Annotated in this window: 54 protein-coding genes (2 of these 54 running past the window's edge); 26 read left to right on the top strand and 28 right to left on the bottom strand. The window is 65.8% G+C overall.

The annotated features are described in order from the left end of the window. Positions 1 to 1514 carry the 5' portion of a circularly permuted type 2 ATP-grasp protein gene (locus tag BST42_RS03850; protein ID WP_083117165.1) on the bottom strand. The gene continues 1138 nt to the left of window position 1, outside the view, so only the first 1514 of its 2652 coding nucleotides appear in the window; the start codon lies at positions 1512 to 1514; its stop codon lies beyond the left edge, outside the window. Positions 1515 to 1587: 73 nt separating this feature from the next. Next, positions 1588 to 4896: a transglutaminase family protein gene (locus BST42_RS03845; RefSeq protein WP_083117164.1), complete on the bottom strand. Its 3309-nt coding sequence runs from the start codon at positions 4894 to 4896 to the stop codon at positions 1588 to 1590. A gap of 262 nt (positions 4897 to 5158) precedes the next feature. Here BST42_RS03845 and BST42_RS03840 point away from each other — a divergent pair, with 262 nt between their 5' ends. Next, positions 5159 to 5470, top strand: coding sequence for a hypothetical protein (locus BST42_RS03840; RefSeq protein WP_133057409.1), 312 nt, complete (start codon positions 5159 to 5161; stop codon positions 5468 to 5470). 22 nt (positions 5471 to 5492) lie between these two features. Here the strand turns inward: BST42_RS03840 and BST42_RS03835 are convergent, their stop codons facing one another. Beyond that, entirely contained in the window at positions 5493 to 6419 is a 927-nt protein-coding gene (locus BST42_RS03835) for a DUF389 domain-containing protein (protein WP_083117162.1), read from the bottom strand. A gap of 41 nt (positions 6420 to 6460) precedes the next feature. Here BST42_RS03835 and BST42_RS03830 point away from each other — a divergent pair, with 41 nt between their 5' ends. Beyond that, a complete protein-coding gene (locus tag BST42_RS03830) occupies positions 6461 to 6763 on the top strand; it encodes a hypothetical protein (protein ID WP_083117161.1) in 303 nt (100 codons plus the stop codon). 25 nt (positions 6764 to 6788) lie between these two features. On the opposite strand, the gene BST42_RS03825 is transcribed toward BST42_RS03830, so the two are convergent. From BST42_RS03825 to BST42_RS03810, 4 genes are all read right to left on the bottom strand, one after another. After that, on the bottom strand, positions 6789 to 9689 hold the full coding sequence (locus BST42_RS03825; protein ID WP_083117160.1) for an MMPL/RND family transporter: 2901 nt from the start codon (positions 9687 to 9689) through the stop codon (positions 6789 to 6791). Continuing rightward, complete coding sequence (locus BST42_RS03820; protein WP_083117297.1) at positions 9686 to 10114, bottom strand: MmpS family transport accessory protein; 429 nt, start codon at positions 10112 to 10114, stop codon at positions 9686 to 9688. Before BST42_RS03820 ends, BST42_RS03825 begins: the two co-directional genes overlap by 4 nt. Positions 10115 to 10389: 275 nt before the next feature. Continuing rightward, positions 10390 to 11730, bottom strand: coding sequence for a hypothetical protein (locus BST42_RS03815; protein WP_083117159.1), 1341 nt, complete (start codon positions 11728 to 11730; stop codon positions 10390 to 10392). 17 nt (positions 11731 to 11747) lie between these two features. Beyond that, complete coding sequence (locus BST42_RS03810) at positions 11748 to 12239, bottom strand: winged helix-turn-helix transcriptional regulator (RefSeq protein ID WP_083117158.1); 492 nt, start codon at positions 12237 to 12239, stop codon at positions 11748 to 11750. Positions 12240 to 12333: 94 nt separating this feature from the next. Here BST42_RS03810 and BST42_RS03805 point away from each other — a divergent pair, with 94 nt between their 5' ends. Both BST42_RS03805 and BST42_RS03800 read left to right on the top strand, forming a co-directional pair. Next, the gene (locus BST42_RS03805; protein ID WP_083117157.1) at positions 12334 to 13518 is read left to right on the top strand and encodes a thiolase family protein; all 1185 of its coding nucleotides are present in this window, start codon (positions 12334 to 12336) and stop codon (positions 13516 to 13518) included. A gap of 1 nt (position 13519) precedes the next feature. After that, positions 13520 to 14026: a DUF302 domain-containing protein gene (locus tag BST42_RS03800; protein ID WP_237159192.1), complete on the top strand. Its 507-nt coding sequence runs from the start codon at positions 13520 to 13522 to the stop codon at positions 14024 to 14026. 547 nt (positions 14027 to 14573) lie between these two features. Here the strand turns inward: BST42_RS03800 and BST42_RS03795 are convergent. Both BST42_RS03795 and aspS read right to left on the bottom strand, forming a co-directional pair. Then, positions 14574 to 15005 (bottom strand): nitroreductase family deazaflavin-dependent oxidoreductase, encoded by a 432-nt coding sequence (locus tag BST42_RS03795; RefSeq protein ID WP_083117155.1) that lies wholly within the window; start codon positions 15003 to 15005, stop codon positions 14574 to 14576. Then, the gene (gene aspS / locus BST42_RS03790; protein ID WP_083117154.1) at positions 15002 to 16780 is read right to left on the bottom strand and encodes an aspartate--tRNA ligase; all 1779 of its coding nucleotides are present in this window, start codon (positions 16778 to 16780) and stop codon (positions 15002 to 15004) included. Before aspS ends, BST42_RS03795 begins: the two co-directional genes overlap by 4 nt. Before the next feature lie 124 nt (positions 16781 to 16904). Here aspS and BST42_RS03785 point away from each other — a divergent pair, with 124 nt between their 5' ends. After that, positions 16905 to 17393, top strand: coding sequence for an SRPBCC family protein (locus BST42_RS03785; RefSeq protein WP_083117296.1), 489 nt, complete (start codon positions 16905 to 16907; stop codon positions 17391 to 17393). Here BST42_RS03785 and BST42_RS03780 read toward each other — a convergent pair. After that, on the bottom strand, positions 17390 to 18868 hold the full coding sequence (locus tag BST42_RS03780) for a carboxylesterase/lipase family protein (protein WP_083117294.1): 1479 nt from the start codon (positions 18866 to 18868) through the stop codon (positions 17390 to 17392). The genes BST42_RS03785 and BST42_RS03780 overlap by 4 nt on opposite strands. Positions 18869 to 18940: 72 nt before the next feature. Here BST42_RS03780 and ypfJ point away from each other — a divergent pair, with 72 nt between their 5' ends. Further along, positions 18941 to 19819 (top strand): KPN_02809 family neutral zinc metallopeptidase, encoded by an 879-nt coding sequence (ypfJ, locus tag BST42_RS03775; protein ID WP_083117295.1) that lies wholly within the window; start codon positions 18941 to 18943, stop codon positions 19817 to 19819. Here ypfJ and BST42_RS03770 read toward each other — a convergent pair. Both BST42_RS03770 and BST42_RS03765 read right to left on the bottom strand, forming a co-directional pair. Next, positions 19797 to 20474, bottom strand: coding sequence for a DUF427 domain-containing protein (locus BST42_RS03770; protein ID WP_083117153.1), 678 nt, complete (start codon positions 20472 to 20474; stop codon positions 19797 to 19799). The genes ypfJ and BST42_RS03770 overlap by 23 nt on opposite strands. 7 nt (positions 20475 to 20481) lie before the next feature. Beyond that, on the bottom strand, positions 20482 to 21372 hold the full coding sequence (locus tag BST42_RS03765) for an acyl-CoA thioesterase (protein ID WP_083117152.1): 891 nt from the start codon (positions 21370 to 21372) through the stop codon (positions 20482 to 20484). Between the two features lie 74 nt (positions 21373 to 21446). Between BST42_RS03765 and BST42_RS03760 the strand changes: the two genes are divergently transcribed. From BST42_RS03760 to BST42_RS03745, 4 genes are all read left to right on the top strand, one after another. Then, a complete protein-coding gene (locus tag BST42_RS03760) occupies positions 21447 to 22067 on the top strand; it encodes a TetR/AcrR family transcriptional regulator (RefSeq protein ID WP_083117151.1) in 621 nt (206 codons plus the stop codon). Positions 22068 to 22174: 107 nt separating this feature from the next. Next, the gene (locus BST42_RS03755) at positions 22175 to 23404 is read left to right on the top strand and encodes an amidohydrolase family protein (RefSeq protein ID WP_083117150.1); all 1230 of its coding nucleotides are present in this window, start codon (positions 22175 to 22177) and stop codon (positions 23402 to 23404) included. Further along, the gene (locus BST42_RS03750) at positions 23401 to 24534 is read left to right on the top strand and encodes an acyl-CoA dehydrogenase family protein (protein WP_083117149.1); all 1134 of its coding nucleotides are present in this window, start codon (positions 23401 to 23403) and stop codon (positions 24532 to 24534) included. The genes BST42_RS03755 and BST42_RS03750 overlap by 4 nt, the downstream gene beginning before the upstream one ends. After that, the gene (locus BST42_RS03745) at positions 24531 to 25790 is read left to right on the top strand and encodes an acyl-CoA dehydrogenase family protein (RefSeq protein ID WP_083117148.1); all 1260 of its coding nucleotides are present in this window, start codon (positions 24531 to 24533) and stop codon (positions 25788 to 25790) included. Before BST42_RS03750 ends, BST42_RS03745 begins: the two co-directional genes overlap by 4 nt. Here the strand turns inward: BST42_RS03745 and BST42_RS03740 are convergent. The 3 genes from BST42_RS03740 to BST42_RS03730 all read right to left on the bottom strand — a co-directional run bounded on the left by BST42_RS03740 (position 25787) and on the right by BST42_RS03730 (position 28460). Then, on the bottom strand, positions 25787 to 26803 hold the full coding sequence (locus tag BST42_RS03740) for an Rv2578c family radical SAM protein (RefSeq protein WP_083117147.1): 1017 nt from the start codon (positions 26801 to 26803) through the stop codon (positions 25787 to 25789). The genes BST42_RS03745 and BST42_RS03740 overlap by 4 nt on opposite strands. A 31-nt stretch (positions 26804 to 26834) precedes the next feature. After that, entirely contained in the window at positions 26835 to 27491 is a 657-nt protein-coding gene (locus tag BST42_RS03735; RefSeq protein WP_083117146.1) for a TetR/AcrR family transcriptional regulator, read from the bottom strand. Positions 27492 to 27554: 63 nt separating this feature from the next. Continuing rightward, the gene (locus tag BST42_RS03730; protein ID WP_083117145.1) at positions 27555 to 28460 is read right to left on the bottom strand and encodes a metal-dependent hydrolase; all 906 of its coding nucleotides are present in this window, start codon (positions 28458 to 28460) and stop codon (positions 27555 to 27557) included. 152 nt (positions 28461 to 28612) lie between these two features. On the opposite strand from BST42_RS03730, the gene BST42_RS03725 reads away from it, so the two are divergent. The 4 genes from BST42_RS03725 (at position 28613) to BST42_RS03710 (ending at position 33158) form a co-directional block, all read left to right on the top strand. Continuing rightward, positions 28613 to 29914: an NtaA/DmoA family FMN-dependent monooxygenase gene (locus tag BST42_RS03725; protein ID WP_083117144.1), complete on the top strand. Its 1302-nt coding sequence runs from the start codon at positions 28613 to 28615 to the stop codon at positions 29912 to 29914. Between the two features lies 1 nt (position 29915). Next, entirely contained in the window at positions 29916 to 31055 is a 1140-nt protein-coding gene (gene ribB, locus BST42_RS03720; protein ID WP_083117143.1) for a 3,4-dihydroxy-2-butanone-4-phosphate synthase, read from the top strand. 61 nt (positions 31056 to 31116) lie between these two features. After that, complete coding sequence (locus tag BST42_RS03715; protein WP_083117142.1) at positions 31117 to 32274, top strand: MFS transporter; 1158 nt, start codon at positions 31117 to 31119, stop codon at positions 32272 to 32274. 113 nt (positions 32275 to 32387) lie between these two features. Continuing rightward, the gene (locus BST42_RS03710; RefSeq protein ID WP_237159190.1) at positions 32388 to 33158 is read left to right on the top strand and encodes a GntR family transcriptional regulator; all 771 of its coding nucleotides are present in this window, start codon (positions 32388 to 32390) and stop codon (positions 33156 to 33158) included. On the opposite strand, the gene BST42_RS03705 is transcribed toward BST42_RS03710, so the two are convergent. From BST42_RS03705 to BST42_RS03685, 5 genes are all read right to left on the bottom strand, one after another. Then, complete coding sequence (locus BST42_RS03705; RefSeq protein WP_133057408.1) at positions 33108 to 34307, bottom strand: MFS transporter; 1200 nt, start codon at positions 34305 to 34307, stop codon at positions 33108 to 33110. The genes BST42_RS03710 and BST42_RS03705 overlap by 51 nt on opposite strands. A gap of 21 nt (positions 34308 to 34328) precedes the next feature. Beyond that, positions 34329 to 35324, bottom strand: coding sequence for an ABC transporter permease (locus BST42_RS03700; protein WP_083117140.1), 996 nt, complete (start codon positions 35322 to 35324; stop codon positions 34329 to 34331). After that, positions 35324 to 36202 (bottom strand): ABC transporter permease, encoded by an 879-nt coding sequence (locus BST42_RS03695; RefSeq protein WP_083117139.1) that lies wholly within the window; start codon positions 36200 to 36202, stop codon positions 35324 to 35326. The genes BST42_RS03700 and BST42_RS03695 overlap by 1 nt, the downstream gene beginning before the upstream one ends. Before the next feature lie 34 nt (positions 36203 to 36236). After that, positions 36237 to 37553: an NtaA/DmoA family FMN-dependent monooxygenase gene (locus BST42_RS03690; protein ID WP_083117138.1), complete on the bottom strand. Its 1317-nt coding sequence runs from the start codon at positions 37551 to 37553 to the stop codon at positions 36237 to 36239. Positions 37554 to 37626: 73 nt separating this feature from the next. Further along, on the bottom strand, positions 37627 to 39597 hold the full coding sequence (locus BST42_RS03685; RefSeq protein ID WP_083117137.1) for a dipeptide ABC transporter ATP-binding protein: 1971 nt from the start codon (positions 39595 to 39597) through the stop codon (positions 37627 to 37629). A 225-nt stretch (positions 39598 to 39822) separates the two neighbouring features. On the opposite strand from BST42_RS03685, the gene BST42_RS03680 reads away from it, so the two are divergent. Continuing rightward, entirely contained in the window at positions 39823 to 40308 is a 486-nt protein-coding gene (locus BST42_RS03680; RefSeq protein ID WP_110918439.1) for an NADPH-dependent FMN reductase, read from the top strand. After that, positions 40305 to 40805 carry a flavin reductase family protein gene (locus BST42_RS03675; RefSeq protein ID WP_110918438.1) on the top strand — a complete coding sequence of 167 codons (501 nt, stop codon included), beginning with the start codon at positions 40305 to 40307 and terminating at the stop codon, positions 40803 to 40805. The genes BST42_RS03680 and BST42_RS03675 overlap by 4 nt, the downstream gene beginning before the upstream one ends. Before the next feature lie 5 nt (positions 40806 to 40810). On the opposite strand, the gene BST42_RS03670 is transcribed toward BST42_RS03675, so the two are convergent. Together BST42_RS03670 and BST42_RS03665 are read right to left on the bottom strand one after the other, a co-directional pair. Then, complete coding sequence (locus BST42_RS03670) at positions 40811 to 42433, bottom strand: ABC transporter substrate-binding protein (protein WP_083117290.1); 1623 nt, start codon at positions 42431 to 42433, stop codon at positions 40811 to 40813. A 150-nt stretch (positions 42434 to 42583) separates the two neighbouring features. Further along, the gene (locus tag BST42_RS03665) at positions 42584 to 43897 is read right to left on the bottom strand and encodes an NtaA/DmoA family FMN-dependent monooxygenase (protein ID WP_083117136.1); all 1314 of its coding nucleotides are present in this window, start codon (positions 43895 to 43897) and stop codon (positions 42584 to 42586) included. 163 nt (positions 43898 to 44060) lie between these two features. Here BST42_RS03665 and BST42_RS03660 point away from each other — a divergent pair, with 163 nt between their 5' ends. Then, entirely contained in the window at positions 44061 to 45368 is a 1308-nt protein-coding gene (locus tag BST42_RS03660; RefSeq protein WP_083117135.1) for an NtaA/DmoA family FMN-dependent monooxygenase, read from the top strand. Here the strand turns inward: BST42_RS03660 and BST42_RS03655 are convergent. After that, positions 45365 to 46030: a hypothetical protein gene (locus BST42_RS03655; RefSeq protein WP_083117134.1), complete on the bottom strand. Its 666-nt coding sequence runs from the start codon at positions 46028 to 46030 to the stop codon at positions 45365 to 45367. The genes BST42_RS03660 and BST42_RS03655 overlap by 4 nt on opposite strands. A gap of 20 nt (positions 46031 to 46050) precedes the next feature. Further along, positions 46051 to 46938: an oxidoreductase gene (locus BST42_RS03650; protein ID WP_237159188.1), complete on the bottom strand. Its 888-nt coding sequence runs from the start codon at positions 46936 to 46938 to the stop codon at positions 46051 to 46053. Positions 46939 to 46965: 27 nt separating this feature from the next. Between BST42_RS03650 and BST42_RS03645 the strand changes: the two genes are divergently transcribed. Further along, the gene (locus BST42_RS03645; protein ID WP_083117132.1) at positions 46966 to 47415 is read left to right on the top strand and encodes a GNAT family N-acetyltransferase; all 450 of its coding nucleotides are present in this window, start codon (positions 46966 to 46968) and stop codon (positions 47413 to 47415) included. A 1-nt stretch (position 47416) separates the two neighbouring features. Here the strand turns inward: BST42_RS03645 and BST42_RS03640 are convergent, their stop codons facing one another. After that, a complete protein-coding gene (locus BST42_RS03640) occupies positions 47417 to 47854 on the bottom strand; it encodes an Rv2576c family protein (RefSeq protein WP_083117131.1) in 438 nt (145 codons plus the stop codon). A 203-nt stretch (positions 47855 to 48057) separates the two neighbouring features. On the opposite strand from BST42_RS03640, the gene urtA reads away from it, so the two are divergent. The 7 genes from urtA to BST42_RS03605 all read left to right on the top strand — a co-directional run bounded on the left by urtA (position 48058) and on the right by BST42_RS03605 (position 54518). After that, positions 48058 to 49320: an urea ABC transporter substrate-binding protein gene (urtA, locus tag BST42_RS03635; RefSeq protein WP_036338226.1), complete on the top strand. Its 1263-nt coding sequence runs from the start codon at positions 48058 to 48060 to the stop codon at positions 49318 to 49320. Positions 49321 to 49346: 26 nt separating this feature from the next. After that, positions 49347 to 50231 carry an urea ABC transporter permease subunit UrtB gene (gene urtB, locus BST42_RS03630; RefSeq protein ID WP_083117130.1) on the top strand — a complete coding sequence of 295 codons (885 nt, stop codon included), beginning with the start codon at positions 49347 to 49349 and terminating at the stop codon, positions 50229 to 50231. Then, positions 50228 to 51334 carry an urea ABC transporter permease subunit UrtC gene (urtC, locus tag BST42_RS03625; RefSeq protein ID WP_083117129.1) on the top strand — a complete coding sequence of 369 codons (1107 nt, stop codon included), beginning with the start codon at positions 50228 to 50230 and terminating at the stop codon, positions 51332 to 51334. Before urtB ends, urtC begins: the two co-directional genes overlap by 4 nt. Further along, a complete protein-coding gene (gene urtD, locus BST42_RS03620) occupies positions 51331 to 52131 on the top strand; it encodes an urea ABC transporter ATP-binding protein UrtD (RefSeq protein ID WP_083117128.1) in 801 nt (266 codons plus the stop codon). Before urtC ends, urtD begins: the two co-directional genes overlap by 4 nt. Further along, positions 52131 to 52823 carry an urea ABC transporter ATP-binding subunit UrtE gene (gene urtE, locus BST42_RS03615; RefSeq protein ID WP_083117127.1) on the top strand — a complete coding sequence of 231 codons (693 nt, stop codon included), beginning with the start codon at positions 52131 to 52133 and terminating at the stop codon, positions 52821 to 52823. Before urtD ends, urtE begins: the two co-directional genes overlap by 1 nt. A gap of 64 nt (positions 52824 to 52887) precedes the next feature. Next, positions 52888 to 53967: a catalase family peroxidase gene (locus tag BST42_RS03610; RefSeq protein ID WP_237159186.1), complete on the top strand. Its 1080-nt coding sequence runs from the start codon at positions 52888 to 52890 to the stop codon at positions 53965 to 53967. Further along, positions 53964 to 54518 (top strand): cytochrome b, encoded by a 555-nt coding sequence (locus tag BST42_RS03605; protein ID WP_083117126.1) that lies wholly within the window; start codon positions 53964 to 53966, stop codon positions 54516 to 54518. The genes BST42_RS03610 and BST42_RS03605 overlap by 4 nt, the downstream gene beginning before the upstream one ends. Positions 54519 to 54555: 37 nt before the next feature. Here the strand turns inward: BST42_RS03605 and BST42_RS03600 are convergent, their stop codons facing one another. Further along, positions 54556 to 54999 carry a hypothetical protein gene (locus tag BST42_RS03600; RefSeq protein ID WP_083117125.1) on the bottom strand — a complete coding sequence of 148 codons (444 nt, stop codon included), beginning with the start codon at positions 54997 to 54999 and terminating at the stop codon, positions 54556 to 54558. A 234-nt stretch (positions 55000 to 55233) separates the two neighbouring features. On the opposite strand from BST42_RS03600, the gene BST42_RS03595 reads away from it, so the two are divergent. Further along, positions 55234 to 55542 (top strand): DUF732 domain-containing protein, encoded by a 309-nt coding sequence (locus BST42_RS03595; protein ID WP_158249003.1) that lies wholly within the window; start codon positions 55234 to 55236, stop codon positions 55540 to 55542. A gap of 33 nt (positions 55543 to 55575) precedes the next feature. Here the strand turns inward: BST42_RS03595 and hisS are convergent, their stop codons facing one another. Together hisS and BST42_RS03585 are read right to left on the bottom strand one after the other, a co-directional pair. Next, positions 55576 to 56835: a histidine--tRNA ligase gene (hisS, locus tag BST42_RS03590; protein ID WP_083117123.1), complete on the bottom strand. Its 1260-nt coding sequence runs from the start codon at positions 56833 to 56835 to the stop codon at positions 55576 to 55578. Further along, positions 56832 to 57130, bottom strand: partial view of an MBL fold metallo-hydrolase gene (locus BST42_RS03585; protein WP_083117122.1) — the end only. The gene runs 436 nt beyond the window's last position; the window shows 299 of its 735 coding nt (coding positions 437–735); the start codon falls outside the window, past its right edge — the gene reads right to left on this strand; the stop codon is at positions 56832 to 56834. The genes hisS and BST42_RS03585 overlap by 4 nt, the downstream gene beginning before the upstream one ends.

The following is a 57130-nucleotide window of genomic DNA, read 5'->3' as shown; positions in this document are numbered from 1 at the left end:
AATGCATAGGCGGAGTTGCCGGGCGCCAGCACGTAGCCGAGGCCACCGATCATCGGCGCATATCCGCCGCGCTGGGCCACCGTGAACAAACGCATGCCGACGCTGGCCGCCGACAACCCGCCCGGGTAGCGGTCGGTGGGTGCGGACGAGAACTGCGGCAGCTCCTGGCCCACCCACTGCCAGGGGTGGGCCTCGATGCGGGCGGTGAGATCGTGGCGCTCCTCCGCCGACAACGCCGGTCCCACGATCGTCTCCCCGCCGACCGTCGACTTGATCAGCAGGGTGCTCAGCCGCGCGACCAGATGCGAACGCTCCCGGTCGAATCCGCCCCAGTACAGCTGCGGGGTGTCCAGCAGCGGCTTCTCCCCCAGCAGCCGGTCCGCCAGCTGTGGCAGGAAGCGCTGCAGCCCAGGGCTTTCCAGAATGCCCGCACCGAGGGTGTTCACCACGGTCACCGCGCCGCGCCGCTGCACCTCGACCAGGCCGACCACGCCGAGCCGGGAATCGGGTCGCAGATCCAGCGGGTCGGCGTAGTCGGCGTCGACCCGGCGCAGCACCACGTCCACCCGCTTGAGGGTGCCCAGCGACCGCATCAAGAGCTTGCCGTCGCGGACCACCAGATCCGCACTCTCCACCAGCGGAAAGCCCAGCACCGACGCCAGGTAGGCCTGGTCGAAGGCGGTTTCGGAGTGGATACCGGGACTGAGGACCACCACCACCGGATCTTCGGCAGCCTCGGGCGCGGCCTCGATGAGAGCCAGCCGCAGCGCCTGGGCGAACGGCGAGGCCGGGCGCGGACCGATGCGCTCGTAGACGTCGGGGACGGCGTGGGCGACCACCCGGCGATCGGCCAGTGCGTACCCGGCGCCCGACGGCGCCTGCGCCCAGTCGGCGTTGACCACGAACCGGCCGTCGGCGGCCCGGCTGACATCGCAGCCGAGCATGAACAGTTGATGGCGCCCGGGATTCTCGATGCCGCGGGCGGCGCGGATGTACCCGGGATGCCCGAACAGCAACTGCGGCGGCAGGATCCCGGTGGTGATCGCCCGCCGCTCGCCGTAGAGATCTGTCAGTACGGCGTCGAGGAGCCGGGACCGTTGCAGCACACCGGCTTCCAGCGTCTCCCAATCGGCCGCGGACACCACCAGCGGTATCGCGTCGAGATGCCAGGTGCCCGGCGTCGCGATGCCCTCACCTGGGACGGTTCCCGAATCGTCGACCTCGATGTAGGTGATGCCGTCGTTGTCGACCAACCCGCGCACCACACCGCGCAGCCGCTCCAGCCCGGCCCGGCCGCGCTCGCCGATGAGATCACCGAGTTCCTGCCACGACGGGCGGATGGTCCCGGTGGCGTCGACGAACTCGTCGTACCCGGTGTCACCGAAGGCACCCGCCCCACCGCCGTGCACGTCGAACAGGGCGTCCTGGGCACGTGCGGCGCGGTATCCGGCGAGCAGACGGTCCGGGTCATGGCTTGAGCGGCTCAATCCAGAACCGGCAGCGGACAGCGACAACGGCCCACCTCCTGATTCCAGACTCCTGCACACGCATGGCCCGCCCCGAGCATATTCGGGTCGGTGGTCCCCATCAGTTCTGCAGCACTGTGCGGGCCCGTCGCAGGTCGAGGATCCCCGGTGCACCGACGTCCGTGGATTGCCGGGCAAGTTTCTCCCTGATATCGGCGACGTCGACCAAGCCGGGGGTGAATCCGGTGGCCTCGAAGCGCCGTCCACGGCGCGATTCGGCCTCCACCGCGTTGACCGGCGGGGTGTCGTACGCCCGGCCGCCGGGGTGCGAGACGTGATAGGTGCAGCCTCCGCGGGACGTGCCGGTGGCCGTGTCGACCAGTTCGAACCGCAGCGGGCCGTCGACGGTGATGGTCGGGTGCAGCGCGCTCGGGGGCTGCCAGGCCCGGTAGCGGACGCCGCCGACCAAGACGTCGGGGTTGTCGGTGGCCAGCATCGGGATCGGGAAGCCGTTGCAGGTGAGGATGTGGCGCTGCCGGTCGGCGCCGATGGTGCGGACCTGGATGCGCTCCACTGAGGAGTCGACGTAGCGCGCGGTGCCGGTACCGGTCGATTCCTCGCCGAGGGTGTTCCACGGTTCGATGGCGCCGCGCAGCTCAATCTCGACGTGGTCGAACACCGCGGTCCCCACCCGAGGGAAGCGGAACTCGGTGAACGGGTCCAGCCAGCTGGTGTCGAAGTTGACGTCGTGCGCGCGCAGGTCGGCGCAGACATCGGCAATATCGTGAATGATGAAGTGCGGCAAGAGGTATCGTCCGTGCAGATTGAGACCGTGCCGAATCAGCGGCGCCCGAAGCGGCTGATCCCAGAATCGCGCGACCAGCGCGCGCACCAGCAGTGACTGCACCATCGCCATCTGGAAGTGCGGGGGCATCTCGAAACCGCGCAGTTCCAGCAGACCCAGCCGGCCGCGGGGGCTGTCAGGGCTGTAGAGCTTGTCGATGCAGAACTCGGCGCGGTGGGTGTTGCCGGTGATGTCGGTGAGCAGGTGGCGCAGCGCCCGGTCGGTCACCCACGGCTTGATACCGGTGGCCGAGACCCGGGCGATCTCGGCGAAGGCGATCTCGAGTTCGTAGAGCGCTTCGGAGCGGCCCTCGTCGACCCTGGGCGCCTGCGACGTGGTGCCGATGAACCGGCCGGCGAACAGATACGACAGCGCCGGGTGACGCTGCCAGTAGGTCAACAGCGACACCAGCAGATCGGGTCTGCGCAGCAGCGGCGAGTCGGCCGGCGTGATACCGCCCAAAGTGATGTGGTTGCCGCCGCCGGTCCCGCCGTGCGTGCCGTCGACGTCGAACGACTCGGTCGACAGCCGGGCCAGCCGCGCCTCGTCGTAGAGGGTGCGTAATTGGTCGCGCTGCTCGGCGAAGCTGGCAGCGGGCGTGACGTTGACCTCGATGACACCGGGATCCGGCGTGATGGACATCGAGTGCAGCCGCGCGTCCGGCGGCGGCCCGTAGCCCTCGACGACCACCGCGCAAGCGAGCTTCGCGGCGGCGGCCTCCACCCTGGCTATCAGGTCGACGAAGTGTTCCAGCTCCTCGGTGGGCGGGATGAAGATGTAGAGCACACCGTCGCGCACTTCGGCGACCATCGCGGTGGTGGGCGTGGTGGGCGAATCCTCAACGGCGGCGTCGACGGTTCCGGGATCGACCGGCAACGCGCGTACGCCGCTGGCGATCGGGTCGGCGGGCGCCGACGGACGCGGGGGCTGCCAGCTGATCGAATCCAGCGGCAGGCGAAGCCCGGCCGGTGAGTCACCGTCGAGCAACACCACCCGGCCGCGGCGCAGCCGCCAGTCGGCACTGGCCCAGCCGGCGTCGTCCTCGCGCCGGTGCAGCGGCAGCACGTAGGCAGCCGGTTCGGTGACCGGCTCTTCCAGGCGGGCCAACAGCGCCGCCCGCGCGGCCGCGGTGTCGGTCTCCAGATCGTCGCCGGGACCGACGGGGTCGCCGACGGGCAGGCGCGCCGCACGCGCCAACCGGCTCAACGGGTCCTCGAATGCCGCGCGCACCTGGGTGGCAGGCAGGCCGAGACCGTCGGCAATCGCCGACAGGATCTGTTGTGCCGCTTCGGGGTTGACGTCATCGTGGGCGCCCCAGGGATCGGCCAGCAGCGTGGCATCGGTCCACAGCGGCTCGCCGTCGCGGCGCCAATGGATGCCGATCTGCCAGCGCGGCAACGGTTCTCCCGGATACCACTTACCCTGGCTGCGCTGCACCAGACCACCCGGCGCCCACACGGCCTTGAGCCGCGCGGCCAGCACCGAGGCTCGCTCCCGTTTGTGCGGACCGTCGGCGGCGGTGATCCACTCCTCGTCGAGCTGGTTGTCCACCGAGACGAAGGTCGGCTCACCGCCGACGGTCAGCCGCACATCGGCGTCTGCCAGTCGCTCGTCGATGCGGGCGCCGAGTTGGTTGATCGCTGCCCAGGCGGCGTCGGTGTAGGGCAGCGTGACACGCGGATCTTCGTGCACACGGGTGACGATGTTCGCGAAATCAAGGGTGGCCTCGGCGATCCCGGTGGTACCGGTGATCGGGGCTGCCGACGACGGATGTGGCGTGGCGGCCAGCGGAATGTGACCTTCCCCGGCGAACAGACCGGAGGTGGGGTCCAGCCCGATCCACCCGGCACCCGGAACGTACACCTCGGTCCAGGCGTGCAGGTCGGTGAAATCAGCCGCAGGCCCGGACGGACCGTCGAGCGCCTCGACGTCAGAGGTCAGCTGCACCAGATAGCCGGACACGAACCGGGCCGCCAACCCCAGTCCACGGAGGATAGACACCAGAAGCCACGCCGAGTCGCGGCAGGATCCGATGCCGGTGCGCAGGGTGTGATCCGGGGTCTGTACGCCGGCCTCCATCCGCACGCTGTACCCGACGTCGCCGTTGACCGCGCGGTTCAGCGCCACCAGGAAGTCGATGGTCCGGGTCCCGGGCGCGACGACGAAATCCCGCACCCACGACCCCACCAGGTCCCCCGGCCCCGATCCCTCGTCGCCTTCGTCGACCGGCCGCAGGTAGGGCTCGAGGTCGTCTTTGAGCGCCTTGGGGTAGACGAATGGGAAGGTTTCCGCGTAGTCCTCGATGAAGAAGTCGAACGGGTTGATGACCTTGAGGTCGGCGATCAGCCCGACCTTGATGGTGAGTTCCCGTGTCCGGGTGGGAAACACGAGCCGGGCCAGGAAGTTGCCGAAGGCGTCTTGCTGCCAGTTGATGAAATGGTCGGCGGGCTCGACTTCCAGCGAGTAGGCCTCAATGGGCGTTCGCGAGTGCGGTGCAGGCCGCAGCCGGACGACATGCGGATGCACCTCCACCAATCGGTCGAAGGTGTAGGTGGTGCGGTGCTCGAGCGCCACTTTGATGCCCATAGGCCGCTAATCCCATCACAAGACCCTCGGAAACGCATGGCGCGGTGCGGCGGGCCTGTCGTCTCAGCTACGCCGCCCACCGTTGGGAAGCAGCGTTGAGGGCGCCCGGCTGGTCCGGATGGGGAACGCAGGTTGCTCGCTGGGAGTGGTCGATGTCGCCGTAGGGCTGGTTGTCGCCTCGGTCGCCGGAGCCACTGTCTGAGTCGGGGGCGCCGTCTCAGTCGGCGTCGGGGTGTAGGTGGGGCTCGGTATGGGTTCCGGCGTGACCGTCGGAACGGGTTCCGGCGTCGGCGGTGGGGTCGGTGGCGGGACCGACGTCGGCGCGGCCGCAGCAGAACTCGGCGTCTCGAGAGCCGGTCCCGGGGCCGGCGCAGGCTCGATCCAGGGGGCGTTCGTCCGACTCGGCTCGGGTGAGCCGGGCCCGACATCGGGAGGGGTCGGGACGTGGAGCAGTGTTGCGACTGCGAGACCTGCGACCACCGCGGCGAAGACCGTCATCGCGATTCCGCGCTTCGAGACATGGTTCTTCAGACTTGCGATGTTGATCATCCACCCCACAGGCGCTAGACACTAGTCGGTCTTCGGTCCCACCACGGTCAGGCCGTGCCATGGCGGCGCGTCTCGTGCCGGCGTCGCGTAGCCAGCACCAGCACTCCGGCCAGTGTGATGCCCACCAGGTTGATCGCCAGTTGCGCCGCGGATTCCACGGCGACGTCCCATTCTCCGACTGACGCGGCCACGACCGCGAAACCCGCGGCGGGCACTGTGGTCACCGAGATGAACACCCCGACCAAGGCGGCGGATTTGGCCGACACCAACGACAGCATGCCTGCCGCGCCGGCCAGCAGCGCGACGACGAACGACAGCGGGCCGACCTGAAAGATGAAATCGACATCGGTGAGTTGGCGGGTGCTGCCCAGCTTGATCCAGCCCAGCGCCTCGCCTGCGAGCACGAACCCCGCGGTGGCGGCCATGGCGACCGGGAAACCGACCAGCAGCGCCAGTGACGCACGGCGGGCCAGGTCCAGCCTGCGTCGCACCAGCGCCACCGCCAGGGCGGCCAACGGGCCGAACTCCGGGCCGACGACCATGGCGCCGACCACCGTGACGGGAGAGTCGGTCACCACGCCGACCGCCGCGATCATGCACGCCAGGCACAGAAACAACAGAAAGGTGATGTTGAGCGTCGACTCTTCGCGAGTGCGGGCCGACAGCTCCTCCCAGACGATCGCGTCCCCCGGGTCGCCGTCAGCCTGCTTCTCGGCGCGGTAGGCAGCGGTGGACACCACGGTGTCCACCAGATCGAGCGTGATGGCGCCGCGGTGGTGCAAGTCCAGTGCTTTGAGGTCGTCGATGACGTCGTTGGCGCATTCCCGCGCGATGTCGGCGGAGATCTCGTCGCCGGGCGGGTCCAGCGCCGCCCCCTGATGCACCACCAGGTGCGTCACCCCGACCTGCCGCTGCAGGATAGCCAACACGTCGTCACGAAGGTCGACCGGCGCGATCACCCGCAGATGCAGCACAACCGCGAGACTACTTCCCCAGGGGTGCAAGAATCTTCGTTGTGGATCGGCCCAAGCCGCGGTGGATACCCGCCCGTCTGTGGCCCTGGCTCAGCAACCGCTGGGTTCAGGCCGTGCTCGTGATCGCGCTGTTCGCCGTACTGGGCGTGGTTTTCATGTTGACCTCGGACCGCAAGGACAGCGACTACTGGGCCGGCTACGCCAACGGGCAGCGGTGGGTCGACGCCGGCGGCTACCAGGCGCACGAGGAGTCGATCGCGGCCTACTGCGCGGGCCAGGCCGCCCAGCACGCCGCAAGTTACCAGCGCGGCTGCGTGGACGGCGCGCACAACGCCATGCACTGACTCGGACCCCTCCGAAAGCGGTTGGCTACTGCTGAGATTGGGCCGGAATCGACTCGGTGTTCGCCGCCCTGGCCGCTGGATTGGGCCACGGGCTCGGCACCGGACGTGGACGCACCCGCTGCGGCCACCAGAACCACCGGCCCAACAGGGCGGCGATCGACGGCGTCATGAACGACCGGATCACCAGCGTGTCGACCAGCAGGCCCATGCCGATGGTCGTGCCGACCTGGGCGATGACCGTCAACTCGCTGAAGGCCATGGCCGCCATCGTCACCGCGAACACCAGGCCCGCGGAGGTGACCACCGAACCGCTGCCGCCCATCGCGCGGATGATGCCTGTCTTCAGCCCGGCCGGGATCTCCTCCTTGAGGCGCGCCACCAGCAACAGGTTGTAGTCGGAACCGACCGCGAGCAGGATGACGATCGCCATCACCATCACCATCCAGTGCAGCGGACGGCCAATCAGGTCCTGCCAGATCAACACCGACAAACCGAATGACGTGCCCAGCGACAACGCCACCGTGCCGACGATCACCGCGGAGGCCACCACGGCTCGGGTGATGATCAGCATGATGATGAAGATCAGGCACAACGCGGCCAACCCGGCAATCATCAAGTCGTAGTCGGCGCTGTCCTGCATGTCCTTGAAGCTGGCCGCGGTACCGGCCAGATAGATCTTGGAGCCCTCCAGCGGGGTGCCCTTGATCGCCTCGAACGCCGCGTTCTTGATCGGGTCGATATGGCTGAGGCCCTCCGGCGACATCGGATCACCCTCGTGAGAGATGATGAACCGCACCGCTTTTCCGTCCGGCGACAAGAACATCTTCATGCCGCGCTTGAAGTCCGGATTGTCGAACGCCTCCGGCGGGAGGTAGAACGAGTCGTCGTTCTTGGCCTCGTCGAACGCCTTGCCCATCGCGCTCTGGTTTTCCTGCATCGCCGCGATCTGGTCCTGCTGACCGGACTGGGTGCTCTGCAGGGTGAGCTGCATGGTCCGCATCGAGCGCATCGTGTCGATCATCGGCGGCATCAGGGTGCGCATCTGGGCCGTCAACAGGTCCAGCTTGTGCAGATCCGGTACCAGGACCTGGAAGTCGTCGGTCATGGTGTCGATACCGTCGAGGGTGTCGAAGACCGACCGGATCGAGTTGCACACCGGGATGTCGAAGCAGTGCGGTTCCCAGTAGAAGTAGTTGCGGATCGGCCGGAAGAAGTCGTCGAAGTCAGCGATGTGGTTACGCAACGTCTGGATGTCGGCCAACGTCAGGTCCATCTTGCCGACCATGCTGTGAGTCACGGCGTTGAGCTGTCCGAGCAGGTCGTACATCTTCGTCATCTGATTGATGGAGACGTTCATGTCGTCGCCCATCTTCAGCATGTCCTTCATCCGGTCCTGCATGTAGGACTGGTTCAGCGTCTGCGTGGTGCCTTGCATACCGAGCAGGAACGGGATCGAGCTGTGCTCGATCGGGGTGCCCAGCGGCCGGGTGATGGTCTGCACCCGCCCGATGCCCGGGGTGTGGAAGATGGCCTTGGCGACCCGGTCGATCACCAGGAAGTCGGCGGAATTGCGCAGGTCGTGATCGCTCTGCAGCATCAACAGCTCGGGGCTCAGACGGGACTCCGGGAAGTGCCGCTCGGCAGCCGCGAAACCCTCGCTGGCCGGGATGTCGGCAGGCAGGTAGTGCCGGTCGTTGTAGTCGGTCCGGTAGCCGGGCAGCGCAAGCAGCCCGATCAGGCAGACGAAGGTCGTCGCCACCAGGATCGGACCCGGCCAGCGGACGACGGCGGTGCCGATGCGTCGCCAGAAGCGTTCACGTGACGCAGCTTTGGGCTCCAGCAGGCCGAAGCGGCTGGCCGCGGTGACGACGGCGGGACCGAGTGTCATCGCGGCGGAAACGACCACCACCATGCCGACGAAGAGCGGAACACCCATCGACTGGAACATCGGGCTTCGGGTGAAATGCAGACAGAACAACGCGCCGGCAATCGTCATGCCGGACCCGACGATCACGTGTCCGGTGCCGTGATACATCTCGTAATAGGCCGACTCTTTGTCGGCGCCCTTGCTGCGCGCCTCCTGATAGCGGCCGAACAGGAAGATGACGTAGTCGGTGCCGGCCGCGATCGCGACCATCACCAGCAGGTTGACCGCGAACGTCGACAGCCCGATCAAGTGGTGATAACCCAGGAAGGCCACCACGCCGCGGGCCGCCCCCAGTTCGAGGAACACCATCACCAAGGCGATCAGCACCGTGACGATCGAGCGGTAGACGACCAGCAGCATCACCGTGATGACGCCGAACGTCAGGCCGGTGATGATCTTGAGGCTGCGGTCACCGGCGATGTGGGTGTCGTTGATCAGCGCCGACGACCCGGCCACATAGGCCTTGATCCCCGCCGGCGCGGGCACGCTTTCGACGATCTTCTTGACGGCCTCGACCGACTCGTTGGCGATGCCCTCGCCCATGTTGCCGACCAGGTAGGCCTGCACGTAGGCGGACTTTCCGTCGGCGCTCTGCGAGCCGGCCGCGGTCAGCGGGTCACTCCAGAAGTCCTGAATGTGCTCGACGTGCGCCTTGTCGGCCTCGAGTTTCTTGACGATCTCGTTGTAGTACTGGTGCGCGGAGTCGCCGAGTGGCTGATCGCCTTCCAGCACGATCATCACCGAGGTGTTCGATTTGAACTCATGAAACGTCGTGCCGATCGTGCTCATCGCGACCGACGACGGCGCATCCATCGCCGTCATCGGTACCGACTGCATCTGACCGACGACCTCGATCTGCGGCACCACGATGTTGGTGATGATGGTCAGCGCCAGCCAGCCCAGGATGATCGGAACCGACAACCAGCGGACCCACTGCGCGATGTGGGGCCGCTTACCGGGCCCAGCCTCGGGCTTTTCGTCCTTGTTGAGCAGGATCATGCGGACTTGACCAGGCAGAAGGTCTGCGCGTTCACCCCGGTGTTGGTCTTCTCGTCCTTGAGCTCGCCATTGACGGTGATCCGGCAACCGATGGTGTCACTGTCGCCCTGGGCGACGATGTTGGCCGAAGCGGCCGGCGCAGTGGTCGTCAAAGTGATCGACCACGGAAGCGTGACGTCACGCACGATCTGCGGCTGGGCGTCGAGGTCGAGGTAGTTGATGGTCGCAACGGCTCCCGGGGGGCCGTAGATCTCGTAGACCACGGTCTTCGGGTTGAACGGCTTGGTGTCATTGGCCAAGCCGCTTCCGGGCCTGGTCGTCTCGGTCTTGCCGAACACTCCGTGCAGGCGGAAAACGCCGAAGGCGGCGATGGCGATCACCAGAAGGATCACGATCGGCAGCCATACCTTGCGCAGGAGCTGCAGCGGCCCGCGACGCTTGGTGCGATGACCTGCGGGTTGAGTCTTCTGCGTGTCGAGGTCGGCCGGTGCGTCGTCCGCCGGCGCGCCCGAGGCGGCATAGGTCTGGCTTTCCAGCGTCACGACCGGACCCCCTTCTGGCCTCGCAGATCAGCCTGTCGATTCACCGCGGCCCCATTTAGCACCGCTACATAGTAGGACTAACGGATCTTGTCAGCATAACCCGTGTGATCAGCCTCATGGGCCGCCCGAGTTTCTGACAGGTGTCACAACCGATGCGGTTACTCGATGGTGGCAGAGAGCCCGAATTCGCCGAGCACCTTACCTACCGAGGCCTTCAACAGGTCTTTGCTGTTCGGGCCACCGGGACGCCACGCCGAAACCGAGAGCGACACCTCACCGTTGACCTGACCCGACGCCAGGAACAACGTGCCGCCGAGCCGGTCGAGGATGTCCGCGGTGATCCGCGACTCCAGCTGACGCACGACGATGTGGTCGGCGTCGGTGCCGTCGGGCCGGTTCACCGCCGGGTCCAGCTTGCCGAGGTTGGAACAGCCGATCGGCGCGCCGGCTCCGAGCGCCATCCCCTCCAGTCGGCGCGCCAGTCCGGGCGGGATCAGCGGTGCCAGTGCCACCGGACCCAGCAGCTCGAAGCGGCTCTCCGACAGCGCGGCCAGGTTCTTCTTCAGTTCGGCACGCACATCACGCAGCGTCTGCGTGACGTTGGCGGGATCGATGCTCACCGTCATCCCGGTCAGCGCGTTGGCCCGGGTGTCACCCTCGGTACGTTCGCTGACCGGGAACTGCAGCCGGACCCGACCGGTGTCGTCGACCCGACCCTGCTCCTGGCCCAGCTTCGCGGCGATTCCGGCGAACAACGAATTGCTGGTTCCACCAAGGCTTTCCATACGCTCTTGCCACTGATTCTCGTCGATGTAGGCGACCAGCGCAGGCACGGTGACAAGGCGGCTTTCGTCGATCTTGGCCGGCGCAGGCGCTGACCGTCCGGCCGACGAGGTCAGTTCATCACGGTTGTTGCGGGCCAGCTTCACCGCGGCACCGATCGCCTTGGCGAAGTCGGGCACCGCACGCACCAGCCCCGCGGCGTCTTCGCGCAGTGCCTGCCCGCGGGTACGGGCGTGGGGCTGGGGGTAGCCGAGGTCCCAGGTCTCGCCGCGGGCCGCCTGGTTGATGGCCAGGGTGATCGCCAGCCCGTCGCAGATCGAATGTGAGGCGATCAGCGTGATGACTGCCCCACCCTCGGTGAACGGCTGCACGGCCAGCCGCCAGGACGGACCGTCCTCGGGATCGATCGGGACGCGAATCTGCTCGTCGAGCCAGTCCAGCGCCTCGGCACGTGGGCGGGCGGCCGCCGCGACGTCGATGTCGGCCGGACCGGTCCACGCGACCCAGTGGTCGCGGCCGAACGGCAGCGGCGAGCGTTCGATCCGCCGTCCCAACAGGCCGCGGCCCAGGTTGTGGTGGAAGCGCCGCAGCCCGTCGAAGTCGACCGGGTGCTCATAGATCCAGGCGTACTGGGCCAGCGGTCCGCGACCGAGCGCCCGCAGTCCGAGGAAGGATCCTTGATCGATGTACGCCAGCGTGGAGTCCACACCGGCCATCGTAGGCGGGAGCGGTCTCACCGCTGCGTAGGCGCGGCGCCTTTCTGCTTGAGCTCCACGCCCAGTTCCTCAGGAGGCACGAGATGCCCCTGTGCGCAACGGATTTCGACGGTCGCGTCCGCGCCGCAGTCGAGGTGCGTCAGCCGCAGTCGGGTGTCTTGGGCGAGATGGCGCCGCCCCCACTCGAACATCGCCCACACCACCGGCATGAGCTCGGTGCCCGACTCGGTGAGCACGTACTCGTCGCGCACCCGCTGCCCCGGCTCGCGGTATGGCCGCCTGGTCAGCAGGCCGGCGTCGACGAGTTCGGCGAGCCGCGCCGACGTGGCGGCCTTGGTGATGCCCACCCGCCGCGCGAAGTCGTCGAATCGGGTGGTGCCGTAGTAGGCCTCCCGGAGGATCAGCATCGCCGACTTGGTTCCGATGACCGCCATGGTCTTTTCGATCGGGCATTTGCCGACCGCCGACCAGGTGTCGCGGTCGGCAAGGGGTCCCTGCAGCAGTGTCACGTAAGTCACTCCATTTCTGAGTTGTTTTCACTATACCTAGGTGTTATAGCTGGGTATAGAGAGCAGTACTCAGCGAGGAGTTCAGGAGGACAACATGGCCGGTTACTCAGGGCGGGACGCCGTCATCGTGGGGGCGGTCCGCACGCCGATCGGCAAGGGCAAGCCCGGCGGCGCGTTGCACGGCGTGCTTCCCGCCGATCTGCTGGCGCACAGCCTCTCCGAGCTGGTCGCACGAACCGGTGTCGACCCCGCAGAGATCGACGACGTCATCGCGGGCGCGGTGACGCAGGCCGGCGACCAGGCGGTCAATATCGCGCGAAACGCGCTGCTGGGTGCGGGCTTTCCGGAGTCGGTGCCCGGGACGACCGTCGACAGGCAGTGCGGTTCGAGCCAGCAGGCGATCTCGTTCGCCGCGCAGGGCGTCATCGCAGGTGCCTACGACGTGGTGATCGCCGGCGGCGTGGAGTCGATGAGCCGGGTACCGATGGGTTCGTCGGTGCTACCGGGCAGCGATCCGTTCGGCACCCGGTTCGCCGAACGCTATTCGGACGGACTGGTGCCGCAGGGCATCAGCGCGGAGCTGATCGCCGCACGTTGGGGGTTGTCACGCACCGAGCTCGACGAGTTCTCGGCCGCCAGCCACGAGAAGGCCGCGCAAGCCACCAAGGACGGGTTGTTCGACAACGAGCTGGCGCCGATCGCGGGCCTGCAGACCGACGAGATCATCCGTCCCGGAACGACGGTGGAGACGCTGGCCGGATTGAAGCCGGCGTTCTACAACGAGGCGTATGCCGCGCGCTTCCCGCAGATCAACTGGGAGATCACGCCGGGCAACTCCTCACCGCTGTCCGACGGCAGTGCCGCGGTGTTGATCACCACGTCGGAGGTCGCCCGCCGGCACGGCTGGAAACCGCTGGCGCGCACCCACACCACCACCGTGGTGGGCTCGGATCCGCTGTACATGCTGACCGGCGTCATCCCCGCGACGGAGAAAGTGCTGGCGCGCGCGGGTCTGACGTTGGCCGATATCGACCTCTTCGAGGTGAACGAGGCGTTCGCCCCGGTGGTGTTGAGCTGGGCCCGCGATACCGGAGCCGACCTGCTGAAGACCAACGTCAACGGCGGCGCGATCGCGATCGGCCACCCGCTGGGCGCCAGCGGCGCGCGGATCATGACGACGCTCGTCAATGCTCTGGAGCAGCGGGGTGGGCGCTACGGCCTGCAGACCATGTGCGAGGGCGGCGGTATGGCCAACGCCACGATCATCGAGCGACTCTGACGTGGCGACCGAGACCCGCTTCGGCGGGGTTCGGGTGCGATACGACAGCACCAAGAGCTATCCCGACCTGGTTGCCGCGCTGCTCGCCGACATCGGCGAGCAGCCGGTGCCGATCGGTGAGATCGGGACCACCAGCGATGACTGGCAGTCATATCAGGCCCGAGTCGAAAAGTACGTCGGGCCAAGCGGATTCATGTTGTTCGCACTGCTCGACCACGGTGCCTGGATCACCAAAGCAGGCATCGGGCGCAAGGTGTTGCGGGTGATCCTCGGCAACCCGCTGATCGCGATCACGATGATTCGCCATGACGTGACCGCGGGCCTGTTCGCCCCGGTCGAGTTGTTGGTCCTCGACGAAGACGGCGGCAGCAGCCTGACCTACGTGAAGCCGTCGTCGCTGATGGTCGTGGAGCCGAACCCGGAGCTGCTCGAGGCAGCCGAGGCACTCGACACAAAATTGGCGGACTTGGCCGCGAAGGTTACCCGCGAAGGACCCGCTGACTGCTGATACCCGGGTTCGATGCGTATGGCGGGCTCGCCGACCATGTCCGTCGATCCGCAGCGGATCGACGACGCCGTTTCCACAGCAGTGCCAGCAATACGACGACCGCGGTCGACGCCGCGACACCCTTCCACGCTGTCTGTTTGCCGCAGCGCTTCGACAGGTGCGTGGAAACCTCGCCTTCCGGTCGACCCGGTTCAGCGGCACGGGACTCCTGATTCGGCGAAGCGCTCGGGTTCCCGGCGCCGCCATCGCGGGGCGCGCGGGGGTTATCGCCACCCTGCACCGGCGGCGACGAATCATCGCCGGCCGGAGGCCATGGATACGTCCAATTGCTATGGGCGGCTGCTTCCTCGGCCGCTTCTGTTTCGGCCTGCCGCTGCTGCCGCTCCTGCGGATCCGGTCCCACTTCAGCCCTCCTCTGTCCGTGCCGCGATTGATCGCGACCCTTGGTGTGCTGGGCCGACACCTTCTGGCCGGAACTCGCAGTGTCCTCAGGCGATCCGGCGCGACTTTCGGCGTGCAGCACCGGAAATCGCGCCCGATCGCGCCGTCAGGCGCGGGTGAGCTCGAACAGTGGGATGACCCGGCTGGTCTTGGACTGGTATTCCCCGAATCCGGGCGCTTCCGCAACGATCTTCGGGTACAGCTCGTTGCGTTCCTCGAGCGGTAGCTCGCGAACAGTCACGTCGTAGGCGTCGGTGCCGACCTCGATGTGCGCCCGCGGGTTGGCCCGCAGGTTGTGCACCCAGTCCGGGTTGGTGTCGGCGCCGGCCTTCGAGCCGATGATGATGAGCTTGCCGTCAACTGTGAAATAAGCCAGCGGCGCCAGCCGCGGCTGGCCGGACGTCGCGCCGGTGGTGTGCAGGAGCAGCAGCGGGCGGCCTTCGAACGGTCCGCCGACGACTCCGGCGTTGGACCGGAACTCTTCGACGATGCCCTTGTTGAATTCGTTCATGTATGCGGCATCAGGTGTATCGGTCATGGCTTGTCCAGCTTCTCGGGTTTGAAATCTATTCCGGATTCCTTGCGCTGTTGCGCGGTGATCGGCGCAGGCGCATCGGTCAGCGGGTCGACGCCACCGCCGGACTTCGGGAACGCGATCACCTCCCGAATCGAATCGACCCCAGCCAGCAGCGCCACGATGCGATCCCAGCCGAACGCGATTCCACCGTGCGGCGGTGCGCCAAAGGTAAAGGCGTCCAAGAGGAATCCGAACTTCTCGCGGGCTTCGTCGTGATCGATGCCCATCATCGCGAACACCCGCTCCTGCACGTCGCGCCGATGGATACGGATCGACCCGCCGCCGATCTCGTTGCCGTTGCAGACGATGTCGTAGGCGTTGGCCAGCGCTGAACCTGGATCGGTGTCGAAGGTCGCCTCCGACTCCGGCATCGGCGCGGTGAACGCGTGGTGCACCGCGGTCCAGTTGCCCGACCCCACCGCAACGTCGCCGGCTGCGGTGGCGTCGTCGGCCGGTTCGAACAACGGCCACTTGACGATCCAGGTGAAGGCCCACGCGTCGGGGTCGATGAGGTCCAACCGTTTGGCGATCTCGATGCGCGTCGCCCCGAGCAGGGAACGGGCGCCCTTGGGGGTCCCGGCCGCAAAGAACACGCAGTCGCCCGGTGCGGCACCGACGTGGGCGGCCAACCCCGCGCGTTCGGTGTCGGACAGGTTCTTGGCGACCGGGCCGCTCAGCTCGCCGTCCTCACCGACCAGGACGTACGCCAAGCCCTTGTGACCGCGCTGCTTGGCGAACTCTTGCCAGCCGTCGAGCGTGCGGCGCGGCTGCGACGCACCGCCGGCCATGACCACGGCACCGACGTAGGGCGCCTGGAACACCCGGAACGGCGTGTCCTTGAAGTACTCGGTGCACTCGACGAGTTCGACGGCGAACCGCAGATCGGGCTTGTCGGTACCGAATCGGCCCATCGCCTCGTCGTAACACATCCGCGGGATCGGCGTCGGGAGGTCGTAGCCGATCGTGGACCACACGACCCTCAGCACTTCTTCGGAGACCGCGATGACGTCGTCGGCGTCCACGAAGCTCATCTCCATGTCGAGCTGGGTGAACTCCGGCTGGCGATCGGCGCGGAAATCCTCGTCGCGGTAGCACCGTGCGATCTGGTAGTAGCGCTCCATGCCCGCGACCATCAGCAGCTGCTTGAACAGCTGGGGGCTCTGCGGGAGCGCGTAGAACGAACCGGGCTGCAGCCGGGCAGGCACCAGGAAGTCGCGCGCCCCCTCGGGAGTCGACCGGGTCAGCGTCGGGGTCTCGATCTCGATGAAGTCGTGGGCGGCCAGCACCGAGCGCGCGGCCGCATTCACCTTGGAGCGCAACCGGATTGCGTCACCGGGACCACCGTGCCTGCGCATGTCGAGATAGCGGTATTTGAGCCGGGCTTCCTCCCCGGCCTGCTCGTCGAGTTGGAACGGCAACGGGGCGCTCTCGCCCAGCACCGTCAGGGCCGTCGCGTTGACTTCGATCTCGCCGGTGGGGATTTCGGCGTTGGCGTTGCCCTCGGGGCGGATACCGACCACGCCCTCGACGGCGACACAGAACTCGGCGCGCAACCGGTGCGCCTGCGCCAGCACGTCGGCATCGTGGAACACCACCTGAGCAACGCCGGACGAGTCGCGCAGATCGATGAAGATGACGCCGCCGTGGTCGCGCCGGGTGGACACCCAGCCCGCCAGCGTGACCGTCTGTCCGGCGTCGGAGGCCCGCAACGAACCGGCGGCGTGACTGCGCAGCACTGAAACTCCTGAAATCGAGAAACGGATGGAAAAGAAAACGAGGGTTCAGTCTATGAGGTGGGCCCGACCGGACATACGTCACCTCGATGTATGGTCTCCCCCGGAGGTAGCCCCGATGACCACGATGTATCCCTGCGAGCGCGTCGATCTGACGTTCATTCGCGACGCGAAGTTCCGCTTCTCCAACAGCGTGGACCTCGCCATCACACCCGAGCAACTGTTCGAGGTCCTCTCCGACGCCGAGTCCTGGCCGCAGTGGGCCAAGGTCATCACCGGGGTCACCTGGACCAGCCCCAAGCCGTACGGCATCGGCACCACCCGCACGGTGAACATGCTCGGCGGGCTGGTGGGCGACGAGGAGTTCCTGGCCTGGGAGCCCTACAGCTACCTGGCATTTCGGTTCAACACCTGCTCGAACAAGGCGGTGGCCGCCTTCGCCGAGGAGTACCGCGTGGACGAGACGCCGGGCGGCTGCCGCCTGACGTGGACCGTGGCGCAGAAGGCGAACGGGCCTGCCCGGTTCGGACTGATCGTCGGCGGGCCGCTGATGAATCTGTCGTTCCGGTGGTTCCTGGCCAATCTGCGCCGCTACACCGACAAGCGGTTCCGCTAGTACAACCCGGCCCACGCCTGTCTGCGCAGCGCGTCGGGGTCGTCGACCGAGACGTCCCTGCTGGAGCGGATGACGCGGGTGGCCCGTCGCGTGGGGTCGTACCGTGGCCAATCTTCCAGTTCGCCATGGGTGGCGAAGTTCAGCCAGGTGCGCTGCATCCGGCGACCCACCGCGGGCTGCACGCGACGGCCGAGCGGATGGATCTTGCGGCCCAGATATGACCCGTAGCTGTGCTGGATGTGCACGATCTCACTGCCGTGGGTGGCGCCGAGGCCCAGCATCCGCAGCGTCCACGTGGTGTGGTCGAACCGGTACACGTGGGTGGTGGCGTGCGGGCTGTAGGCGTCGGCAAAGGCCCACGTCGGGGCGCCGAACATGACGTCGGACCCCACCGCGATCTGTGCCCGCCGCCGCGGATAGTCCGGATAACCGGCCAGCACGCGGTTCCGGGCGTCCGGCGCGACCCTGTCGAAGTAGGCGTCGATCCCGTCGGCAGTGGTCGGCAGCATGGGCGGTTTGGACCACGCGAACATCGACGCCTCGTGGCTGTTGGTCCCCACGATCAGCGGCACCGGATTGACCTCACCGGCCCGCGCCGCGTCGATCGGATGCCTGGGCAACAGGTCCACGCCGTAGGTGAGGCCGTAGGCCAGCGTCGGGGTGGCCTCGGCGCTGCGGCGCTGCATCTCCCCCGCGGCCCGGCGCAGCACCCGCTGCGGCAGCACCGGGAACGCGGCGGGATCGGCGCCGACGAGGTCGACGAAGTCGTGGGCGCGCTTGGCCCGGGTCGCCCGGTCGGCGATGAGCGGCAACGCCGGGCTCTGGGCGATCGCACGGGCGAACAACCCCTCGCCCGCCGGGCTGGCCAGCAGGGCCAGCACCGAGGTCGCGCCGGCCGACTCGCCGAAGATCGTGACGCGCTGAGGGTCTCCGCCGAAGGCGGCGATGTTGTCCTGCACCCAGCGCAGCGCCGCGATCTGGTCGCGCAGGCACAGGTTGTCGGCGAATCCGGCACCGAGGTCGCCGAGTTCGAAACCCCCGAACACGCCGAGCCGATAGGTCACGTTGACCACCACCACGTCCCCGTTGGCGGCCAGCCGGGACCCGTTGTAGAGCTGCAGTTGTCCCGCGCCGTAGACGAAGGCGCCGCCCGGGATCCAGACCATGACGGGCAACGGGGTATCGGTGGCCGGCGCCCAGATCGTCAGGGTCAGGCAGGCTTCGTCGCGGATCTTCGGGTCGTCGCGGCCACCGCCGACGAACGAGCGGCCCTGCGGCGGCACGGGTCCGTGCTCGACGGCGTCGCGGACCCCGGCCCATGGTTGCACGGGGGCCGGAGCACGAAAACGACGCTCCCCGATGGGTTGTTCGGCATAGGGAATGCCGCGCCAAACCCGCACACCACTTTCGGTGGTGCCCCGCAACGCACCGAGGGTGGTGTAGGCCACGGTCGACGGATCCGCGACGACGGTCACGACGAAATCGTAGTGTGGCAAGGTGAACGCGGTGGGTAACCGCACCTCAAGTACCGATCTCGAGGAGTGCTGATGACCTTTAACGAGGGAATGCAGATCGACACCAGCACCACCTCGACCGGTGGTGGCGGCGGTCGGGGCATCGCGATCGGCGGTGGCCTCGGCGGCCTGGTGGTGGTGCTGCTCGCGGTGTTCCTCGGTATCGACCCAAGCCAGGTGACCACTCCGCAGCAGACCCTGCCGCCCGGCGCCGAGCAGTCGGGCTACGACTTGAGCAAGTGCAAGACGGGCGCCGACGCCAACTCCTACGTCGAATGCCGCGTGGTGGCCACCGGCAACTCGGTCGACGGCGTGTGGAGCGACCTGCTCAAGGGCTACACCCGGCCCAGGATGATGCTGTTCAAGAATCAAGTGCAGACCGGGTGCGGACCGGCGACCAGTGATGTCGGGCCGTTCTACTGCCCGGTGGACAAGACCGCGTACTTCGACACCGACTTCTTCGACGTTCTGAAGACCCAATTCGGTTCCAGCGGTGGACCGTTGGCGCAGGAGTACGTGGTGGCCCACGAGTACGGCCACCACGTTCAGGATCTACTCGGCGTGCTCGGCCGCGCCCAGCAGGGGGCGCAGGGCGCCACCGGCGGCAGTGTGCGCACCGAGCTGCAGGCCGATTGCTACGCCGGCGTGTGGGCGCACTACGCGGCCATCACCAAGCAGCCCGGCACCGACGTCACCTATCTGGAACCGTTGACCGATAAGGACATTGCCGACGCGCTGTCGGCCGCGGCATCGGTCGGTGACGACCGGATCCAGAAGCAGGCCACCGGGCGGGTCAATCCCGAACAGTGGACCCACGGTTCGTCGGCCGAACGGCAGAAGTGGTTCACCACCGGCTATCAGACCGGCGATCCCAAGCAGTGCGATACGTTCAAGGCCGCCGATCTGGGCTAGGAAGTTCGGCGCTGACCTCGGCCCGCTCGGCATCGAAGCTGAAATAGCCGGCGATCGGCCGGGTTTCGGGCAACGGCTCGTCATAGCTCCACGCGACGTCGTCGACGTCACCGGCGGCCCAGTAGGTCGCATACCCCTTGTAGTTGCAGTAGCTCGACGTGTTCGTGCGCCGCAGCAGAGCGGTGTGCACATGTTCCGGTGCGACGTACAGCCGCGGGGCCAGCGCGGTTTCGAACACGATCACAGTGTCGTCGGTGTCGACCAGCACCTCGCCTGCGACCAGCACCCGTAGCCGCCGCTTGGTGGGCAGGCAGTCCACCCGGTGGTACGGGTTCGGCGGATAGTGCACCAGGGTTCTGCCCTCCTCCACCCAAGTGTCGACGGCGTCCCACGGCACCCGAACATATCCGGGTGCCTCGGGTTCGGGTTCGGTTGGCAGATCGGCTGTTTCACCCTCGGGGAAGGCATAGCTCAGCGGCACGCCGGCGCGGTGGACCAGCAGCGCGTTCTCGGTGTCGATCACGGTCTGCCCGGCGCGCACTGCCTGCACCCGGCGCAGGTGCGGCTCGACGTAGACGATCGGGGTGCCCACCGGCGCGGAGAACCAGCCGGCCCGGTCCGGACCGAGCGGGCCGCGGCCGGCGACCAGACTCATCGCAGCGCTAGATCCGGGCTTCGGCGGCGATCGCGTTGTCGGAGGTCCGCAGCGGCCGGATCAACGCGTCCTGGGTGAAGGACGCGATCAGCTCTCCGTCCTCGGTGTGCACCGCACCGCGGATGTAGGACATGCCGGCACCGACCTGGGTGCTCTCGTGGGTGTAGAGCAGCCAACCGGTCCAGCTGACCGGCTCGTGGAAGCTGACCGTGACCGTCATAGGCGCGGTCGACACCGTGAAGTGCGACTGTGCGGTGCCGATCCCCTCGTGCGCCCGCATGGTCGTCGAGATGCCGAGATGCCCGGTGAAGTAGGCGATCAGGGCCTTGGCCAGATCGTCGCGCGACGGGATGGGGTCGTAGTGCAGCCACGCGTAGACCTCCGGCGGCCCCACCTCGTCCGGGCTGTTGATGTCGATGACGTCGACGAGCTTGACTTGCCTTCCGTCCATGGGCATTTCGCACACATTGGCCTCACCGGGTCCGGCCACCTGCGGACGCGGCAGGTGGTGGCGGATCACGTCGGCGGTGGGCACATCGGCCAGCACGGTGAACGTCATGCAGCGCTTGTCGTTCTGCGACGCGGTGATGATCGCCGAGGCCGTCGAACGCCCCTCGGAGACGACGTCGATGTCGAGGATGACCGGCGGCCCTACCAGGACCGCGCGGGCGAAGACACTGTGCACCGAGCGAATCGACTTGCCGCCGAACCGTTTTGCTGCCGCCACGATCACCTGCGCCAGTACCTGGGTGCCCTCGACGACCTGCCGTTCGTCGGCGTCGGCGATGCCGGTCGGGGCGATGTAGCGATCCTGGCTCTCAGCTTCGACGTCGAAGAGTTCGAGTAGCCGCGCCACCGTCCACGGGTTCGCAGTGGCTTCCCCGGAATTCGCAGTCATGTGTTCCTCACCTTGTCGCATTCCAGACGGTAACGTCATTCTCGTCACTGTAACCCGACCGATAAGCTGACCCGATGGCCAAGGCCAACGAACGATCGCCCGAGGCGGTGCGCGCCGATCCAGACTCCCGGGAGAGCCGCTTCATGCGCTCAGCCCTGTCGATCCTGGCCGAAACGGGCCGCACCGACTTCACCGTCCTCGAGGTCGTCGAACGCTCAAAGACATCGTTGCGATCGTTCTACCAGCACTTTTCCACCAAGGATGAGCTGCTGCTGGCATTGATCGACACGATCATGGCCGAGTCGACCAAGCACTGGCGCACCGAGACCGACGCACTGCCTGCCGCCGAAGCGATGCGCGTGCTGATCGACCGGATCTGTACGCCGGCCGAGTCCACCAAGCAGGACAGCATCAACAGGGGCCTGACCTACTACAACGACCACCTCGCCGAGTCGCTGCCGCGGGAGTACGCGCGGGTGCTCTCGCCGCTGCACGAGCTGATCGGCGAAATCCTCAACCGCGGTATCGACGAGGGCACCTTCCGGCCCGGCCTCGAAGTGGAGACCACCGCGGCGTTGATCATGCAGGCGGTGCTCGGCGCCATGCGGCTGCGCAGCCTGGGCGCCGAACTCAACGGGGTGCCCATCGACGGCGAGCACATATACGAATTCTGCGTCCGCGGCCTGCTTCCCTGACTCGTCTTCGCTGCTAGACCACCCTTTTTCGACCAACCTGTCGGCCCGCGCACCGTCGTGGTAACGTCATTACCGTTATCGACCAATCAGACTCTCTGGAGGCGGACATGCCCTCGCGCGAGCTTCCCTATCCCGTGTTCGACGCCGACAATCACTTTTACGAGCCGAAAGAAGCGCTGACGCAATTCCTGCCGGACAACCGCAAGGGCGTCATCGACTACATCGACGTCCACGGCCGCACCAAGATCGTGGTCCGCAACACCATCAGCGACTACATCCCCAACCCCACCTTCGAGGTCGTCGCGCGCCCCGGCGCGCAGGAGGACTACTTCAAGCACGGCAGCGGGGGCAAGAGTTTCCGCGAGATCATGGGCAAGCCGATGAAGGCCATCCCCGCGTTCCGCAATCCCGAGGCACGCCTCGAGGTGCTCGACGGGCTGGGCCTGGACTACACGATCATGTTCCCGACCCTGGCCAGCCTGGTCGAAGAGCGGCTCAAGGACGACCCGGACCTGATCCTCGACATCATCCACGCGCTGAACCAGTGGATGTACGAGACGTGGCAGTTCAACTACGAAGGCCGGATCTTCTCCACCCCGGTCATCGATCTGGCCGTCGTCGACCGCGCCCTCGAAGAACTCGACTGGTGTCTGGAGCGTGGCGCCAAGACCGTGCTGGTGCGGCCCGCCCCGGTGCCCGGCTACCGCGGGACCCGCTCGCTGGGCCTTCCCGAGTTCGATCCGTTCTGGGACGCGTGCGTCAAGGCCGGCATCCCGGTGTGTATGCACGCCTCCGACAGTGGCTACGCCGCCTACCTCAACGACTGGGAACCTGCCGACGAGTTCCTGCCGTTCAAGCCGACGGCGTTCCGGATGGTGTCGATGGGCAAGCGGCCGATCGAAGACACCATGGCGGCGCTGGTGTGCCACGGTGCACTGACCCGCAACCCCGATCTGCGCATTCTGTCGATCGAAAACGGCGCGTCGTGGGTGCCTTACCTGTTCTACCAATTCCAAGACGTGTATTCGAAGATGCCGCAGGAGTTTCCCGAAGACCCGATCGAGGCGTTCAAGCGGGCCGTGTACGTGGCGCCGTTCTGGGAGGACGACTTCAAGAAGATGTCGGAGCTGTGCGGTGTCGACCGCATCATCTTCGGTTCGGACTGGCCGCATCCCGAGGGCCTCGCCGATCCGATCAACCTCGTCGACGACCTGCAAGCTCAGGGCCTGACTGAGGAAGAGCAGCGAAAGGTGATGGGCGGCAACCTGGTCGACCTGTTCAAGGTGCCCAACGTCTCGGTCCACAAGCCCGACGTACCTGCGCTTGTCATCGCATGACGGACGTCCACTCCCCCGAACAGATGTTGTTCGCGTCGACGACGCAGGCCTTCCTGGAGAAGGAGGCATCGCTGACCCGGGTGCGTGAACTGCACGCCGCGGACACCTCGTTCGACGGGCAGTGGTGGCAGCGGGCAGCCGAGCTCGGCTGGGCCAGTCTGCTGGTCCCCGAAGAGCTTGGCGGTGGCAGTGTTTCGGGCGATGGCGTGGCCGATCTGGCCTTGGTGGCCGAGCAGATCGGACACAGTGTGGCGCCCGGTCCGCTGCATCCGGTCAGTGTCGTGCTGGCGGGTCTGGTCGAGGCGCCGCAGGGACACGGTGACACCATCGACGCGCTGGTCTCCGGTGAACTGGTGGCGTCGTGGGCGGTCTACGAACCAGGCCTGCCGCAACTGCCGTTGCAGCCCGGTGTCACCGCGACTCGCACCGAGTCCGGTTACCGCATCGATGGGGTGAAGGACCGCGTCGAGGCGGGAGCCGAGGCCGGTGTCTTCCTGGTAGTGGCCGATCTCGACGGTAATCCGCGGCAGTTCCTCGTCCCAGCCGACCGCACCGAGGTCACCGAGCAACGTTGTGTGGACATGGTGAAGCGTTATGCCCGTGTGCAATTCGACGGTGTCGAGATCGACGACCATGCTGTCGTCGGCGATGCGGCGCAGACGCCGTCCATCATCGAGCGGCAGCGGCAGGTCGCGCTGGTGCTGCAGTGTGCCGAGATCGTCGGGATTCTGGACACCGTGCTGGCGATGACGACGCAGTGGATGTTCGACCGCCACAGTTTCGGCAGACCGCTGGCGTCCTATCAGGCGCTGAAGCATCGGCTCGCCGACATGAAAATGTGGTTCGAGGCGTGCCGGGCGACGACGGCGGGCGCGGTGGCTGCGGTGTCACAGCGCTCGGATGACGCCGCCCTCCTGGTCAGCGTCGCCAAAGCCTATGTGGCCGAACGGGCCCCGGTGATGCTGCAGGATTGCGTGCAGCTACACGGCGGTATCGGCGTCACCTGGGAACACGACCTGCACCTGTTCTTGCGCCGTACCGCGTTGTACCGCGCGCTGTACGGTTCGCCGGAGGAGCACCACCGCGCGGTGTACGCGTTGAGCGCCGACCGAAAGGAAGCTTCGGCATGACCGACACCGCGATCTCCACAGCCACTGAATCAGTCGCCGACTTTGCCGTCAGGGCGCGCGCCTGGCTGGCCGAGAACATGCCGACCATCGATCCCGACCATCCGCCATTCTCGGTGCGCGCCGAGCAAGCATCGTGGGATCACGCCAAGGAGCTCCAGAAGCGGTTGTACGCGGGCGGTTTCGCCGGGATCTGTTTTCCTCGGGAATACGGGGGCCTGGGGCTGGATCACGCGTACCAGAAGGCATTCGACGCCGAGTGCCGCGGCTACGAGATGCCGCTGATCCTCAATGTGCCGACGTTCACCATCTGTGCGGCCACCATATTGGATATGGGCACCGAAGCCCAGAAACGCGAACGCATTTCGGCGGCGATCCGCGGCGACGAGATCCTCTGCCAGCTGCTGAGCGAACCCAGCGGGGGCTCGGACCTGGCCGGCGTGATCACGCGTGCCGATCGGCGCGGTGACACGTGGGTGGTCAACGGCGCCAAGACTTGGAGCACCAGCGCCTTCGCCGCCGACTACGGCCTGATGCTGGCCAGGACCGACTGGACGGTGCCCAAACACGAGGGCCTGACCATGTTTCTGGTCCCCCTGGACTCCCCCGGCATCACGATGCGCCGGATCAAAGAGGTCAACGGCAACGAGGAATTCTGCGAAGAATTCTTCGACGGCCTGGAGCTCAGTGATGACGCCGTGGTCGGCGAGGTCAACAAGGGCTGGGAAGTGGCGTCCCGCCAGCTGTTTCACGAACGTCGGGCGGTGGGCGGCGGATCGGAGTTCGCCAGTGGCATCGGCGCGGAGAACGCCAGCGAAATGCCACCCGACCACATCGGCCTGATCGAGCGGACCGGGCAGGCAAACAACCCGGCCGCTCAGGAGCGCGCCGGGCGTGCCCTGGTGCGCCGGTGCGTCAAGGAGCAGCTGATCAACCACGTCGGGCGAGGGATCGGTGACGGCTCGCTTCCGCCCAACGCCGGCACCCTGATTCGACTGTTCCACGCCGAGACCACCGAACTCGAGGTCGACACGGCACTGGCGCTCGCCGGCACCGCTGGTGTCGTCGACGAAGGCGGGGACTTGTCCGAGCTGGCCGACATCGGGGTGCGGTATCTGTCGCGGCAGACCGGCTCACTGGGCGGCGGCAGCAGCGAGATGGCGCGCAACGTGATCGCCGAACGCATCCTGGGGTTCCCCCGTGAACCGGCCGCCGACAAGGGTGTGCCATTCAATCAGGTCAAGCGCGGCCGGACCTAGAAGAGCGTCGGCTGGGGCTCGGGCTGGGCGACCGGTTCGGGCGGGGTGACCGGAGTGAACAATCGGCGATCACCGCCGAGCTTGTATTTGGCGACCAGAGGTGCAGCCCTCTGCCGCAACATGTCTCGGTAATCGGCAGGCAGGTATGCCCCGCGCCGGTACAACTGCCGGTACGGCGCAACCAGTTCGGGATGTGAGCGCGCCAGCCAGCTCATGAACACTCCCCGCGTCGAGCTGCGCAGGTGCAGACCGAACACCGTCACGCCGGTGGCTCCGGCCTGGGCGATCTGCTTGAGCAGGCTGTCGAGATGCTCGGCCGAATCGGTCAGATAGGGCAGCACAGGTGCGACCATCACGTGGCAGTCCAGCCCGGCGTCACGCACAGCAGCGATCAGTGCGAGCCGCGCCTGCGGGGACGGTGTTCCCGGTTCGACGTCGTGGTGCAGATCGGGGTCGCCCACAGCGAGTGAGATCGCGACCGACACCGGAACCTGTTGCGCCGCAGCCGCGATCAGGTCCAGATCACGGCGCAGCAGGGTTCCCTTGGTCAAGATCGACATCGGCGTGCCCGAGTCGGCCAGCGCCGCGATGATGCCCGGCATCAGCCCATAACGACCCTCGGCGCGCTGATACGGGTCGGTGTTGGTGCCCAATGCCACGGTCTCCCGGCGCCAGGACCGCCTGCCCAGCTCCCGCCGCAGGACCTCCACGAGGTTGGTCTTCACCACGATCTCGCGATCGAAATCATCACCCGGATCGAATTCGAGGTACTCGTGCGTGGGCCTGGCGAAGCAGTACCGACAGGCGTGTGCGCAGCCGCGGTAGCCGTTGACCGTGTACGTGAACGGCAACATCGAGGCGGCGGGAATCTTGTTCAGCGCCGATTTACACAGCACCTCGTGGAATGTGATGCCCTCGAACTGCGGAGTGCGGACGCTCCTGACGAACCCGATGCGCTGCAAGCCGGGCAGTGCGCCGTCGTCGACAGCTATCCCCTGGCCGCTCCACCGCATCACTCTATTCGAACGCACGTTCGAGGATCTGTCAATGGGGACCGCGGGAGCGGACACCATGTCGCTTCACCGTGCCTGCGGCCGCGCGCTGGACATGGTGTGCGACCGCCGGGCCCACCCATTCACGAAGGAATCCCCGCAGTTCGTCTGGACCGCGCCGGGGGTGGCCTGGGTCGACGATGAACGACATCAGCACCCGCAACATGAATTCCACCAGACCGTCGAGGGTGGCGCTGTCGAAACCTGCTGCCGCCCAATCGACGTCGAAACGATCGACCATCAAGCGACCGAACGAGCGCGCCGCCTCCGATGTCACGGCGGCGAACACTTCGCCCGAACGCCGCGGCGTGAACACGATGCCGAGATACTTCTCGTGGGGCAGTTGATCCAGGGTGTGGGCGATCGCTTCGGTCACCGCTTCGGCCGGATCGCTGATGCCGGACACGTGCGCCGCCAGCGCCTTGAGGAAGGGCCGCGCCTCGGCGACGGCGGTTGCCATCAGCAGATCCTCGGTGCCAGGGAAATACCGGTAGACCGTCTGCCGCGTCACTCCGAGGTCGCGCGCGACATCGGCGATCCGAATGTCGGCCCCGCGCAGATCGATGGCGTTACGGGCGGCATCGAGGATCCGCTGCACCGCCTCCTCATCACTGCGGGGTGTCTGTCCGCCCCAGCCATGCGTTCTCACCAGCGCTGAATCGCGTCGGTCGCGGCGTCGTCCATGGCTCGACACAGTACCGACCGGTGCGAGTCAGCCGGCCACCTTGCTGCCGTACCAGTGCGTGACGTCGTCGCCGCGTTCGTAGCGTTCGAACCACTCGTCGGCGAATGCCGATATCCGTTCTCCACTCGGGTCGAAGAAGGGATTCTGACTTCGGATGAGCCCGAATATCGCCTTGAGCTTGTCCCTGCGGGCGACATCGGCGAACACGCCGGTGCGGGGTCGCGATCGACCGGTCCATTGCAGGGACCGGTGCAGCTGCACGGGCAGCGTGATCGATCGCGCGTCGATGACGCGATCAGCCTCTGGCACATGGGTATTGACGCCATCGGCATACAGCGGGATCAGTGTCCCGAAGAGGTGACGAAGCAGGCTGGGGACGACACGGAGCCGAAACCACGGCTTGTCGACGACAGCATCGAAGATCACCAGCGCCGAGCTTCGGTGCTCGACCTCCTCGACGATGTGCCACAGGAAAAGCGATGCCAGCCGGTCGTCACCCGCCCCGAACATCACGGCGTCGTTATCCAGCAGAAATCGGAATGAGGGGGTGAACATCGCCTCGAGATTGGCGATGTAGGCCAACCGGTAGGCCAACGACGTGGTCTGGGTCATCTCGTCGTAGCTGGCTTCGATTGCGTCGAACGTCTCCTGGAGCCCCGGGTAGAGCTTGACCAGGGCCGCCACGTGCTGACGGTGAGCGTTGGCGTGCTGGGCTTCTTGACGCAGGAACGCTTGCGCCTCGGTCGCCACGTCGCTGTCGGTGAACAGCGGCCCGGCCTCGCGCACGGCTTGCACGATCATCTTCTCGAAGCAGACCGCGACGAACGAGAACATGTTCATCGCATGGGAGAAGGCGGGATTCTCGGGTTGCCAGATGAAGTCCACGGGGTCGGAGAAATCGAACCGCATCCGTCGCACAGTCAGGTGTGTCATCGCCGACCTCCATCAGACCATACAGATTGTGAAAAAGTATGGTCTGTCTGCCGCGGGTCGTCAACACGCGGCGCAATACGGGTGCTACGCCCAGGACACCGTCGAGTAACGCCCTCCCGCTTCTCTTGAGGTCAACTGCGGAAGGAGAGCTCGTGACCAAGAAATTCCATCTGGGTTGGTTCCTCAACTTCGTCGCCGACGAATGGAACGGCAATTGGGGCGACGGAGGACGCGATTTCACCGGTGAGTTCTACGTGGAGATCGCCAGGGACCTCGAGCGCGCCAAATTCGACTACGTCTTGATCGAGGACAAGCTCATGGTCTCCACCGCCTATGGCGGTTCCATGGAGTTCGACCTCAAGCACGGCGTCAACCCTAAGCACGATCCGGTGCCGCTGGCCGTGCTGATCGCCAGTGCAACAAGCCATCTCGGAATCATCCCGACAATGTCGACAAGCTTCTATCCCCCATATCTGCTCGCCCGGCTGTGCAGCACCGTCGATCACATCGCACGCGGACGCTTCGGTTGGAACGTGGTCACCTCGGCCGAGGACCGGGCGGCGCAGAACTTCGGGATGGACAAGCTCTACGAACATGACGAGCGGTATGCGATGGCCAGCGAGTACCTCGAGGTAGTCACCAAGCTGTGGGAGTCGTGGGAGCCCGACGCCATCGAACGCGACCACATGACCGGGACCTACGCCAACTACAAGAAGGTCCACACCATCGACTTCGAGGGCAAGTACTACAAGAGCCGGGGGCCGCTCAACACCGCCCCGTCCCCGCAGTACCATCCGACCATCGCCCAAGCCGGCGCCTCGCCGCCGGGACGTGAATTGGCTGCCCAGCACGCTGACACCATCGTCGCGCCCGCCAACGGCGCCGAGGCGATGAAGGCCTACCGCGACGACATCCACGCCCGGATGAAGGCCAACGGGCGCGATCCCGCGGACTGCAAGGTGCTCTACCTGGTGTCGCCGATCGTCGCCGACACCCACGAGGAGGCGGTCGCCAAACGTGACCGGTGGTTCAACGACCCGCAGTACATCGAGTACATGCTGGCCGAGATCTCGTCGATCACCGAGATCGACTTCTCACAGTTCGACCTCGACGAGCCCGTACCCAGCGACGTGACGACCAACGGCGAGCGCGGCTCACTGGAGAGCTTCCTGGCCCGCGGCAAGGGAAAAACGTTGCGCCAGATCGTCACCGGTAGTGGACTGACCGCCAACATTCCGTTCATCGGCACACCGGAGTCGGTCGCGGAGGAGATGGGTGCATTGATGGACGAAGTGGGCGGCGACGGCTATCTGATCACCAGCCCGGTGATGCGTCTCAACCGGCGCTACGTCACCGAGATCACCGACGGACTGATCCCCGAGCTTCAGAAACTCGGGCTGACCCGCTCCGAATACACCACCACAATGCTGCGAGACACCCTGCGCGAGTTCTGACATGACGGTGATCGAAACGCTGGGCCACTCTGTGGAGACGGCAGTCACGGACCTACGCGAAGGGCGCATGGTCATCATCGTCGACGCGGACAATCCCAGCGACGACGGTGATCTGATGCTCGCCGCGTCGCACGCCACCACTGAACGAGTGGCGTTCATGATGCGCCACACCGGCGGAATTCTCTGCGTGCCGATGCCATCAACCGAACTCGACCGGCTGCGGTTGCCACCGATGGTCGCGCACAACGAGGATCCGCGGGGCGTCAGCTACGCGGTATCGGTCAACGCCCGCGACGGCGTCACCACCGGCATCTCGGCCGCTGACCGGGCCCGGACGATCTCGCTCCTGGCCGATCCCGCCACAAGCCATGCTGACCTGAGTCGGCCGGGGCAGGTGTTTCCCCTGCGCGCGGCGGACGGCGGCGTCCTGTGCCGCGCCGGGCACACCGAAGCCGCGGTCGATCTGGCACAGTTGGCCGGCCTACCCCCGGTCGCGGTGATCGGCGAGGTCATCGACGACGACGGGGTTGTGGTCCGCGGGCGGGCCATATGGGAGTTCGCCGAACGGCACGGTTTGACCGTCGTCACGATCGCAGACCTGATCACGTATCGGCGCCGCACCGAGCGGTTGGTCGAATTCAAGGCCGCCAGTCGGCTTCCCACGCGCCACGGCGTCTTCCAGGCGCACGGCTTCCGTTCGATACTGGACGGTCGCGAACACATCGCGCTGGTGATGGGCGATGTGGCAGGCAAGAAGCCGTCCCCGACTCTGGTTCGCGTCCACTCCGAGTGTGTGACGGGTGACGTTTTCGATTCCGGCGCCTGCGACTGCAGTCCCTGGCTGGAACAGGCGATGCAGACGATCGCCGCGGAAGGCCGCGGAGTGGTGGTCTATCTTCGCGGCCGAGCCGGCCAGCGCGGCTTTATGCCGCATGATCCCTCCGCCGATGTGCTGGACCCCAGGGAGTACGGACTGGGCGCCCAGATCCTGTCCGATCTCGGTGTGCGACGAATGGTGTTGCTGACCAACAATCCGGTCAAGCGAATCGGGCTGGACGCCTACGGTCTGACCATCTCAGGCACCGTGCGACTGAGTCCTGCCACCACGGGGGCACCCGAAATCTCTGCGGCAGAAGGTTGATGGCCTGCTGATGCGCTGCTCCGTCCCACGACGGTACGGTTCCCGGTGGTTCCTTCCGTTGATGGCCGCCGCCGGCGTGACGATGAGCCTGACCGCGCCCCTGGAAGTGCTGTTCATCAAGGCAAGTTCGGACAGCAGCGCATACATCGGAATTTTCATGCTCGCCGCCGGCCTCGGGGTGATCGTCGTCGACGTCTTCGGCACCCGCTTTGTCCCCGGGCTCGACGCCAGGGCCGCACTCACCGCGGGACTGACCATGTTCGCCGTGGCCACCATCGGGATGGGCGTGGCCGACGGCGGTGTGCTGTTGATGGCCTCGCGAATGCTGCAGGGTCTGGGCGGTGGCGTGGTACTCGGCGCCGGGCTTCAGGCGGCGGTGCGCGTGTACCCACGCGTCCAGACACTCTCTCCCGCAGGGCAATCCGATCCGACCATCGCCCGCTCATTGGCCCGCTTCAACGCAGCATTCCTGTTGGGCGGGGCCGTCGGGTCGCCGGGTGGCTTGCTTGTCGCCGGCATCATCGAGGGACCATTCGGGTATCAGATCGCGTTCGTCGCCGCCGGTGTGCTTGCCCTGCTGGTCGCCGCTGCGTTAGCGGTCGCGCTGCCGGCGTTGGCGGCCCCACCCGGCATCGGTCGACCCGCTGTCGGTCTGCCTCAGTTCACCCGGTCCCCCGGTGGCAGCGCAGCTCTCGTGCTGGCGATGGTCGGTGACTTCCTGCGAGGCGGGGTGCTGTTCACCGCACTACCTTTGGCCGGGGCGGTCCGTCACTACCCGATCAGTTCGATCGCTGTGGCGATCGCTCTGATGTCGGGAGCCGAGATCCTCGTCCTGCAGATCGCCTATCGAATCATCGGACGAGTGGGCGTGGTCGCGGTGTTGGTGACGTCGTTCCTCCTTGGCACGCTGTGCGCGGGCCTCCTCGCAATGGAGCCAAGCACGACAACATATTTCGTCGCTTCGACACTCTTCGGGATCAGCCTGGCCGGAGCCACCGCCAGCCTGCCGGTGCTCGTGGTCGCTCAGGTCGGTGAGTCATCCGCCGGGTTGGCGAAGTTCCGCATCTCGGCCGGCATCGGCATCCTCGCCGGGTCGGTGGGCTGCGCCGTGCTGGCTACGCAGCTCAGCATGCCGGTGCTTTTCCTGGTGATCGCGGCGATTCTGCTCGCCAGCGCACAATTGGCGCATTTTGTGGGAAAGCGCATCTCGACCACGTAACCCGCGCGAATCCGCGCTGCCAGCAACCGGTAACAAACTCCTGATCAAATATCCGCAAGGGACTTTGGACCCCGGCAATTGGGAATCTGGCCCACGGGAAGGGAACCCGAAAGGTGGCAACTCACGATCCGGCGATGTACGGGGCCTGTCGTGCGGGCGTACACCCGCATGGTCAGGTACGCCCCGAGGTCCTCTACCAACGTCAGCGGGCCAGTCCTGACCGGCTGAACAACTCGGCCCGACGCACCTACGATCTGCTTCGGTCCACCCTGGTCAATACCGGGCGCAGCATGCTGCTGGTGGAAAGCGAACTGACCGATGCGCTTTCGGCGAGCCGCAATACCGTGCGGACGGTGCTCCAGCAGCTGGCCCGGGAGGGCTTGGTCGTTCGTGAGCCCAAGAACGGCACACGAGGAACGGAAGCACTGCTCCTACCGATCGACGAATTGGCACCGGTGGCGTCCCGTCGGCTGGAGTGCCGATCGCTGGGGTGCCCGCCGATCGTCCGAGACCGCCTCCGCCTTCCCGCGGGGTGGACGGTGTTGATGATCGAAAGCCTGATGTTCAAAGGAGGTCTACCACTGGGAATTTCGGTGAATTACATCGCACTTCCCGAGGGCACGTCCGTCGACTTCGACGACTCCGACGTCATCCTGATTCTGGAGCAGAAACTGGGCGTCCAGATCGGTGGCAGCCAGTGCACCGTCGGAGCCGTGGCCGCCGATGAGCAGAGCGCAGAGCTGATCGACGTGAAGGTGGGCGCGCCGCTGATCTGGCTGGAGGATGTCATCGAAGACAACACCGGACAACCGCGGGCACTATCGCAATTGCGGTTACGCGGCGACCGAGTCGCCTTCTCCGCCACCGCACGCCGGCCTTCCTAGCGCCAGCCGATTCAGATATCGGCGCCCGAACACGGTAGTGGCGGTCAACGCCACCAAACCCGTCAACGCCGATACCAGCATGGCCTGCTGCGGGCCCAGCACGCTGGACGTGACGCCCAAGATCACCATTCCGGTAGGCAGTGCGGCCCCGATCGTCGTGCTGAGCAGTCCCAGTGCGGCGGTTCGTTCGTGCCCGTCGACCGCTGCGACCGGCAGGGTCGCCTGGGTGGAGCCGAACATCGCCTGTCCGATCCCGGCAACGCCCAGCGCGGCCAGTGTCACGCCCAGCCATGGTGAGGCTGCGACGATACCGAGGCAACACAGGCACAGGGCGACCCCGCCGACGTAGGCCGGCCACGGTCGCCGTATCGGCCGCACCACCAAGCCGCAGGCGATCACCAGTTGCGCCACCCCGGCCGCGGCACCGATCAGCCCGGCCATCGCGGCACCGGCGTTGAGGTGCTCGGCGATCACCGGAACCAGTGGCAGGAAGGCGAAGTAGCACAGGTTGCAGATCACGGTGACGAACAAGACCAGCGCGAGTGTGGGCGATCGGGACAGCAGGTGCCAATCGGTGCCCCGCCGCGCAGGCACCGCGGTCAGCGCCGGCATCGGATATTCCGGCAGGTGCCGTGTCGATATCCAGAACAGCACCACCGAACCCGCCAGCAGCATGGCGGGAATCAGGAATGCCGCGCCGAGGCCGAACACCGAGATCGAGAGCCCGCCCAGTAACGGCCCGAGCATCATGGCGGCAGCCATGCTCGTCACTTCGATGTTGAGCACCCGAGCCGCACCCAGCGGCCCGCCGACCCGGAACAGCAATTCTCGCTGCGCAGTCATGTTCACCATGCCGCCGAAACCGTATGCCAACTCGAACGGGTACACCATCCACAACGGCACCGCTCCGCTGGATACGAACACCGCCATCCCGAACGCGACCGGAAGCAGCAGCACTTGGGTCGCCAAAACCATTGTCCGAGGCTCGATGTCGAATCGTGTCGAGATGTAGGCTCCCACCACCATCGGCGCGAACATCGCTACACCCACGATCTGGTTGGCGATCGGCGGGGCGCCGAGGTGCGTCACCAGATACGTACCCAGGAACAGTCCGTTCCACCGGGTCAGGTGCCACATCCACGAACTCACGAGCAGGGATGGCACCAAGTTCTACAACGCCACCCTCGGGTCGGCCAGCGACTGCAGCAAGTCGATGACGATGTTGGTCACCACATAGAGCACACCCACCACCAGGGTGACCCCCGCGATGGCGTTGAAGTCGGCTTTGTCGATGGCCCTGGAGATGTACAGCCCGATTCCCGGCCTGGCGAAGATCAACTCCACGAGGATGCAATTGCCCACCATCACCGCGAGCTGTAACCCCAACAGCGCCAACACCGGCCCGACGGAGTTACGCAGCGAATGCACCACGAGAACTCGACTCTCCGACAATCCTATTGAGCGCGCGGTTCGGGTGTGATCGGCTCGCATCGTTGCCTCCAGGCTGCTGCGCAACACCCGGCCCACCGCAACCGCCGGTGTCAGCGCAAGGCAGAATGCCGGCAGAACCAGATGGTAGAGATCGTCGGCGAAGATGTCCGGGCGTCCGGCCAGCAGGCTGTCGATCAGCAGGAAATGCGTTGGCCCCGTCGGCGCATCAACGAAGGCGGTCTGGCCGGTGACGGGCAGGATGTTCAGCCAACGATAGAAGACCAACATCCCGAGCAGACAGGCCAAGAAGACCGGCACTGAGGCGCCGGACACCATGACCACCCGCAGCACCCCGGATCCGCGCCAGCCCTGCGCCGTGACAAGCCCCAGCAGAAAGCCGATCACGACGGTGAAGATCATCGCGACGAACAACAGTTCCAGCGTCACCGGTAAGAAGCTGATGAGGTCCGATAGCACCGGCGTTCGGGTGACCGTCGACTGGCCGAGGTCGCCGGTGGCCGCGTTGGTCAGGTAATTCCAAAACTGCACCGGCAGAGGCTGATCGAGCCCCAGTTTGTGGCGGGCTGCCGCATACACCTCTGGTGATGCCTTCGCACCGACCAGCGCGGCGATCGGGTCGACCGGCGCCAGCTTCTGCAGCGAGAACACCGCCAGCACAAGCAGAATCAACACCGGGACCGCACCGAGGAGCCGCCTGGGCAGAACCGCCAGCATCAGCGGTCCCGGATTCGGTCACGGATGGCGTCACCGGCGAAATTGGCCACCACCGCAATGATCGCCACGCCGACGGCGGGCATGATCGGAATCCACCACGCACTGAAGATATAGGTGACGCCTTGTGCACTCATCGAGCCGAGTTCCGGCGCGGGCTGCGGAGCGCCGAGTCCCAAGAAGGACAATCCCGCCACGATCAAGACCAGCGCGGCGATGTCCAGACTCGCCGTGACGATCGTCGCCGGAATCGCACCGGGCAGCAGGTGCCGATACATCAACCGCCACCGGCCGATACCGCCTACCCGGGCCGCCTCCATATGAGGTGACGCACGGAGCCTGCGTACCTCCGCTCGCACGATGCGGGTGTACAGCGGCCACCACACGATGGCAACGCCGATCAATGTGTGGGTGTAGGACCGGCCGAGCGCGGCGACGACGCAAAGCGCCAGGATGGGTCCGGGCAGCGCGAGGAACGCGTCGGTCACCCGCATCAGCACCGTATCGACCCAGCCACCGCACGCGCCGGCGACCAAGCCGACAAGACCCCCGAAGACCGCACCGAAGGCACCCACCACCAGTGCACCCAACCAACTGGACTGCATGCCGACCAGGACTCGGCTGAGGATGTCGCGTCCGACCGTGTCGGTGCCCAGCGGGTTGGCCGCGCTCGGTGGCGCCATCGGCTGGCCCACCACCGCCAGCGGATCGTAGGGCACCAGGTGGCCCGCGAACGCGGCGAGGACGAACATCGCGGCCAATCCGCCGAAGGCGACGTAGTTGGCCACCGAGGTGCCCTGAAAGTACTGCCGAACCCCCAGTCCGAACCGGCTGCCGTACCGCACCAGTGGTGTCGCTACGTAGTATTCGGCGACTGCCATGGAAATCTCCTCGCTCTTGTCGGGCCGGTGCTGATCAGAATTCGCGCAGCGTCTCGCGCAGGGTGGATGTGGTGTAGGACGTACGTGTCAGGCCCAGTCGCTGCAGTTCGGGTACCAGGCCGTCGGTGATCGAGGAGATGTAGTTGCGATTGAGGTCCCAGCCGGGCTTCATGATCAAGAACCCGTCGCCCCCGATCTCTTCCATCGCCTCCCCCATCTTGCGCGCCACCTGCTCGGGTGTTCCGATGAACTCCACTCCGGTGGTGGCCCAGTCGACGGCCAGCTGGCGCAGCGTCTTGGGCCCGGGCGTGCCGTCACCGCGCATGAAATGCTCGAGGGAGCCCCGTTCACCGTTGGTGGTCAACCCTTCTGGTAGCGGTTCGTCCCAATCGAACTGCTTGAAATCGATCTCGGTGTTCGACGCGATGCTGACGAGTTGTTTCTCGACGTAGCTCCGCGTCGAGGTGAGTCGCTCGATCTCGGCCCGAGCCTCCGCCTCGGTAGGCGCAACAACCGGCGACACGCAGAACATCAATTTGATCTCGTCGGGATCACGCCCAGCTTCGGCTGCTCGCTTGCGAATGTCGTTGCGGTACTCTCGCATTCCCTCGACTCCGGTTCCGACCGCGACGATCGCGTCGGCGGCGCGGGAGGCGAAGGCGCGGCCGCGCGGGGATGCACCGGCCTGCAGAATCGTCGGCTTGTGCTGCGGGGAGGGCACGGTGTTGAGCGGGCCCCGGGACCTGAAGTACTTGCCGACGAAGTCGACGGTACGGACTTTCTTATAGTCGGCGTAGGTGTGCGTCTCACGATCCATCACGACGGCGTCGGCATCCCAGGAATCCCAGAGCTGACAGACGAGGTCGTAGTACTCGTCGGCGACGTTGTAACGCTCGTCGTGTTCCGGCAGGAAATCCAGACCGAAGTTCTGCGCCGCCCGGTCCTCGGCCGAGGAGACGATGTTCCAGCCGAATCGGCCTTCGGAGATCGAGTCGACGGTGGACGCCAGCCGGGCCAGCAGGTACGGGGGGTAGAACGACGTCGACATCGTAGCAACCACACCAAGTTTGGAGGTGTTGGCCGCAATCAGCACCGCCAGTGGAACCGGATCATGTTTCGGGGCGAAGATCGAATTCTTCAGAGCGCCTTCCATGGTGCCGCCATAGGCGTCGGCGACCATCACGGTGTCCTCGATCATGATGAAGTCGAAGCATGCGCGTTCCATGCTGCGGGCCATGTCGACGTAGAACCGGCCATTGGGCCAGTTACCCACGTCGGGAGACGACCACCGGGTATCCCATTCGGGCGGAATGAAGTTCATGAACCAACCGAGATGAAACTTGCTCGTCATCGCCAATTCCTTTCGACCTCTCTATCTGACACCGCGTCCATCTCGCCGGTGAAAAACTGGTGTCGCCAACGCATTACGCCAGCAGTCGTTCCTCGAGCTGGCCGTTGGCCAGTAGGCAGGCCGCCATGTGTCTACTGGTCCCGTCGATCGACAACAACTGTGGTGATCGGACGGCACAGGTCTCGATCCGCTCTGGACAGCGCGGATGGAAAGCGCATCCAGACGGAACCGCCAACGGACTCGCGGGTTCCCCTGCCAGCCGCACCGGTACGCCGCCCGGCGACGGCACGGCTGCCAAGAGTGCCTTGGTGTAGGGATGTTTCGGGTTGTTGATCAGATCCTCGGTCGGCGCTACCTCGACGATCTGTCCGAGGTACATCACGGCGATACGATCCGAAATGAACCGCGCCGCAGCCAGATCGTGGGTGACGAACATGACCGCCATTCCGAGTTCGCGGCGCAGGTCCTGCAGCAGATTCAACACCGATGCCGCCAGCGACGCGTCCAGTGCCGAGGTCGGCTCGTCGCACAGCAACAGCCGCGGCGGAACGATGATGGCGCGTGCCAGCGCGACCCGCTGGCGCTGACCACCCGAGAGGCTGCCTGCCTTGATGACGGCGACGTCCGGTGGCAGCCCGACTTGCCGCAGCACCTTTTCCACCCGCTCGCGGCGCTCAGCGCGGCCGGTGGTCTTCAGCAGCCGTTCGCCGACGAGTTCACCGACGGTCATCCACGGTGTCAGGGACGCGCCCGCGTCCTGGAACACCACCTGAGGTCGGTTACCGGTGTGTTCGACGCTGCCGCCGTCGGGTTCGAGCAGCCCGGCGACCACCCGCAGCAGCGTGGACTTGCCAGAACCGGATTCGCCGACCACGCCGATCGACTCCCCGGGAGCCACTTCGAGGATGACATGGCGTAACGCGTGCAGGGGATCGCGCTTCATGAGACCGCGGCTCACCCCGAACCGTTTATCGACTCCGTTGATCTGCAGGACCGGGCGGTCTTCGCCGACCGGCGCCATCGGCGCAAACTCACGCGCCTCTTCGCGTGAATGCGCTGTGGCGGTGGCATTCTCGACAATGCAGGAGACCTGCCCTGGATGAGTGCGGGCCGGCACCGGCTCGGGCAGTGTCTGCGAACACGCGTCGGTCACCGCCGGGCAGCGCGGCGAGAAGGCGCACCCGGCGGGGTGGTTGCGCGGATCCGGTGGTTGGCCCGGCAACGCCGCGATGGCTTGTCCGAGCGGGAGATCGAGGTCGAGCCGAGAATTCAGCAGGCCCAGGGTGTACGGGTGTGACGGCGCAGCCAGCACCTGTTCCATCGAGCCGAATTCGGCGAGTCTGCCGCCGTACATCACCGCAACCCTGTCACAGATCTGGGAGGCGACACCGATGTCGTGGGTAACGACGATGAACGACGTGCCCAGCTCGTTGCACAAGTCTCGCAGCAGGGCGAGCACCTGCGCTTGAACCGTGACATCGAGTGCGGTGGTGGGCTCGTCGGCGATCACCAGGTCGGGCTTGCCTGCCACGGCCATCGCGATCATCACCCGTTGTCGGAGGCCGCCCGACAACTCGTGGGGATACGCCTTCATCCGTCGCGCCGGATCGGGGACGCCGACGAGATCCAGCAGCCGCCGCGCTTCAGCCGAATCCCCTGCGGCCTCGGTGATCTGCCTGCCCACCCGCATCGTCGGGTCGAGCGAAGTCATCGGGTCCTGGAACACCGCCCCAAGGTGGGCTTTGCGGACCTGACGACGTTGCTCGGGGTTCGCCGCAACCATGTCGACACCGCATACTTCGGCGCGGCCGGTCACGATCGGTTCGGGGTCGCCGGCCAAGAGCCCGAGTAGGGCCAGTCCCATCACGCTCTTGCCCGAGCCCGACTCTCCCACCAGAGCCAGCACTTCCCCGGGTAGAACATCCAGGCTGAGCCCCCGCAATGCGTGCACGTTCACCCCGCGACGCTGAAAAGTGACGTGTAGATCGCGCACTCGGGCCCGCGGCTCGATCGCCGCAACGGACAGAGGGGAAGAATCGCTCATAACTGCGCCCTTGATATCGGTGAATCTCGACCGGTGGTGGAGCTACGAGCGCAGCCGCCGTGGGCCGCTCGGGCATGCTCTGAGCAAACCTGCACTGAGTGACACGTTCACGACGTGGGCGTGTCGATCACATTGCGCCGATACCGCTACGCCGAATGCCGTGGCGCAATGCAAGCTTTACCGGTCCGAAGGTCACCTGAAATAACAGCTGGCTTGACTCATGTTGTGACTGTTGTTGTCGTAGGAAACCCCAAGCCGATGTCGAGGACCCGGGCTGCCGCCGAGATGGTGGCCCGGAAGCTGACCGGCGTTGCGCCGCAGCATGTTATCGATGTCGTCGACCTCGGCCCCGGCCTGCTCGGCTGGGGTGACCCGGCAGTCGCCGCGGCGAAGGAGATCGTCAAATCCGCCGACTCGCTGGTGGTCGCGTCTCCCACGTTCAAGGCCACCTACACCGGGTTGCTGAAGCTGTTTCTGGACCAGTTCGGACAGGGTGAGCTGAACGGCATCACCACCTATCCACTGATGCTTGGTGCATCTCAGATCCATGCGCTGGCACCGGAACTGACACTACGGCCGGTGCTCGTCGAGATCGGGGCGAGCTGCCCGGCTCCCGCCCTGTACCTGCTGGACTCCGAGTATGAGACATCGGCGGATCTCGACAAGTGGCTGGGCCTGGCTCGGCGCTTCGTGCCGCAGGTCTCGTCATGATCACCGCGGTCGACGGCCGGTTCGATACGGCGCTGCTACGTCAGGCGTTCGGGTGTTTCCCCAGCGGAGTCACGGCCTTCTGCGGAGTGCGGGACGGTTCGCCGGAGGGCATGGCGGCCAGCTCGTTCACCACCGTTTCCCTTGACCCACCACTTGTGTCGGTGTGCGTGGCCAACACCTCGTCGACATGGCCGAAACTAGCTGCTCTACAACGTCTTGGCCTGTCGGTATTGGCCGACGAGCACGCACCGGTCGCCCGCTCGCTGGCGTCCAAGTCCGCTGATCGGTTTCAGGGCGTCGACTGGACGGCCACTGAGAGCGGGGCGGTGTTTGTGCACGGCGCCACGCTCTGGCTGGAGTGTGCCCCGTTCAAGCGGATCGAGGCCGGCGACCACGAGATCGTGGTGCTGCAGATCACCGCATTGGCGATGTATCCCGATGTCTCACCGATCGTCTTCCACCGCAGTGGCTTTCGCGAGCTTCTGCCCGGGGCCTGACCCGATCACGCCCGCTTGAGCGACTGAGGCCAGAAGATCGGGGCGTAGAAAGAATTATCCTCGATCCCCGTCACGTACTGGTGGGCGATGGTGGAGTTCGGCGCCAAGCAAAGTGGGATCCAGATCGCATCGTCGAGAATGATCTTGCTGCACTGCTGATAGGTCGCCTGAGTCTCCTCCGGCGTCTGCGCCTGGACCGCCTTATCCATCAGTGTGTCCAGCTCGGGGTTCGAGTACTGGTAGAAGTTGAGCGGTTTGGCACCGGTACGCGCCAGGATGCGGAACGTGGTATCCAGATGCAGCGCGTCCCCGCCGAGGAAACTCACCATCATGTCCGGCCGCTTCTCGGGCGGCTGGTTGGCCAGGTCGAACTGTTCGGACACCGGAATCGTCCGCACTGTGACATCGAATCCATAAGCCGCAAGCTGCGTTTGGATGAGTTCGGTCATCTGTTGGCGGGGCGCACCACCGTCGGCGCTCCATGCCAGGTCGATCTTCTTCGACGGCAACGAGGGCACCAGGGCCTTCAACGCCGAGCCGTCGACCTGGATCGGGAAGGGTGCCAGCGTCGAGGAGAAGGTCTGGTCCGGCCACATGCCTTTCTGCACGCTGGTGAGACCACCCCATGCGGCTTGCACCACCGATTCACGATCCAACGCGGTGAGCATCGCCTGACGCAGAGCCTTGTTGCTGAATATCCCCGAGGTCGGGTTCAACCAGATCGCCTCGCCCACGCCGCCGAATGAGTTGACCACATTGAACGAGCCGTTCTTCTGGTAAGCCAGCACATCGGGGATCGCGAAACCCTTGGTCACCAGATCGAAAGCGCCTGAGTCGAGTTGCAACTTCTGGGTCGCGACACTCGGCGTGATGTCGATTCGAAGGGTCTTGAACGTCGGCTTGGTACCCCAGTAATCGGGAAAGGCCTCGAGAAGGTAGTGGCTGCCCGCCACGAACTCCTTGAATATGTATGGCCCGGTGCCCGCGTCGTTGGTCTTCAGCCACTCCTGGGCCAAATCGTCACCGATCGCGTTCTTGGCCACGGCGGTGGGGCTGACCGCGAACGGCTGCCACGGACACGCCAGGTAGTGAATGAAGGCGTTGTTGCGTTCCTTGAGGGTGACGACGAACGTGGTGGGGTCGGGAGCGTCGGTCGTCACCACGCCGGCCACCATGTAGGCCGGTCCTTGGTCCACCTTGGCCCGTCGCTCGAAGCTTTTCACCCACGACGCCGCATCGGCCGGCGTCCCGTCGTGGAACGTCACCCCGGGTTGCAGGGTGAAGGTGTAGGTCAGCTGGTCAGGCGATACGGTCCAGGACTTGGCCAGGTGCGGGATGATCGTGGATGAGCCCGGCTGATAGCGAACCAAACCTTCGTACGCCGACTCCATCACCTGCACCCCCTCGCCCTCGTACATGATGTCGGGGTCGGGCACCTGCATGTCGGCCAGGAACGGCATCCGCAGATTCAGAGTTCCAGCGTTGCCGGGCCCGTTGCCTGCGCCACACGCCGCCAGCCAGGACGCCAGCCCCAACCCACCGATCGTGGCACCACTCGCTTTGAGGAAGGTGCGGCGGTTCCAATCCGGGCCTGCGATGCGCGGCGAGGATTGAGTGGTGTCGTTCATGAATGCCTCCTGCTCGGCCAGTTCGTGGACCCGATCGCACGGCATTCCTTGGCGTGCTCGTCGTATTGAGTTGAATCCTGCGTTGAGTACAGCGTCGTTGAATGACGCTTCGGCTTCGTGACAGTGCCCCGCGTATTACGCCGGTGAGTCCTAGAACTCGAGGAGGTTCTCGCGGAACGTGCGGTGGCTGTAGCCATCTCGGATCAGGCCCCGTCTACGCAGAGCGGGCGCAAGACCATCGGCGATCTCGGCGATGTTACGGCGAGTCACCACCGGCGAGAGTAGGAAGCCGTCACCGCCGACCTCCTCCATCGCCTCCCCCATTTTGGCCGCCACCGTGTCCGGCGACCCGACGAACGCCAGGCCCGCGTGGGTGTCGACGGTTGCGATCGCTTCTCGCAGTGTCTTCCCCCGCGCCCCCTCGATGAACGTGCGCAGCGTAGAGGTCTCGCCATTGCCCCAGACATCGGGCACTTCCTCGTCGAGGTCGAAAGTGGAGAAGTCGTACTCGCCACCCGATGTGTAACTCAAGCCCCACAAGGCCTTTTCGATGGCATGGTCGCTCCACCGAGCGGCTTTCATATCGTCCTCCCGGGCCTGTGCGACACGATCGGTATCCCCGAGGATGGGATCGATCAGGAAGAGGATCTTCAGCGTGCTGGGATCGCGACCGTACTCCCGCATCCGCCGGTGCATGTCGAGCCGGAATTCTTTCATCGACCCGATGCTGGTGCCGTGAGCGAGCATCGACTCTGCGTACTTTGCGGCCAGATCACGCCCGGCCGGGGAGGCGCCGGCCTGAACGATCACGGGTCTGCGCTGCGGACCGGGAATGGTGTTGAGCGGCCCTCTGGTCCGGAAGTACTTGCCGTCGAAGTCCACCGTGTGGACCTTGGTGTGGTCGGCGTACCGCGGAGTCTCCTGATCGATGAGCACGCTGCCGGGCTCCCATGAATCCCATAATGCGCCAACCGCTTCCATCCACTCTTTAGCCATTTCGTACCGTTCGCCGTGCAGCATCAGTTCGTCGTAGCCGTACTGCTGCGCGGCGCGCGAGGAACTGCCGGTGACGACGTTGAGGCCCACCCTGCCCTCGGTGAGGTGGTCAAGGGTGGTCATCGTCCTGGCCGCCATGAAGGGGTGATAGAAACTGGTGGACAACGTGACCGCGATGCCGATGTTTTTGGTGCGCTGGGTCAGCAGAGGAATCAGCGGAACCGGATCGCATTTGGGTGCCAGCATCCCGTATTTCAGCGTCGTCTCCATCGACCTGCCGTAAGCATCCTCGACCATGCTGGTGTCCTCGACCAGTAGGTAGTCGAAACACGCCCGTTCCAACGACGCGGCCAAATCGACGAACAGGTCGCCCCGCATCCAGTCACGGCCGGTGCTGCCCGCCCACGGATCGAGCGCCCACGTCTGCACGCTGAAGCCGCTGCCCAGGAACCAACCCAGATGAAACATGTTCAAACCTCCCTGCGGCCAATGTGACTGGCTCTTGTTTCGGTCGGTGCGCAGCTTCGGTTCCGCCCGTATTACGCTGGCCCGCCGCGACCTACCCGCGGCGTAATGCGGATTTACTCGGCAGGCCATAGTCCGGAAATCGGCCACGAGTGAAGTCAGCGGTATGGCGAAGAAGATGCACCTCGGGTGGTTCATGAATTATGCACCGCCGCAATGGCTGAACCCGTTCGACCGGGTGAACTCGTCATGGGCCAACGCCGACTTCCACATCGAGATGGCCAAGATGCTGGAAGGTGCCTGCTTCGACTATCTGATGATCGAAGACACGCTGATGGTGTCCAATGCGTTCGGCAACTCCACCGAGGCGGCACTGAAACATGCGCTGCAGGTACCCAAGCTGGATGCCACGGTGCTGGCAGGCGCCGTCGCCAAGGCGACGACCAAGCTCGGTGTCATCGCCACCGCCTCGATCTTGTCCTACCCGCCGTTCACGCTGGCCCGAATGATCGCCAGCCTCGACCACCTTTCCGATGGCCGGTTCGGGTGGAACATCGTCACGTCGGGCGAAGAGCAGGCCGCGCACAACGTGGGGCTGGACACGCTGCCGCCGCGACAGCAGCGTTACGACATGGCCGATGAGTTCGTCGAAGTGGTCACCAAGCTGCTGGCCTCGTGGGACTCCGATGCCGTGGTGATGGACCGCGAATCCGAAACCTATGTGGACCACACGAAAGTCCACGAGGTGAACTTCGTCGGCAAGTTCTACAAGTCACGTGGCCCGTTGAATGTCCCGCGCACACCGCAGGGCCGCCCGGTGTACCTCCAGGCCGGCGGGTCTCCCCGGGGCCGTCAGTTCGCCGCCGAGACCGCGGATTCGATCGTCGCGATCGCCGAGGGCATCGACGGCATGATCGACTACCGCACCGACATCCGGGCGCGTGCGCAGGCCGCCGGACGCAACCCCGATGACATCAAGGTGATGTTCCTCGTGACACCGGTCCTGGGTGAGAGCGCGCAGGACGCCGAGGCCAAGCGGCACGCGATGGTCAACACAGACGCCTTCATCACCAGTCAACTGGGCATGATCTCGACGGTCACCGACATCGACTTCTCGACCTTCCCGCTCGACGAGGAGCTACCGCCGCTCACCACCAACGGTGAACAGGGTTCGCTCAACAAGTTCATGCAAGCCGGGAGCGGCAAGACACTGCGTGAACTCGCCACCACCGCAACAGGATTCGCCAGCTGCCTGCCGCTGGTCGGAACACCGGCCGACGTCGCCGCCAAGATGGCCGACGCCATGGATTCGGTGGGCGGTGACGGGTTCCTACTGACCACTCCGCTGCAGCATCTCAGCAGGCGATACGTCACCGATATCACCGAGGGGTTGGTGCCGGCGCTGCGCGACCTCGGCGTGGTGCGCGAATCCTACGAGCACGACACCCTTCGGGCGAATCTACTGGCGTTCTAGTCGTCGAGCTCCCCGGCGATCCCCCGTTCGAGGGCCGCGATGGTCCGGTCCGGCAGCACAAGCAGGCCGTCGAGCTCACTACGGGCCAAGTCGTAGGCGCGTTCGCGTTCCTGCGGGGTGGCGCCGCGGTCGGCGGCCACGCGCAGCAGACTCTGCGCGCGGGTCATCCGCTGCTGGTCTTCCCGGGAGAAGTCACCGCGGCGGCGTCGTCGTGCCTCGTTCTCAGCGGCCTCGAACGCGGTCACGTACGCCTCGACGGCGTCGAGATACTGCCGCGCCGCCTCGCCGTCGTCGAGGAGGTCTTCGGCTTTACCGGGGCGCACCAGCTCGGCGCGCAACTTGGCCCGGTGGAAGGCCATCGTCAGCGGATCGCGCATATCTGTCATCGCAGGGAAATCGAGCAGTTTGGCGGCGTCGAGTTCGTACTCCAGCCAGCGAGCGTCGGTCCGGTTGTGCTCGTCGATCACCCGGGTGATCGTGCGCCATTGCGCCGCTTGACTTTTCCCGCTCTCCCTCGCAGCGGCAGGCGGCTCGGCCACCGGCTCGGCCGCCGGATCGTTCTGCCGCCGGATCGCGGAGATCCCTCTGACCGCGGCGTAGATCGCGCCGGCCAGCGGCACGATCACCAGCAGCAGCTCGACCAACCGGAAAATCAGACCCACCTGGCCAGGATGCCACTTGCTCAGCCGGGTCCGTCGCTGGCGGCCGCCAGCAGCGGCACCAGCACGTCACCGACCGGCGTGTCCAAGCCGTGCCCGGCCGCCTTGCGCACGATGACGTTGTTACGGATATCCCATTCCAGCCGGCGATGCGCTTCGGCGTCGGTGAGCATCGACGTGGTCAGATCCTCCGGTGCCTCGGCGAACATGCTTCTCACCTCGTCGATGACCGAATCGGGCAACCGAGCGCCCTCCGCGCGGGCCACCGCCAGGCATTCGGCCAGGTAGCGCCTGGCAAGGTCGGCAATGTCGGGCCGGCGGAACATCCCGGACCGCCGCCGGGCCAACACCATGAAGCCGGCGAGTGCGTTGAACAAGAGCTTGCGCCACGCCGCGGTGATGAAGTCGGGGTCGATCTCGACGACCATTTCCGGCGAACGCAGCACCGCCGCAATGCTTTTCGCATCAGTGCTGTCGGGCAGCACCAGTCGGGCTTCCGTGCGCAGCCGCACCCAGCCATCCGGCTGCCGCTCCGCGGAAAACCACACGACCGAAGGTACGATATGCGCCGACGGGCAGAACGGGCCGACCCGCTCGATCTGTTCGACACCGTTCTGCAGGACGCAGACAATCGTGTGGTCATCGCACAGGCGCTGCAACCAGCCGGCCGCCTGCTCGTTCTGGGAATCCTTGACCGCCAGGAACACCAGGTCCACCGGACCGTCGACACCGTCCGGGTCGGTCAGCACCGGGCCGGGCACCACGATCGGCTGCTTGCCATCAGGCCGGACCTCGATCTGATCGCGCGGGGTGTGCCCGCACACTGTCACCGCATGTCCGCCGGCATGCAAGGTGGCGGCGACGGTAGAACCGATCGCGCCGGGACCGACGAGTGCTATCGAGGTGCCCACCGCACCCAACATACTTACGGTGGTGCAGTGGCCGAACCGTCGCTGCGCCGGGCGCTACCGTCCGATGCCGCATCCATCGCTGAGCTCGCCGAACTGGCATACGAGAAGTACGTCGCCCGCATGGGTCGCAGGCCGGCGCCCATGGACGCCGACTACGCCGCGTTGATCGGCGGGGCCACTGTGTGGGTGCTGATCGACGACGGGCTGGTCGGCAGCCTGGTCACCTGCGTGATGGATGACCACCTGCTGCTCGACGCCATCGCTGTCGCGCCGCACGCTCAGGGCCGCGGATACGGGGCGCTGCTGCTACGCCGCGCCGAGGACGACGCGCGCGAGGCCGGCCGCACCGAGGTCAGGCTCTACACCAACGCCGCGATGACCGAGAACATCGCGATGTATCCGCGGTTCGGCTACGTGGAGACGCACCGAGCGGGTCAGGACGGCTTTCGCCGGGTGTTCTTCAGCAAGCGGCTGTGAACTACGACGTCCACTTGGATAGGTAGCACTGCGGGCTGTAGGGCGCGTCCTGGGCGACGGCGACCTGGCCGTCGATGGACACCTCGCAGTGCGCGTTCGGCGCGCCCTGGCCGCCGTGCGTGGTGCTCGCCACCTGCAGGAATGCCCACTGCGGGTCATCGAGGGTGGTCTGGAAGACCCACGGCGCGTCCGGCGACACGTTGATGGTCTCGCGCTTCATGAACGGGTTCGAGTCCGCGTTGAAGGCGTCCTTGCTGGGCGGCTGCGCCGTCAGGTAGGTGATCGTGAAGTCGTACGTACCACCGGTCGCGAGCGTGTAGGTCACCTGATGCCCGGGCGCCGGCTCAGCGCTCGATGTGGCGTGCGTGGCTGCAACACCGGCGGCCGCCAACACCAGCGCCGCCCCGACTCTTGCTGTCACTTTTCGCATATCGGCCATATCGACCACGCTACCGACATCGTTACTCGTGTCGGCCTGTCCCGGTATCCAGCGAATGACTAGCAGGTTAACGAGTTCGTCACACACAGATATGTCACAGAAACTTATTGGTCCTAACGTCCGGGTCGACACCAACCGTGGGTTCGGGGCCATCAGGTCTGTCGCGGCCCAATGCTTGTCTTTCCCAACATGAAAGGGCCTCTATGCATCTCCGGCGCTCCGCATTGAATCGATCGTTCTTGGCGGCGACAGGCGTGGCGGTGACCGCAGGCCTCATCCTGTCGGGCTGCGGCAGTAAGGCCACCGAGACCGACACAGCAAAATCGGATTCATGCGTTGACACGTCCGGGCCCACCATCAAGGTGGGGTCGCTGAACTCGCTGTCGGGCACGATGGCCATCTCCGAGGTCACGGTGCGTGACTCGATCAAACTCGCGGTTGACGAGATCAACGCCAAGGGCGGTGTGCTGGGCAAGCAGGTCCAGATCGTGGGCGAGGACGGGGCTTCCGACCCTGCGGTGTTCGCGCAGAAGGCCGAGAAGCTGATCAAGAACGACTGCGTGGCCGCGGTGTTCGGCGGCTGGACGTCCTCGAGCCGCAAGGCCATGTTGCCGGTCTTCGAGAGCAACAACGCGTTGCTGTACTACCCCGTGCAATACGAGGGCCTGGAGTCGTCGAAGAACATCTTCTACACCGGCGCCACCACCAACCAGCAGATCGTCCCCGCCCTGGACTTCCTCAAGGAGAAGGGCATCACATCGCTGTACCTGGTGGGTAGCGACTACGTGTTCCCGCAGACCGCGAACCGCATCATCAAGGCGTACGCCGCGGCCAACGGCATCGAGATCAAGGGCGAGGACTACACCCCGCTCGGCTCGACGGACTTCTCCACGATCGTGAACAAGGTTCGTTCCTCGAATGCCGGCGCGGTGTTCAACACCCTCAACGGCGACTCCAATGTGGCGTTCTTCAAGGAGTACACCAACGCGGGACTCACGCCGCAGAAGATGCCGGTGGTCTCGGTGTCGATCGCCGAAGAAGAGGTCCAGGGCATCGGCGCGCAGAACATCGCAGGCCAGCTGACCGCGTGGAACTACTACGAGACACTCGACAATCCGGTGAACAAGGCGTTCGTCAAGGCGTTCAAGGACAAGTACGGGCAGAACCGGGTGACCTCGGACCCGATGGAAGCCGCCTACGTCTCGGTGTATCTGTGGAAGAACACCGTCGAAAAAGGGAAGTCGTTCGATGTCAAGGCCATTCAGGACAACTGCGCCGGCGTGACGTTCGACGCCCCCGAGGGCCTGGTCACCATCGACGGCGAGAACCACCACATCACCAAGACCGCGCGGATCGGCGAGATTCATCCCGACGGACTGATCTACACGATCTGGGAGTCCCCCGGTCCGATCACGCCGGATCCGTACCTGAAGTCCTACCCCTGGGCCAAGGGCCTGTCGGGTTGATCCGGACGACAGGAAACCACTAACGCATGGAAGTCCTTGTCGGACAGCTGGCGACGGGATTGAGCCTCGGCTCGATCCTGTTGCTGGCCGCATTGGGTCTGTCCCTGACGTTCGGCCAGATGGGCGTCATCAACATGGCGCACGGCGAATTCATCATGGTCGGGTGTTACACAGCCTTTGTGGTGCAGAAGGTGATCTCGAATGCCGGTGCATCGCTTCTGGTTTCGCTGGTCGTGGGATTCGTGGTCGGCGGACTGCTCGGGGTGCTCCTCGAAGTCACGCTGATCCAGCGCATGTACGACCGTCCGCTGGACACCTTGCTGGTGACGTTCGGCGTCGGGCTGATTTTGCAACAGGCCGCGCGCAGCATCTTCGGCGCGCCCGCCGTCAACGTCACCGCACCGACATGGCTGTCCGGCGGCGTGGAGATCCTCGGCGCGGTGGTGCCCAAGACCCGCATCTTCATCCTGGTGCTGGCCGTGGTCTGCGTTGCCGTACTGGCCGCCGTGCTCAAGCTCAGCCCGATGGGCCGGCGTATCCGGGCCGTCGTACAGAACCGCGACCTGGCTGAGACGAGCGGCATTTCGAGCCGGCGAACCGATATCACGACGTTCTTCATCGGGTCCGGACTGGCCAGTGTGGCCGGCGTCGCCCTCACCCTGATCGGGTCGACGAGTTCCACGATCGGCCAGAGTTATCTGATCGACGCGTTCCTGGTGGTCGTCGTCGGCGGGCTCGGCCAGATCAAGGGCACGGTGATCGCCGCGTTCGCACTCGGGTTGATGAACTCCTTCATCGAGTACAGCACCACCGCATCGCTGGCGAAGGTCATCGTGTTCGTGGTCATCGTGATCTTCCTGCAGGCACGCCCGCAAGGCCTGTTCACCGTGCGGACAAGGAGTTTGGTATGAGGACCCTTGTCGGCAGGTGGCAGACGTGGGCGGGGTTCGCGGTCGCGGCCGTCATACTGTTCGGCGCCGCACCCGCGATGTTGACCAGCTTCCGGCTCGGCCTGCTGGGCCAATACCTGTGCTATGCGATCGTGGCGGCCGGCATCGGATTGGCCTGGGGCCGTGGCGGAATGCTCACGCTGGGCCAAGGCGTGTTCTTCGGTCTCGGCGCCTACATGATGGGTATGCATCTCAAGATCGCCGACGCCGAGATCCGCAAACAACCGGTGCCGGACTTCATGCAGATCGCGGGAATCCCTGCGCTGCCCTCATATTGGGAACCCTTCTCGTCGGCTGCCTTCACCATGGCGGCGATCGTGGTGGTCCCGACCGGCATCGCCGCACTGCTCGGACTCGGTGTGTTCAAGCGCCGCGTCAAGGGCGCCTACTTCGCGATCCTGTCCCAGGCACTGGCTGCCGCACTGGCGATCCTGCTCGTCGGGCAGGCCACCCTGGGTGGCAGCAACGGGCTCAACGGCTTTCGAACCTTCTTCGGGTTCCGGCTATCCGACCCGGTGAACCGGCAGATGCTGTACTTCATCGCCGCGGGCACGTTGCTGGTGGTGGTGGCCGTGGTGCGTCAGCTGATGCAGAGCCGCTACGGCGAACTCTTGGTCGCGGTGCGTGACGGCGAGGAGCGGGTCCGCTTCCTCGGCTACGACCCGGCCACGATCAAGGTCGTCGCCTACACCGCGGCTGCGTTGTTCGCCAGCATCGCCGGTGCCCTGTTCGCGCCGATCATCGGTTTCATCACGCCGGCGCAGGTCGGCGTGGTGCCCTCCATCGCGTTCCTGATCGGTGTCGCGATCGGCGGACGCACCACACTGCTCGGACCGATTCTCGGCGCCATCGGTGTGGCGTGGGCGCAAACCGCGTTCTCCGAACGGTTTCCGTCCGGATGGATCTACGCACAGGGTTTGCTGTTCATCGTCGTCGTCGGGTTCTTCCCCGCCGGCCTGGCCGGAGTCGGGGCACTGCTACGCCGGCGCCGCCGCACCAAGACCGTCCCGCCCGCCGGCGACGTACAGCAGACGGAGGCCGAGACCGTAGGAGCGGCACCATGACCGAACTCGCCGAACCGGTGGCCGGCGGCAATGTCGGCATGGGCACCGAATATCTGGAAGTCCGCGGTCTGACCGTCGACTTCGACGGATTCAAAGCGGTCAACGACGTCGATCTCACCCTGTTCCAAGGCGATCTGCGATTCCTGATCGGCCCCAATGGGGCAGGCAAGACCACCGTGATCGATGCGATCACCGGCCTGGTGCCTGCCACCGGGTCGATCAACAAGTCGGGCGTGGATCTGCTCGGCAAAAAGGTCCATCAGATCGCCCGCCTCGGTGTCGGGCGAACATTCCAGACCGCCAGCGTGTTCGAGCAGCTGACCGTGCTGCAGAATCTCGACATCGCCGCCGGGGCGGGCCGGTCATGGTGGACGTTGCTGCGTAGGCGGCACGGGGTGCTACCCGCCATCGAGGAGGCATTGGAGACCATCGGTCTGTCGGATCTGGCCGACCGGCCGGCGGGCGTACTCGCCCACGGTCAGAAGCAATGGCTGGAGATCGGCATGCTGCTGGTACAGAACGCCGATGTGCTGCTGCTCGACGAACCCGTTGCCGGAATGAGTGGTGAGGAACGCGAGGAGACCGGAAACCTGTTGCGCCGCATCGGGTCGTCGCGCACCGTCGTGGTCGTCGAACATGACATGGACTTCATGCGGGCGTTCGCGACGTCGGTGACGGTGCTGGCCCGCGGCCAGGTGATCGCCGAAGGGTCGGTCACCGAGGTGCAGGCCAACCCGAAGGTGCAGGAGGTCTACCTCGGCACCGCCGCGGCCGGAGACTTGGAGGCAAGCGAATAGTGTTGCAGCTCATCGATGTCCGCACCGGATACGGACGCTCTCAAGTCATCCACTCGGTCAGCATCGAGGTGCCCTCCGACGGCGTTGCCGCGGTGATGGGCCACAACGGGGCAGGCAAGACCACCTTGCTTCGCGCGGCAGTTGGGCTGTTGAAGTGCAGCGCGGGCCAGGTGCTGCTGCATGGCGAGGACGTGACCAAGCTGCGCCCCAACGCCCGAGTGGCCCGCGGGCTCGCCTATGTCCCGCAAGGCCAGCAGTCCTTCGGTCAGCTGACCACCGCCGAAAACCTTCAGGTGGTCGCCGACGGCCGCAAACGAGGCAAGCAGCTGATCGACGAACAGCTCGACCTGTTCCCCGCGCTCAAGGAACTGCTGACCCGCCGCGCCGGTCTGCTCTCCGGCGGCCAGCGACAACAGCTGGCCATCGCCCGGGCATTGATCACCAGCCCGAAGATCCTGATCCTCGACGAACCCACCGAGGGCATCCAGCCGTCGGTGGTCGCCGAGATCGAGGCGGCGATCACCGCACTCACCCGCCGCGGCGACCTCGGCGTCCTGCTGGTCGAGCAGCACATCGGTTTCGCGCTGGAATCGGCTCAGCGCTACTACATCCTGGAGGCCGGTCGGGTGACGTCCAGCGGTACCGGCGGGTCGGCGTCGGAGTCCGACGTCCGCGCGGCGATGGCGATCTAGACTTCAGGTCGTGAGCTATGTCACGACAATGAACCGATCCCGGCTACAGCGCGTCTGTCGTTAAGTGACGAACCGATCGCGCTGGGGAGTGAACACCGCCGTCAACCGCCGATCGGTCCTGGTGGGGCTCGGGGCCGTCGGCGCGTTCCTGGCCGTCGACCTGGGCGCCGTCGCCTACGCCAACAAGTGGATCGGGTCCGGAACCACCCGACAGACCTTCCTCGACGGGTTCCTCAACGTCTACGGACGTCAGCTCGGCTTCCGGAAAAACCACGCCAAAGGCGTCGTCGTCACCGGGTATTTCGACAGCAACGGCAGCGGCCAGCAGCTCAGCCGTGCCGTCGTGTTCCGGCCGGGTCAGGTGCCCGTCGTCGGCCGTTTTTCGCTGGCCGGCGGTGACCCGCACGTCGCCGACACCCCGGGCGCGGCCCGAGGCCTTGGGCTGGCGTTCGGGTTCCCCGACAGTTCGCAATGGCGCACCGCGATGTTGAATCTGCCGGTGTTCCCGGACAATTCAGCGCGCGGGTTCTATGACCGGTTGTTGGCGTCCAAGATCGTGCCGGGCACCAAAGCGCCCGATGCGGCCGCGATGAAGGCCTTCCTGACCGCCCACCCGGAAACCGCGGCCGCCATGGCGATCATCAAGAAGCATCCGCCGTCAGCGGGTTTCGGCGACAGCACCTTTCGCGGTCTCAATACTTTCTATTTCGTCAACGACGCAGACGTCCGATCAGCGGTGCGGTGGTCGCTCGTACCGCAGCAGGGCGCACCGGCACCGCGATCCGGCGACGCCAACGGATTGTTCGACGCGGTGGTGCGCCAGCTGCGCGACGGACCGCTGCGATGGCATCTGATGGTCACTGTCGCCGACCCGGGCGACCCCCTGACCGACCCCACCCTGCCGTGGCCCGACCACAGGCGCAGCGTCGAGGTGGGCACGCTCACCCTCACCGCCGCGGCGACCGAGGCGCCTGGCAACGCCCGCGACATCAACTTTGATCCGCTGGTGTTGCCCGACGGTATCGAACCCTCCGACGACCCCCTGCTGTCCGCCCGCAGCGACGTCTATGCCGCCTCCTACCGCCAGCGCACCGGCGAACCGACGTCGCCGTCCGCGGTTCAGGTCAACGAGGTCGGCGCATGACGCCCGTCGAGCGCTACCCGGTCCGCACCCGGATCCTGCACTGGCTGACTGCCGTCGGAGTGTTCGCTGCCCTGTTCGTCGGGTTCGTGATGGTCAATTCGCTGGGCGGGTACGGCGCACTGGTGGGTGTGCACGTGACGCTCGGGATGCTGATCCTGATCGTCGTGGTGTTGCGGGCGGCCAACCGCTTCACCCACCGCACCCCACCGCTGCCGGCGACCGTGGGGTCTGTTGAGCAGCTGCTGGTGGTCGGCTCCGAGATCGGGCTGTACGTCCTGCTGCTGGCTCAGCCGCTGGTGGGCTGGGCGATGGTGTCGGCAAGCGGCCGGCCGGTGGTGCTGTTCGGGTTCGTGCCGCTGCCGCGGATCGCGCCGTTCGACGCCGACCTGTTCTTCGTGCTGCGCCAGACCCACTCCGTTCTCGCCTACCTGCTGGTGGCCGCGATCGCCGCGCACGTCGCGGCGGTGCTGTTGCACACGCTCACGCTGCGCGACCGGATGCTGAGCCGGATGACTTTCGGCCGCCGGCGCGAGGCGACCGAGGCGGACTGAGCCGCGTCGCGCAGCAACGTCATTCGTACGTCTGTACTCAGCCCGCATCGAGTAGACGGGTGTCGTCTGAAGACAGCGCCACCGCGGCACCCAGCCGGCCGAACAGATCGATCGCGGACTGGACCGTCCTATCGACGAACGGCCCGAAGGCGCCGTCCATGGCGCGATACCGCCGCTCGGCCACCACACCGACCAAGCGTGGGTCGGAGGACGGAAACACCGTTGCGGCGACATGAGTGTCGGCGCTGTTCCACTGCTGCACCAAAGCCGCCACCCCGGCTCGGTGATCGGCGGAGTAATAGCGCTCCGCGGTGACGGTGATCTGCACCGCCGAACCGCTGGGCTGCAGGTGCACATGCAGCCGACCGTGAAAGGCGTTCACGAAAAAGAACACCTCGTCCTCATGGTGGCCGCAGAAATGCCGCAATTGGCGGCTGTTCACGTAGTCCTCGATGACCTCGACGCCGATCACGGTGTTCATATCTGGTCAACGGGCCACCCAAACGACACGGTTCCCGAATCGGCCAAGGTTGCGCCAAGAATCTGGTGAGAATTGGTTAAATGGGTTTGCACGGCCCACAATTTGAATTCATTCGTGTTCACGCCGAGATATCGGCGTGATCGATGGTGCCTAAAATAATTGAACTTTTCCTGCACGTGTGCTGAGAATCTAGTAACTTCTGCCGCAGCAGTAACTCCAATGCACACAAGGGACATGACAATGATCAAAGGTTTGTTGACGGCGGCTGCTGCCGCCGGGGCCATCGCGCTGGCCGGCGCGCCGTCTGCCTGGGCGATCACCAACGCCGAGGCCGACTACATCAAGGATCTGACCAGCGCCGGTATTGCCGGCGACCAGGCGGCGCTGATCGCCGATGGACACACCATCTGCTCGGCGCTCGCGCAGGGTGCGGACCCGAACGAACTGTCGCAGACCTACTTCAAGAACTCAGGTCAGATCAGCCATGCCCAGGCGGATGCGGCGATCAACTTCGCCAAGACCGATCTGTGCCCCGCGGGCTGACGACGCACGAGCTGAGAGCGCGGCTGGCCTCATCTAGGCCAGCCGCGTAACCACTTCTGCGACAAGCGAATCGACCGGGATGTCGACCTGCGCACCGGTGGCGAGATCTTTGACGCCCACGGTGCCTGCCTCGATGTCCCGGTCGCCTGCCACCACGGCGATGCGCGCCCCTGAGCGATCGGCGGCACGCATCGCTCCCTTGAGCCCGCGGTCACCGTAAGCCAGGTCGACGCGAACGCCTTCGGCACGCAGAGCCGCCGCCAGCGTCGCCACCACCAACTTGGCCTGCTCCCCCAGCGGTACCCCGAAAACGTCGCAGCGACTTGGGTTTCCGACCGTCTTACCTTCGGCCCGTAGCGCCAGGACGGTCCGGTCGACGCCGAGCCCGAATCCGATTCCCGACAGGTCCTGGCCGCCGAGCTGACGCATCAACCCGTCGTAGCGGCCACCGCCGCCGATCCCGGATTGCGCGCCGAGCCCGTCGTGGACGAACTCGAATGTGGTCTTGGTGTAGTAGTCCAGGCCACGCACCATCCGCGGATTGACCACGTACCGCACGCCGAGTGCGTCGAGATGCGCCAGCACGGTGTCGAAATGCTGTTTGGCCCCATCGGACAGATGGTCGAGCATCACCGGTGCGTCGGCGGTCGCCTCGCGCATGGCCGGCCGCTTGTCGTCGAGCACTCGTAGCGGGTTGATCTCCGCTCGGCGCCGGGTGTCCTCGTCCAGGTCGAGCCTGAACAGGAACTCCTGCAGCAACTCCCGGTACTGCGGCCGGCAGGTGTCGTCACCCAGCGAGGTGATCTCCAGGCGGAAGCCGTCCAAACCCAGCGAGCGGAAACCGGCATCGGCGACGGCAATCACCTCGGCGTCCAGCGCCGGGTCGTCGACGCCGATGGCCTCGACCCCGACCTGCTGCAGTTGCCGGTAGCGACCGGCCTGCGGGCGTTCATACCGGAAGAACGGGCCGGCGTAACAGAGCTTGACCGGCAGAGCGCCGCGGTCCAGACCGTGCTCGATGACTGCACGCATCACTCCCGCCGTGCCCTCCGGGCGCAGCGTCACCGACCGCTCACCGCGGTCGGCGAAGGTGTACATCTCCTTGGAGACCACGTCGGTCGATTCGCCCACCCCACGGGCGAACAGCGCCGTGTCTTCGAAGATCGGCAACTCGACGTCGCCGTAGCCGGCCAGCCGGGCGGTTCGCAGCAGACCGTCACGCACCGCGACGAACTCCGCCGACTCGGGCGGCAGGTAGTCAGGGACACCCTTGGGCGCCTGGAATTCGCTCACTTCAAACCTTCGAGAAATGGATTGGTACGACGTTCGAGACCGATGGTGGTGGATTCACCGTGCCCCGGTAATACCAGGGTGTCGTCGTCGAGCACCAGCAGTTTATCGACGATGGAGCTCAGCAGATCCCGCCCGCTACCACCGGGCAGGTCCGTGCGGCCAACGCTCTGTTTGAACAATGTGTCACCGGTGAACGCCATCGGGACCCCACCGATCCCCAAGTCGCTGCGCTCTCCCCCTCGCCTTCGGCCGGGCGGTGCCCCCAGCCCGCCGTAACCCGCGGCGCGATCCACCC

It is taken from the genome of Mycolicibacterium rhodesiae (genome assembly GCF_002086695.1).
Classification (GTDB): Bacteria; Actinomycetota; Actinomycetes; order Mycobacteriales; family Mycobacteriaceae; genus Mycobacterium; species Mycobacterium rhodesiae.
This window is presented reverse-complemented; position numbering and strand designations above follow the sequence as displayed.

What these genes read in the sequence shown, in the direction of transcription:
- BST42_RS03665 (WP_083117136.1), bottom strand. Translation starts at nt 43,897, where the DNA reads ATGTTTCATCTGGGTTGGTTCCTGGGCAGCGGCTTCAGCGTGCAGACG.
- BST42_RS03695 (WP_083117139.1), bottom strand. Translation starts at nt 36,202, where the DNA reads ATGGCAGTCGCCGAATACTACGTAGCGACACCACTGGTGCGGTACGGC.
- BST42_RS03785 (WP_083117296.1), top strand. Translation starts at nt 16,905, where the DNA reads ATGTATCCCTGCGAGCGCGTCGATCTGACGTTCATTCGCGACGCGAAG.
- BST42_RS03605 (WP_083117126.1), top strand. Translation starts at nt 53,964, where the DNA reads ATGACGCCCGTCGAGCGCTACCCGGTCCGCACCCGGATCCTGCACTGG.
- BST42_RS03825 (WP_083117160.1), bottom strand. Translation starts at nt 9,689, where the DNA reads ATGATCCTGCTCAACAAGGACGAAAAGCCCGAGGCTGGGCCCGGTAAG.
- BST42_RS03770 (WP_083117153.1), bottom strand. Translation starts at nt 20,474, where the DNA reads ATGAGTCTGGTCGCCGGCCGCGGCCCGCTCGGTCCGGACCGGGCCGGC.
- BST42_RS03670 (WP_083117290.1), bottom strand. Translation starts at nt 42,433, where the DNA reads ATGAACGACACCACTCAATCCTCGCCGCGCATCGCAGGCCCGGATTGG.
- BST42_RS03640 (WP_083117131.1), bottom strand. Translation starts at nt 47,854, where the DNA reads ATGGCCGATATGCGAAAAGTGACAGCAAGAGTCGGGGCGGCGCTGGTG.
- BST42_RS03805 (WP_083117157.1), top strand. Translation starts at nt 12,334, where the DNA reads ATGGCCGGTTACTCAGGGCGGGACGCCGTCATCGTGGGGGCGGTCCGC.
- urtC (WP_083117129.1), top strand. Translation starts at nt 50,228, where the DNA reads ATGAGGACCCTTGTCGGCAGGTGGCAGACGTGGGCGGGGTTCGCGGTC.
- BST42_RS03765 (WP_083117152.1), bottom strand. Translation starts at nt 21,372, where the DNA reads ATGACTGCGAATTCCGGGGAAGCCACTGCGAACCCGTGGACGGTGGCG.
- urtD (WP_083117128.1), top strand. Translation starts at nt 51,331, where the DNA reads ATGACCGAACTCGCCGAACCGGTGGCCGGCGGCAATGTCGGCATGGGC.
- BST42_RS03745 (WP_083117148.1), top strand. Translation starts at nt 24,531, where the DNA reads ATGACCGACACCGCGATCTCCACAGCCACTGAATCAGTCGCCGACTTT.
- BST42_RS03760 (WP_083117151.1), top strand. Translation starts at nt 21,447, where the DNA reads ATGGCCAAGGCCAACGAACGATCGCCCGAGGCGGTGCGCGCCGATCCA.
- BST42_RS03750 (WP_083117149.1), top strand. Translation starts at nt 23,401, where the DNA reads ATGACGGACGTCCACTCCCCCGAACAGATGTTGTTCGCGTCGACGACG.
- BST42_RS03660 (WP_083117135.1), top strand. Translation starts at nt 44,061, where the DNA reads ATGGCGAAGAAGATGCACCTCGGGTGGTTCATGAATTATGCACCGCCG.
- BST42_RS03675 (WP_110918438.1), top strand. Translation starts at nt 40,305, where the DNA reads ATGATCACCGCGGTCGACGGCCGGTTCGATACGGCGCTGCTACGTCAG.
- BST42_RS03815 (WP_083117159.1), bottom strand. Translation starts at nt 11,730, where the DNA reads ATGGCCGGTGTGGACTCCACGCTGGCGTACATCGATCAAGGATCCTTC.
- BST42_RS03730 (WP_083117145.1), bottom strand. Translation starts at nt 28,460, where the DNA reads ATGACACACCTGACTGTGCGACGGATGCGGTTCGATTTCTCCGACCCC.
- BST42_RS03700 (WP_083117140.1), bottom strand. Translation starts at nt 35,324, where the DNA reads ATGCTGGCGGTTCTGCCCAGGCGGCTCCTCGGTGCGGTCCCGGTGTTG.
- BST42_RS03685 (WP_083117137.1), bottom strand. Translation starts at nt 39,597, where the DNA reads ATGAGCGATTCTTCCCCTCTGTCCGTTGCGGCGATCGAGCCGCGGGCC.
- BST42_RS03595 (WP_158249003.1), top strand. Translation starts at nt 55,234, where the DNA reads ATGACAATGATCAAAGGTTTGTTGACGGCGGCTGCTGCCGCCGGGGCC.
- ypfJ (WP_083117295.1), top strand. Translation starts at nt 18,941, where the DNA reads ATGACCTTTAACGAGGGAATGCAGATCGACACCAGCACCACCTCGACC.
- BST42_RS03795 (WP_083117155.1), bottom strand. Translation starts at nt 15,005, where the DNA reads ATGACCGATACACCTGATGCCGCATACATGAACGAATTCAACAAGGGC.
- BST42_RS03755 (WP_083117150.1), top strand. Translation starts at nt 22,175, where the DNA reads ATGCCCTCGCGCGAGCTTCCCTATCCCGTGTTCGACGCCGACAATCAC.
- BST42_RS03600 (WP_083117125.1), bottom strand. Translation starts at nt 54,999, where the DNA reads ATGAACACCGTGATCGGCGTCGAGGTCATCGAGGACTACGTGAACAGC.
- BST42_RS03845 (WP_083117164.1), bottom strand. Translation starts at nt 4,896, where the DNA reads ATGGGCATCAAAGTGGCGCTCGAGCACCGCACCACCTACACCTTCGAC.
- BST42_RS03715 (WP_083117142.1), top strand. Translation starts at nt 31,117, where the DNA reads ATGGCCGCCGCCGGCGTGACGATGAGCCTGACCGCGCCCCTGGAAGTG.
- urtB (WP_083117130.1), top strand. Translation starts at nt 49,347, where the DNA reads ATGGAAGTCCTTGTCGGACAGCTGGCGACGGGATTGAGCCTCGGCTCG.
- urtA (WP_036338226.1), top strand. Translation starts at nt 48,058, where the DNA reads ATGCATCTCCGGCGCTCCGCATTGAATCGATCGTTCTTGGCGGCGACA.
- BST42_RS03740 (WP_083117147.1), bottom strand. Translation starts at nt 26,803, where the DNA reads ATGCGGTGGAGCGGCCAGGGGATAGCTGTCGACGACGGCGCACTGCCC.
- ribB (WP_083117143.1), top strand. Translation starts at nt 29,916, where the DNA reads ATGACGGTGATCGAAACGCTGGGCCACTCTGTGGAGACGGCAGTCACG.
- BST42_RS03690 (WP_083117138.1), bottom strand. Translation starts at nt 37,553, where the DNA reads ATGACGAGCAAGTTTCATCTCGGTTGGTTCATGAACTTCATTCCGCCC.